Origin of the sequence: Nocardioides sp. NPDC059952 (assembly GCF_042730435.1) — a bacterium.
Classification (GTDB): Bacteria; Actinomycetota; Actinomycetes; order Propionibacteriales; family Nocardioidaceae; genus Nocardioides.
Window position 1 is genome coordinate 1 of record NZ_JBHWLY010000040.1, and the last position, 51,454, is coordinate 51,454.

The 51,454-nt window shown below is 71.6% G+C and carries 48 protein-coding genes and 2 pseudogenes; 36 read left to right on the plus strand and 14 right to left on the minus strand.

Features of this window, described 5'->3' with window-relative positions:
- A pseudogene (locus tag ACFV9G_RS18195) lies at window positions 1-264 on the plus strand (TerC family protein); the annotation flags it as partial.
- Window positions 265-312: 48 nt separating this feature from the next.
- Here the strand turns inward: ACFV9G_RS18195 and ACFV9G_RS18200 are convergent.
- Entirely contained in the window at window positions 313-1,032 is a 720-nt protein-coding gene (locus ACFV9G_RS18200) for a transporter substrate-binding domain-containing protein (RefSeq protein ID WP_378728905.1), read from the minus strand.
- Window positions 1,033-1,059: 27 nt separating this feature from the next.
- On the minus strand, window positions 1,060-1,755 hold the full coding sequence (locus ACFV9G_RS18205) for a GntR family transcriptional regulator (protein WP_378728906.1): 696 nt from the start codon (window positions 1,753-1,755) through the stop codon (window positions 1,060-1,062).
- 287 nt (window positions 1,756-2,042) lie between these two features.
- Here ACFV9G_RS18205 and ACFV9G_RS18210 point away from each other — a divergent pair, with 287 nt between their 5' ends.
- The 10 genes from ACFV9G_RS18210 to acnA are packed head-to-tail and all read left to right on the plus strand — an operon-like array spanning window position 2,043 to window position 13,887.
- A complete protein-coding gene (locus ACFV9G_RS18210) occupies window positions 2,043-3,230 on the plus strand; it encodes an ABC transporter substrate-binding protein (RefSeq protein ID WP_378728907.1) in 1,188 nt (395 codons plus the stop codon).
- Window positions 3,231-3,237: 7 nt separating this feature from the next.
- Entirely contained in the window at window positions 3,238-5,004 is a 1,767-nt protein-coding gene (locus tag ACFV9G_RS18215; protein WP_378728908.1) for an ABC transporter permease, read from the plus strand.
- Window positions 4,997-6,121: an ABC transporter ATP-binding protein gene (locus ACFV9G_RS18220; RefSeq protein WP_378728909.1), complete on the plus strand. Its 1,125-nt coding sequence runs from the start codon at window positions 4,997-4,999 to the stop codon at window positions 6,119-6,121. The genes ACFV9G_RS18215 and ACFV9G_RS18220 overlap by 8 nt, the downstream gene beginning before the upstream one ends.
- A 43-nt stretch (window positions 6,122-6,164) precedes the next feature.
- Entirely contained in the window at window positions 6,165-7,253 is a 1,089-nt protein-coding gene (locus tag ACFV9G_RS18225; protein WP_378728910.1) for an isocitrate/isopropylmalate dehydrogenase family protein, read from the plus strand.
- A 45-nt stretch (window positions 7,254-7,298) separates the two neighbouring features.
- Entirely contained in the window at window positions 7,299-7,973 is a 675-nt protein-coding gene (locus tag ACFV9G_RS18230) for a hypothetical protein (RefSeq protein ID WP_378728911.1), read from the plus strand.
- Window positions 7,970-9,214 (plus strand): 3-oxo-tetronate kinase, encoded by a 1,245-nt coding sequence (gene otnK, locus ACFV9G_RS18235; protein ID WP_378728912.1) that lies wholly within the window; start codon window positions 7,970-7,972, stop codon window positions 9,212-9,214. Before ACFV9G_RS18230 ends, otnK begins: the two co-directional genes overlap by 4 nt.
- Complete coding sequence (gene otnC, locus ACFV9G_RS18240) at window positions 9,211-9,837, plus strand: 3-oxo-tetronate 4-phosphate decarboxylase (protein ID WP_378728913.1); 627 nt, start codon at window positions 9,211-9,213, stop codon at window positions 9,835-9,837. Before otnK ends, otnC begins: the two co-directional genes overlap by 4 nt.
- Window positions 9,837-10,904: an Ldh family oxidoreductase gene (locus tag ACFV9G_RS18245; protein ID WP_378728914.1), complete on the plus strand. Its 1,068-nt coding sequence runs from the start codon at window positions 9,837-9,839 to the stop codon at window positions 10,902-10,904. Before otnC ends, ACFV9G_RS18245 begins: the two co-directional genes overlap by 1 nt.
- Window positions 10,904-11,215, plus strand: coding sequence for a putative quinol monooxygenase (locus tag ACFV9G_RS18250; RefSeq protein ID WP_378728915.1), 312 nt, complete (start codon window positions 10,904-10,906; stop codon window positions 11,213-11,215). The genes ACFV9G_RS18245 and ACFV9G_RS18250 overlap by 1 nt, the downstream gene beginning before the upstream one ends.
- On the plus strand, window positions 11,212-13,887 hold the full coding sequence (gene acnA / locus ACFV9G_RS18255) for an aconitate hydratase AcnA (RefSeq protein WP_378728916.1): 2,676 nt from the start codon (window positions 11,212-11,214) through the stop codon (window positions 13,885-13,887). The genes ACFV9G_RS18250 and acnA overlap by 4 nt, the downstream gene beginning before the upstream one ends.
- Before the next feature lie 63 nt (window positions 13,888-13,950).
- Here the strand turns inward: acnA and ACFV9G_RS18260 are convergent, their stop codons facing one another.
- Complete coding sequence (locus ACFV9G_RS18260) at window positions 13,951-14,448, minus strand: winged helix-turn-helix transcriptional regulator (RefSeq protein WP_378728917.1); 498 nt, start codon at window positions 14,446-14,448, stop codon at window positions 13,951-13,953.
- Between the two features lie 64 nt (window positions 14,449-14,512).
- Here ACFV9G_RS18260 and ACFV9G_RS18265 point away from each other — a divergent pair, with 64 nt between their 5' ends.
- From ACFV9G_RS18265 to ACFV9G_RS18275, 3 genes are all read left to right on the plus strand, one after another.
- Window positions 14,513-15,040, plus strand: coding sequence for a GNAT family N-acetyltransferase (locus ACFV9G_RS18265; protein WP_378728918.1), 528 nt, complete (start codon window positions 14,513-14,515; stop codon window positions 15,038-15,040).
- A gap of 66 nt (window positions 15,041-15,106) precedes the next feature.
- Entirely contained in the window at window positions 15,107-15,574 is a 468-nt protein-coding gene (locus tag ACFV9G_RS18270; protein WP_378728919.1) for a peroxiredoxin, read from the plus strand.
- Window positions 15,571-16,419, plus strand: a complete 849-nt coding sequence (locus ACFV9G_RS18275; protein WP_378728920.1) for an SDR family oxidoreductase — start codon at window positions 15,571-15,573, stop codon at window positions 16,417-16,419. Before ACFV9G_RS18270 ends, ACFV9G_RS18275 begins: the two co-directional genes overlap by 4 nt.
- Window positions 16,420-16,448: 29 nt before the next feature.
- Here ACFV9G_RS18275 and ACFV9G_RS18280 read toward each other — a convergent pair whose 3' ends face one another.
- Window positions 16,449-17,108 (minus strand): GGDEF domain-containing protein, encoded by a 660-nt coding sequence (locus tag ACFV9G_RS18280; protein ID WP_378728921.1) that lies wholly within the window; start codon window positions 17,106-17,108, stop codon window positions 16,449-16,451.
- 197 nt (window positions 17,109-17,305) lie between these two features.
- Window positions 17,306-18,484, minus strand: coding sequence for an alcohol dehydrogenase catalytic domain-containing protein (locus tag ACFV9G_RS18285; RefSeq protein ID WP_378728922.1), 1,179 nt, complete (start codon window positions 18,482-18,484; stop codon window positions 17,306-17,308).
- A gap of 148 nt (window positions 18,485-18,632) precedes the next feature.
- Here ACFV9G_RS18285 and ACFV9G_RS18290 point away from each other — a divergent pair, with 148 nt between their 5' ends.
- The 3 genes from ACFV9G_RS18290 to ACFV9G_RS18300 are packed head-to-tail and all read left to right on the plus strand — an operon-like array spanning window position 18,633 to window position 20,777.
- A complete protein-coding gene (locus ACFV9G_RS18290) occupies window positions 18,633-19,634 on the plus strand; it encodes an NAD-dependent epimerase/dehydratase family protein (RefSeq protein WP_378728955.1) in 1,002 nt (333 codons plus the stop codon).
- Window positions 19,635-19,654: 20 nt separating this feature from the next.
- Window positions 19,655-20,137, plus strand: a complete 483-nt coding sequence (locus tag ACFV9G_RS18295; protein WP_378728923.1) for a hypothetical protein — start codon at window positions 19,655-19,657, stop codon at window positions 20,135-20,137.
- Between the two features lie 28 nt (window positions 20,138-20,165).
- Window positions 20,166-20,777: a flavodoxin family protein gene (locus ACFV9G_RS18300; protein WP_378728924.1), complete on the plus strand. Its 612-nt coding sequence runs from the start codon at window positions 20,166-20,168 to the stop codon at window positions 20,775-20,777.
- Between the two features lie 4 nt (window positions 20,778-20,781).
- Here the strand turns inward: ACFV9G_RS18300 and ACFV9G_RS18305 are convergent, their stop codons facing one another.
- On the minus strand, window positions 20,782-22,491 hold the full coding sequence (locus ACFV9G_RS18305; RefSeq protein WP_378728925.1) for a PEP-utilizing enzyme: 1,710 nt from the start codon (window positions 22,489-22,491) through the stop codon (window positions 20,782-20,784).
- A 500-nt stretch (window positions 22,492-22,991) separates the two neighbouring features.
- Window positions 22,992-23,159: pseudogene (locus tag ACFV9G_RS18310) on the minus strand (NAD-dependent epimerase/dehydratase family protein); the annotation flags it as partial.
- A 147-nt stretch (window positions 23,160-23,306) separates the two neighbouring features.
- On the opposite strand from ACFV9G_RS18310, the gene ACFV9G_RS18315 reads away from it, so the two are divergent.
- Genes ACFV9G_RS18315 through ACFV9G_RS18325 form a run of 3 tightly spaced genes read left to right on the plus strand, consistent with a single transcriptional unit; the run spans window position 23,307 to window position 26,205 of the window.
- A complete protein-coding gene (locus ACFV9G_RS18315; RefSeq protein WP_378728926.1) occupies window positions 23,307-24,842 on the plus strand; it encodes an FAD-binding protein in 1,536 nt (511 codons plus the stop codon).
- Window positions 24,839-25,333, plus strand: coding sequence for a nuclear transport factor 2 family protein (locus ACFV9G_RS18320; RefSeq protein ID WP_378728927.1), 495 nt, complete (start codon window positions 24,839-24,841; stop codon window positions 25,331-25,333). The genes ACFV9G_RS18315 and ACFV9G_RS18320 overlap by 4 nt, the downstream gene beginning before the upstream one ends.
- On the plus strand, window positions 25,333-26,205 hold the full coding sequence (locus tag ACFV9G_RS18325; protein ID WP_378728928.1) for a TIGR03619 family F420-dependent LLM class oxidoreductase: 873 nt from the start codon (window positions 25,333-25,335) through the stop codon (window positions 26,203-26,205). The genes ACFV9G_RS18320 and ACFV9G_RS18325 overlap by 1 nt, the downstream gene beginning before the upstream one ends.
- Window positions 26,206-26,215: 10 nt before the next feature.
- On the opposite strand, the gene ACFV9G_RS18330 is transcribed toward ACFV9G_RS18325, so the two are convergent.
- From ACFV9G_RS18330 to ACFV9G_RS18340, 3 genes are read right to left on the minus strand one after another with little or no spacing between them, the layout of a single operon-like run.
- Window positions 26,216-27,373: a sulfotransferase family protein gene (locus ACFV9G_RS18330; protein WP_378728929.1), complete on the minus strand. Its 1,158-nt coding sequence runs from the start codon at window positions 27,371-27,373 to the stop codon at window positions 26,216-26,218.
- A gap of 25 nt (window positions 27,374-27,398) precedes the next feature.
- Window positions 27,399-28,190, minus strand: coding sequence for an SDR family oxidoreductase (locus tag ACFV9G_RS18335; protein WP_378728930.1), 792 nt, complete (start codon window positions 28,188-28,190; stop codon window positions 27,399-27,401).
- The gene (locus tag ACFV9G_RS18340) at window positions 28,187-29,383 is read right to left on the minus strand and encodes a hypothetical protein (RefSeq protein WP_378728931.1); all 1,197 of its coding nucleotides are present in this window, start codon (window positions 29,381-29,383) and stop codon (window positions 28,187-28,189) included. Before ACFV9G_RS18340 ends, ACFV9G_RS18335 begins: the two co-directional genes overlap by 4 nt.
- A 187-nt stretch (window positions 29,384-29,570) precedes the next feature.
- On the opposite strand from ACFV9G_RS18340, the gene ACFV9G_RS18345 reads away from it, so the two are divergent.
- Genes ACFV9G_RS18345 through ACFV9G_RS18365 form a run of 5 tightly spaced genes read left to right on the plus strand, consistent with a single transcriptional unit; the run spans window position 29,571 to window position 35,451 of the window.
- Entirely contained in the window at window positions 29,571-31,226 is a 1,656-nt protein-coding gene (locus tag ACFV9G_RS18345) for an FAD-dependent oxidoreductase (protein WP_378728933.1), read from the plus strand.
- 7 nt (window positions 31,227-31,233) lie between these two features.
- On the plus strand, window positions 31,234-32,256 hold the full coding sequence (locus ACFV9G_RS18350; protein ID WP_378728934.1) for a 2Fe-2S iron-sulfur cluster-binding protein: 1,023 nt from the start codon (window positions 31,234-31,236) through the stop codon (window positions 32,254-32,256).
- A gap of 20 nt (window positions 32,257-32,276) precedes the next feature.
- Complete coding sequence (locus tag ACFV9G_RS18355) at window positions 32,277-33,029, plus strand: glucose 1-dehydrogenase (protein WP_378728935.1); 753 nt, start codon at window positions 32,277-32,279, stop codon at window positions 33,027-33,029.
- A gap of 20 nt (window positions 33,030-33,049) precedes the next feature.
- Window positions 33,050-34,591, plus strand: a complete 1,542-nt coding sequence (locus ACFV9G_RS18360) for a pyruvate, phosphate dikinase (RefSeq protein WP_378728936.1) — start codon at window positions 33,050-33,052, stop codon at window positions 34,589-34,591.
- Window positions 34,588-35,451: an SDR family NAD(P)-dependent oxidoreductase gene (locus tag ACFV9G_RS18365; protein WP_378728938.1), complete on the plus strand. Its 864-nt coding sequence runs from the start codon at window positions 34,588-34,590 to the stop codon at window positions 35,449-35,451. Before ACFV9G_RS18360 ends, ACFV9G_RS18365 begins: the two co-directional genes overlap by 4 nt.
- 3 nt (window positions 35,452-35,454) lie before the next feature.
- Here the strand turns inward: ACFV9G_RS18365 and ACFV9G_RS18370 are convergent, their stop codons facing one another.
- A complete protein-coding gene (locus ACFV9G_RS18370) occupies window positions 35,455-36,066 on the minus strand; it encodes a hypothetical protein (protein ID WP_378728939.1) in 612 nt (203 codons plus the stop codon).
- 156 nt (window positions 36,067-36,222) lie between these two features.
- Between ACFV9G_RS18370 and ACFV9G_RS18375 the strand changes: the two genes are divergently transcribed.
- Window positions 36,223-37,005 (plus strand): tyrosine-protein phosphatase, encoded by a 783-nt coding sequence (locus ACFV9G_RS18375; protein ID WP_378728940.1) that lies wholly within the window; start codon window positions 36,223-36,225, stop codon window positions 37,003-37,005.
- Here ACFV9G_RS18375 and ACFV9G_RS18380 read toward each other — a convergent pair.
- Complete coding sequence (locus tag ACFV9G_RS18380; RefSeq protein WP_378728941.1) at window positions 36,977-38,014, minus strand: hypothetical protein; 1,038 nt, start codon at window positions 38,012-38,014, stop codon at window positions 36,977-36,979. The genes ACFV9G_RS18375 and ACFV9G_RS18380 overlap by 29 nt on opposite strands.
- A 95-nt stretch (window positions 38,015-38,109) precedes the next feature.
- On the opposite strand from ACFV9G_RS18380, the gene ACFV9G_RS18385 reads away from it, so the two are divergent.
- Window positions 38,110-39,258, plus strand: a complete 1,149-nt coding sequence (locus ACFV9G_RS18385) for a hypothetical protein (protein WP_378728942.1) — start codon at window positions 38,110-38,112, stop codon at window positions 39,256-39,258.
- Window positions 39,259-39,846: 588 nt separating this feature from the next.
- Here ACFV9G_RS18385 and ACFV9G_RS18390 read toward each other — a convergent pair.
- Together ACFV9G_RS18390 and ACFV9G_RS18395 are read right to left on the minus strand one after the other, a co-directional pair.
- Window positions 39,847-40,710 carry an IclR family transcriptional regulator gene (locus ACFV9G_RS18390; protein ID WP_378728944.1) on the minus strand — a complete coding sequence of 288 codons (864 nt, stop codon included), beginning with the start codon at window positions 40,708-40,710 and terminating at the stop codon, window positions 39,847-39,849.
- A 41-nt stretch (window positions 40,711-40,751) separates the two neighbouring features.
- Entirely contained in the window at window positions 40,752-41,327 is a 576-nt protein-coding gene (locus tag ACFV9G_RS18395) for a flavin reductase family protein (RefSeq protein ID WP_378728945.1), read from the minus strand.
- A gap of 152 nt (window positions 41,328-41,479) precedes the next feature.
- Here ACFV9G_RS18395 and ACFV9G_RS18400 point away from each other — a divergent pair, with 152 nt between their 5' ends.
- From ACFV9G_RS18400 to ACFV9G_RS18440, 9 genes are all read left to right on the plus strand, one after another.
- Window positions 41,480-42,487 (plus strand): alpha/beta hydrolase, encoded by a 1,008-nt coding sequence (locus ACFV9G_RS18400; protein ID WP_378728946.1) that lies wholly within the window; start codon window positions 41,480-41,482, stop codon window positions 42,485-42,487.
- Window positions 42,484-43,209, plus strand: a complete 726-nt coding sequence (locus ACFV9G_RS18405) for an SDR family NAD(P)-dependent oxidoreductase (RefSeq protein WP_378728947.1) — start codon at window positions 42,484-42,486, stop codon at window positions 43,207-43,209. The genes ACFV9G_RS18400 and ACFV9G_RS18405 overlap by 4 nt, the downstream gene beginning before the upstream one ends.
- Before the next feature lie 16 nt (window positions 43,210-43,225).
- Entirely contained in the window at window positions 43,226-44,854 is a 1,629-nt protein-coding gene (locus tag ACFV9G_RS18410; RefSeq protein ID WP_378728948.1) for a flavin-containing monooxygenase, read from the plus strand.
- Window positions 44,851-45,729 carry an alpha/beta fold hydrolase gene (locus ACFV9G_RS18415; protein WP_378728949.1) on the plus strand — a complete coding sequence of 293 codons (879 nt, stop codon included), beginning with the start codon at window positions 44,851-44,853 and terminating at the stop codon, window positions 45,727-45,729. Before ACFV9G_RS18410 ends, ACFV9G_RS18415 begins: the two co-directional genes overlap by 4 nt.
- Window positions 45,726-46,925, plus strand: a complete 1,200-nt coding sequence (locus ACFV9G_RS18420) for a hydroxylase (protein ID WP_378728950.1) — start codon at window positions 45,726-45,728, stop codon at window positions 46,923-46,925. The genes ACFV9G_RS18415 and ACFV9G_RS18420 overlap by 4 nt, the downstream gene beginning before the upstream one ends.
- 25 nt (window positions 46,926-46,950) lie before the next feature.
- Window positions 46,951-47,850: a VOC family protein gene (locus ACFV9G_RS18425; RefSeq protein WP_378728951.1), complete on the plus strand. Its 900-nt coding sequence runs from the start codon at window positions 46,951-46,953 to the stop codon at window positions 47,848-47,850.
- Complete coding sequence (locus ACFV9G_RS18430; protein WP_378728952.1) at window positions 47,847-49,277, plus strand: FAD-dependent oxidoreductase; 1,431 nt, start codon at window positions 47,847-47,849, stop codon at window positions 49,275-49,277. Before ACFV9G_RS18425 ends, ACFV9G_RS18430 begins: the two co-directional genes overlap by 4 nt.
- Before the next feature lie 64 nt (window positions 49,278-49,341).
- Entirely contained in the window at window positions 49,342-50,505 is a 1,164-nt protein-coding gene (gene hsaA, locus ACFV9G_RS18435) for a 3-hydroxy-9,10-secoandrosta-1,3,5(10)-triene-9,17-dione monooxygenase oxygenase subunit (RefSeq protein WP_378728953.1), read from the plus strand.
- Window positions 50,506-50,604: 99 nt separating this feature from the next.
- Complete coding sequence (locus ACFV9G_RS18440) at window positions 50,605-51,402, plus strand: glucose 1-dehydrogenase (protein ID WP_378728954.1); 798 nt, start codon at window positions 50,605-50,607, stop codon at window positions 51,400-51,402.
- Window positions 51,403-51,454: the final 52 nt, after the last annotated feature.

Consider the following 51,454-nt stretch of genomic DNA (forward strand, 5'->3'; position numbering starts at 1 on the left):
GAGCGGCTGGTCTATCTGTCCTACGGTCTGGCGATCCTGCTCGGGTTCATCGGCCTCAAGCTCGTCTTCCACGCGCTGCACGAGAACGAGCTGCCCTTCATCAATGGTGGTGAGCATGTCGAGTGGGCCCCGGAGGTCTCCATCGAGGTCTCCCTGAGCGTGATCATCGGCATTCTGGCCATCACCACCATCTTGAGCCTGCTGAAGTCGCGCAGCATGACCGCGAAGGAGCGCGACGACGCCACCGGCCCACGCAGCATGTGACGCCTCGTCGAACCGGTTCGGGTCCTGCTCGACGCAAGATCCGTCAGATCATCGAGCCGAAGCAGGCGCGACGGTCGCCGCGACGCCGCTGCGAGCAAGCTCATCGCGGACGAATCCCGTCGCCTTGAGCTCCTCGACGTAGGCCGAGACGGCGGCGACGGCCTCCGCGTCGAGCCCGCGGGGGAGGCCGACGGACTGGCGGATCTCCATAAACGCCGGCTCCAGGATCCGGCGGCCGGTCGCGGCGACGTACTCCTCCATCGGCTGGCGCACCCCTGCGGCCGCGTCGAGCCCTTGCTCCTCGAAGACGTCGGTGGCCTCGTCGGCGCGGACCACCTCCGCGTGCCGGAGGCTGCGGGTCAGGAAGAGGTCGTAGGCCGACCCGTCGCGGACGCCGATACGTACGCCGTCGCGGTCGATCTTGTCCGCCCCGGTGAGCGGCGAGTCGGCGTCGGTCACGTAGACGCCCTCGATGAGCACATAGGGAGCCGTGAAGACGACGCCCTCCTCCCGCGCCGGCTCGTTGGCGAGGAAGCAGAGGTCGACCCGGCCCTCGGTGATCGCAGCGTACGAGTCGCGGGCAGCGTTGACGCAGTGGAGCTGGAGCGGGACGCCGAGCCAGTCCGCCACGGACCGCGCGATGGCGACGGTGACGCCGCGAGGGTCCTCAGCGGTGCCCTGGGCGAGCACCGGGTTGCCGAGGTTGATGACCACCCGGAGAGTGCCGGTGGGGGCGATCAGGGTGGCGAGCGGGCTCGGCGAGGGCATCTGGACTCCTGGTGTATGGATCGGTGGTCAGCTGAGGGTGAGGTGGGGAGGCTCTTCGTCCGCTCCGAGCCGGCTGGCCGCCTTGGCTCCGAGGCTGGTGGCGATGTGCTGACGCATCACCTCGGCGGCGCCGTCGCTGTCGCCGCGGATCACCGCGTCCAGGAGCTTGGCGTGCTCTCGGTCCTTGGCGTCCCGCTCCGGCTGGTCACGCTCCACCTGCAGGCCGAGGTGGCGATAGCGGTCGGCCTTGTCCCAGAGCCCCGCGAGCGTGGTGATGAGGATGTCGTTGTGGGAGGCGGTGTAGACCGCGGCGTGGAAACGGCGGTGCGCGACCAGGTCCGACACGCTGGGCTGGTTGGGGAGCGCATGCAGGGATGCCGCGGCCTCGCGCATCGCCCGGATGTCGTCCTTGGTGCGCCGCTGCGCGGCGAGGGATGCGGCGAGCGGGTCGAGCGAGCGGCGCACCTCGAGTAGGTCGCGTGCCTCCTCTGCGGTGAGCGCCGAGACGCGGGCGTCACGGTGGGCGTCCAGCTCCACCAGCCCCTCGGTCATCAGCCGGCGCATCGCCTCGCGCAGAGGTGTGGTGCTGATCCCGATCGTCTTCGCCAGGGTCGCCTGGTGCAGCACCGTGCCGGGCTCGAACTCCCCGGTCAGGATGCCGTCGCGCAGTCGTGTGTAGGCGTAGTCGCTCTTGGTGGCGTAGACCCCGGCGGGCTCCGTCATGGCATGTCTCCCTTGTTGAAACTCGCTATAACGTACTCGATCTGATGGGTATGTGTCACGCACATTCGCGCCTTGGTGGCAAGCTTCGAAGAATTTCTCCTCCGATGAGGCGAACAGCACTGACCCTCGAGAACGTGCAGGTCAGATACGTGTTGCTGAGATCTTGACTCGCCGATCATGACTCGGATCCTGGTGTTGTTTTGCCGCGAACGCTTGACGGTTACAGGTTATAACGAGCACAGTGGCGCTCATCACACCCCTAGACCCCTCATCGAGGAGCGGAGCCCATGCAGTCATCCACGTCCAGGCTCGGGACCCGATCACCAGTCCGCAGACACCTGGCGCTGGCCGCCGTCGGCGCGTTCGCCATGGCATCGCTGGTCGCCTGTGGCGGCGGCGAGGCCGCCGTCGAGCCGAAGGAGAACAAGATCTCGGTCGAGGAGGTGCCCGACTACTACCCCGACAGCTATGCCGAGGACGTCGTGGCCGCGTCGAAGAAGGAGGGCGGGGAGCTCACCATCTACTCCAACACCTCCGAGGAGAACTGGGCGCCGATCTTCCGCGACTTCAAGAAGAAGTTCCCCTGGGTCGAGAAGGTCTCGGCCAACGACCTGGACAGCGACGAGGTGTTCCAGCGCGTCCTCGCCGAGCAGGCCACCGGTTCTTCGCCCGTCGACCTCGTGGTCTCCAACGCGTCGGTCGCCTGGGCCGACTTCGCCGAGCGCGAGGGCACCCTGCAGGCGTACGAGTCGCCCGAGCTCGCCAAGCTTCCGGACTTCGCCCAGCTGCTCCCCGATGTCTACGCGATGTCGACCGACCCGCAGACCATCGCCTACAACACCGAACTGATGCCTGAGGCCCCGACGGGCGTCGCCGACCTGGCCGACATCGCCGAGGAGAACAAGGACCTCCTGCAGGACAAGATCACGGTCCGCGACCCGGAGAGCAGCTTCGGGTTCACGGTGACCCGCAACTTCACCGAGGCCAACCCTGACGGCTGGAGCGACCTGGAGCGGGTGCTCCCGTACACCCGCGCCGAGACCTCCTCGGGCACCCAGATGGAGAAGATCCTGTCGGGGGAGTACCTCGCCGGCTTCTTCGTCAGCGGCGGCCCCGCCTTCCCTGTCGTGGACGACAGCCAGGGCCTGGTCGAGGTGATCTATCCCGAGGACGGCACCACGATCCTTCCGCGTGGGGTCGGCATCGCCGCCGATGCGCCGCACGCCGCGACGTCGAAGCTCTTCGTCGACTTCCTGCTCTCCGACGAGGGTCAGCGTGCGGTCGCCGAGGGCGGCCTGTCCTCCTATCGCGACGGCATCGAGGGCCCGGGCCTGCACACCTACCAGGAGGTCGTCGAGGCGGTCGGCGAGGAGAACGTGCTCTTCGCGCCGTACGAGACCGTGCCGAAGGACGAGGTCGACGCCTGGCTGGACAAGTTCTACAGCTACGTCGAGCCCGCCCCCGAGGAGGAGTGAGCTCCCGATGGCAACCATGACCACGACGCCGCCGGCGTCTCAGGACCAGGGGCCCGACCTTCGGGCGCCGCGCTACCGCAGGCCGTTCGGTGTCGGTCGGGACCAGCTCACCATGTACGGCGTACTGGCGGTGCTGGCGATCCTGGTGCTCGCACCGGTCGTCCCCACGTTGTGGCAGAGCGTCGTCGATCGCCCTCTCTACGAGGACGGCGGCGTCCTGACCCTCGAGGGCTACCGAGCGCTCTTCACCGATTCCGGGTTCGGCGAGGTCATCCTCAACACCCTGATCTTCGCGACGCTCACCACGGCCCTCAGCATCATGATCGCGGTGCCGATGGCGGTCGTGGTGGTGCGTACCCGGCTTCCCGGCGGACGGCTGATCGCGCTGGCGATGCAGTGGCCGTTCTTCATCTCCTCGTTGATCCTCGGCTTCGGTTGGATCCTGATGTACGGCCCCGCCGGCTTCGTCAGCACCCAGGTCGAGCAGCTCTTCGGTGCCGTGCCGTGGAACCTCTACTCGATCCCCGGCATGGCCGTCACCGAGGCCGTCGCGCTCGCCCCGATCGCGTACGTCTTCTGCGCCAACGCGCTGCGCCAGTCGGACGCCTCGCTCGAGTCGGCGGCCCAGGTGTGCGGTGCCGGACCGGCGCGGATCCTGTTCCAGGTCGTGGTGCCGATGCTGCGGCCGCCGGTGGTCTACAGCTCGATCCTGATCTTCTCGATGTCTGTCGAGACGCTCAGCGTCCCGCTGCTCTACGGCCAGCCGGTCAACATCAGCGTCTTCTCCACGTTCCTCTACAAGAACGGCCTCCAGGCCGTGGACCCCGACTACACCGTGCTCGGCGCTGCCTCCGTCGTGATCCTGCTGGTCACGATCAGTCTGGTCGCGCTCCAGGCCAAGCTCCTCAAGGACTCCGCGCGGTTCGTCTCAGTGCGCGGCAAGGCCACGCGGCCACGCAAGCTCGAGCTGGGCTGGGTGAAGTGGGTGAGCGTTGCCTTCATCGCGTTCTACGTCGTCTTCGGTGCGCTGATCCCGATCCTGGGGCTGGTGTTCCGCTCCTTCACGCTGATCTTCACGCCGCTGCGCAACCCGTTCGACTTCCTGACCATGGACAACTACGCGACGGTCTTCCAGTTCGAGTCCTACCGCCAGTCGATCGTCAACAGCCTCATCGTCGCCGGCGTCGGCTCGGTCCTGGTCAGCGCCCTCGCGGTGATGGCAGTCATGGTCGCGCGGAGGTCGACCTTCCGCTTCGGCCGCCTGGTCGAGTACCTCGCCCTGATCCCGCAGTCGGTTCCGGGGATCATCATCGGCATCGGCTTCTTCTGGGCCTTCGCCTTCGCCCCGTTCGGTGCGGGCACCCTGGTCCAGGGAACGCTCGGTGCCCTGGTCATCGCCTTCGGGCTCCGGGCGCTGCCGAGTGCCTTCGGATCCGTCGCGCCGGCGATCATGCAGATCGGGGCCGAGCTGGACAACGCGGCCCGGGTCTCGGGCGCCGACTGGCTGATGACGTTCTTCCGGGTCCTGCGTGTGCTGATCACGCCCGCCTTCGCCGGAGCGCTGGTCCTCACCTTCGTGATCATGCTGAAGGAGTACTCGCCCGCCGTCTTCCTCAGCTCTGCCGACAGCAACATCCTCGGCACCACCATGCTCGAGCTCTGGGCTCAGGGCCGCACCGGCTCCGTGGCCGCGCTCGCCACCGTCCAGATCGCCATCACCGCCGCCTTCGTGGCACTTGCAGGCCTGCTGATGAAGGGAAAGCACCATGCCTGAGCTCGTCGTCAAGAACCTCAAGAAGGAGTTCGGTGACAACACCGTTCTCCACGACAACACCTTCACCATCAAGGACGGCGAGTTCTTCACGCTCCTCGGTCCCAGCGGGTGCGGGAAGTCGACCACCCTCAACTGCATCGCCGGCCTCGAACGTCCCACGGGTGGGGCGATCACGGTCGACGGCACCACGTTCGTCGACCAGGAGCGGGGCACCTTCCTGCCGCCGGAGGAGCGCAACCTCGGCATGGTGTTCCAGTCCTACGCCCTGTGGCCGCACATGACGATCGCGAAGAACCTCGCGCTCCCGCTCGACATCCGCAAGGTCGACAAGGCCCGCCAGAAGGAGCTCATCCACGACGCGCTGGACAAGGTCGGCCTCGCCGACCTCAGCGCCCGCTACCCGCACCAGCTGTCCGGCGGCCAGCAGCAGCGGGTCGCGCTGGCCCGCGCGCTCGTCTACTCGCCCACGATGCTGCTGCTCGACGAGCCGCTCTCCAACCTCGACGCCAAGCTGCGCGAGCAGGCCCGGGCCTGGCTCAAGCGCCTCCAGGTGGAGCTCGGCATCACCACCGTCTACGTCACCCACGACCAGGACGAGGCGCTCGCGCTCAGCGACCGCATCGCGGTGATGTCCGGCGGCCACATGCTCCAGGTCGCCGACCCGCACGCCATCTACGAGCGTCCCGCCACCCCCGAGGTCGCCGCCTTCGTCGGCCGCTGCAACTTCTTCCAGGGCAAGGTCGAGGAGTCCAGCGGCTCACGGCACACCGTCCGTCTCGACGCCAACGACGGCGTCGTCGTGGTCGAGGCCGACCTGGAGACCTCACCCGGTCAGGGGATCACGGTAGCGATCCGCCCCGAGCGGCTCGAGGTCGTACCCGCCGGCGCCGAGACGCCCGGCACCAACCGGCTCGACACCGAGGTCCTCACCTCCTCCTACGTCGGCAGCCACTACGAGTACGACGTACGCCTCGGCAACCAGGTCGTCCAGGTGGAGAGCCAGCACCCCGGTCTCACCGGCGGCGTCCAGTTGGTCTTCGAGCCCGGCAGCGCCCTGCTCTACGCCGAGAAGGTCGCGCTCAGCCAGGAGGAGCGGGACCTGCTCACGGTCTCCTGACCCTCCCGCCCCACCTACCTCCTCCCATCGAAAGGCCACCAACGTGACCACACAGCCCACCCGCACGTACCGACTCGGCGTCCTTCTCGGCGACGGCATCGGACCCGAGATCGTCCCCTCGACGGTCGCAATGATCGACGCGGCCGTCGCCGCCGCGGGGATCGACCCGGTCGACTGGCACGAGCTCCCGCTCGGCGCCTCGGCGATCGAGGAGCACGGCAGCCACACCCCGGAGACCACCCTCAAAGTCCTCGAGGACCTCGACGGCTGGCTCCTCGGACCGCACGACAGCGCGGCCTACCCCGAGCCGTACCGCAGCCAGCTCAACCCCAGCGGCACGATCCGTAAGCACTTCGGCCTCTACGCCAACATCCGGCCCGCCAAGGCCTTCCAAGGCGGCAACGCCGTGGTCCCCGGCACCGATCTCGTCATCGCGCGCGAGAACACCGAGGGCTTCTACGCCGACCGCAACACCTTCCGGGGCACCGGCGAGATCATGCCGACGCCCGACGTGGCGATCATGCACGGCATCATCACCCGCGCCGGGACCGAGCGGATCGCCCGAGCGGCCTTCGAGCTCGCCACCCGCCGCCGCAACAAGGTGACGATCGTGCACAAGGCCAACGTGCTCAAGATGACGACCGGCCTGTTCCGCGACGTTTGCCGTGAGATGGCGAAGGACTACCCGGGCGTCGAGGTCGACGACTTCCACATCGACGCGATGACCGTGCACCTGGTGCGCCGGGCAGACGACTTCGACGTCATCGTCACCGAGAACATGTTCGGCGACATCCTCTCCGACCTCGCCGGCGAGATCGCCGGCTCGCTCGGCATCGCCCCGTCGATCAACACCTCCGACACCCACGCCATGGCCCAGGCCTCGCACGGCTCAGCGCCTGACATCGCCGGCCAGGACATCGCCAACCCGATCGCGATGAACCTCTCCGGCTCGATGCTGCTCGACTGGCTCAGCAGCCGCCACGACGACGCCCGGCTCGCCGACGCGGCGCGCCGCCTCGACGACGCCGTCGCCGCCACCGTCGCGGCCGGAGTGTCCACCCGAGACCTCGGCGGCAGCGCGGGCACCCGCGAGTTCACCGACGCCGTCGTCGCTCGCATCGCCGCGGCCTGACGGCCGCCCGAACGTACGTCCCCGACCCCAGGAGGAGCACCACCCATGTCCAGGCCCACCGTCGCGCTGATCCACGCGAGCCAGGCCTCGTTGGCCCCCGCCGACGCCGCGTTCGGCGACGAGTTCCCCGAGGCCGAGCTCTGGCACCTGCTCGACAACCGGCTCGTCTCCGACGCGGACGCGGCGGGTGGCCTCACCGAGGAACTGCGTGCCCGGATGAGCACGTTGATCCAGTACGCCGTCGACGGCGGTGCCGACGCGGTGCAGCTCTCGTGCTCGATGTACGGTCCCGTCGCCCACGACGTGGCGGCGCACCAGCCCGTCACTGTACTGGCCTCGGACCAGGCGATGTTCGACCACGTCGTGGCGCTCCGCCCCGGGCGGATCACGGTGCTCGCGTCGCTGGGCCAGGCTGCCGCTGACAGTGCTCAGCGTCTGGGGGACTGGCTTGCCGCGGCAGGGGTGGCGAGCGAGATCGAGCCGGTTCTCGTGCGCGGTGCCGCCGCTGCCGCGACGGCCGGAGACCTCGACGAGCTGACCCGGCTGATGGCGGCCGAGGCGGTGACCGCGGCCAGGTCGGCGGAGGTCATCGTGCTCGCGCAGTACTCGCTGGCGCCCGCACTCGCGGGGATCGCGGCCGTCGTGGACGTGCCTGTCCTCAGCGCACCGCACCTGGCCGCGGGCTCGCTGGCGAGCCGGCTGAAGGAGCGCGTCTCGTGATCGCGATCGGCTGCATCGCCGACGACTTCACCGGCGGTTCCGACGTGGCCGCGGCGCTGCGTCGTTCGGGGCTCTCGGTGGCGCTCCTCTTCGACGCACCCGATGAGGAGACGGTCGCCCCGGAGGTGGACGCCGTCGTCATCGCCCTCAAGACTCGGACCGTCCCGGTCGAGGATGCCGTCGCCCGGTCGCTGGCTGCGCTGGCCTGGCTGCGGGCGGGCGACGTCGAGCGGGTCTACTTCAAGTACTGCTCGACCTTCGACTCGACCGACGAGGGCAACATCGGCCCGGTCACCGACGCCCTCCTGGACGCGCTCGGTGAGCCGACCACCGTGATCTGCCCGGCCTCTCCGGAGCACGGCCGGACGACGTACCTCGGGCATCTGTTCGTGGGGGACCGGCTGCTCAGCGAGTCGCCGATGCGGCACCATCCGCTGACCCCGATGACCGATCCCGACCTGGTTCGGGTGCTGCAGCGACAGACCACCGGCGTGGTCGGGGCGCTGCCGCTGTCGACGATCACCGAAGGATCCGGCGCAGTGATGGTGGCTCTGAAGGCGCATGCCGCTGCCGGCGTACGTCACGTGGTCGCCGACGCGGTCCGCGACACGGACCTGCTCGCGATCGCTGAGGGAGCCACCGACCTCCGACTGCTGACCGGGGGAGCGGGCCTGGCAGGCGCGGCCGGTGCCGTGGCCGCGGCCGGGTCCAGGACGTCGACACCCGCGGGCGAGCTTCCCGCAGGCCCGGGGGTGGTCCTCGCCGGTTCCTGCTCGGCAGCCACGCTCGCCCAGGTCGCCGCGGCAGCCGAGGTCATGCCGTCCTATCGGCTCGACCCCACGCTCACCCCGGACCCCGCCGAGATGCTCGCCTCCGCGACCGAGTGGCTGACCGGCCATCTGGGCGAGTCACCGGTCCTGGTCTACTCCTCGGCCGGCCCGGAGGAGCGTGAGCTCGCCAAGGCGGCGATGGGCGCGGAGACGTCGTCGATCCTCGAACGGACACTCGGCTCCCTCGCGCGAACGGCAACCCACCGAGGCGCCCGGCGGATCGTCGTCGCCGGGGGCGAGACCTCCGGCGCCGTCGTCCAGGCCCTCGGCGTACGCAGCGTCCTGGTCGATCACGAGGCCGACCGAGGCGTGCCGTGGTGTCTCGCCGACGAGGGTCTCGCGCTGCTGCTCAAGTCGGGCAACTTCGGCACGGAGGACCTGCTGGTCCGCGCCGCGGGGGCCGAGGCATGAGCGGCGTCGCTGAACAGATCGTCGAGCTGGGCGCGTCCTTCTTCAACCGCTCGCTGACCTTCGGCCGCACCGGCAATCTCAGTGCGAAGGTGGCCGAGGACCGCATCCTGCTGACGCCCACCGGTATCAGCCTCGGTGCCCTGGACCCGAGCGCGTTGTCGGTCATCGACCTCGCAGGTCGCCACGTCGACGGTGTCAAGCCGTCCAAGGAGGCCTTCCTGCACGCGGCTGTCTACCGGTCGCGGCCCACGGCGAGCGCCGTCGTACACCTGCACAGCACCCACGCCGTGGCGGTCTCCTGCCTCGCCGACGTCGACCCCGCCGACGTGCTGCCGCCGCTCACCGCCTACTACGTGATGCGCGTCGGCCGGCTCCCACTGCTGCCGTACCACGCACCCGGCGACACCTCGCTCGAGACGCTCGCAGAGACGACGGCCCTTGACCACCACAGCTTCCTGGTGGCCAATCACGGCTCCGTCGTCTCCGGATCCGACCTGGCCGCCGCGGCCGACGCGGCTGAGGAGCTCGAGGAGACGGCCCGGCTCTTCCTGCTGCTCCGCGGCCACGCCACGCGACCGCTCACCCATGAACAGGTCGCAGACCTGACCCGGAGGTTCCCCTGATGACCGTCATCGCCCACCCCGACCGGCTCACCGAGTTCGGCGCCGACGTGCTCGTCTCCCTCGGCGTACCCGAGGCCGACGCCGGGCTCGTCAGCGACAGCCTCGTCACCGCCGATCTGTGGGGCCATCCGTCCCACGGCATGCTCCGCCTGCCCTGGTACGTCGCCCGGCTCCGCTCCGGCGTGATGGCGGCAGTCACCCGCGAGGAGATCGTCGTCGACACCGGCGCCCTGGCCGTCATGGACGGCCGCGACGGCGTCGGCCAGGTCATCACCGACCGGGCCACCCGTGCCGCGGTTACGCGCGCCGCCGTCCACGGCATCGGCGTCGTGGCCGTACGCAACAGCAACCACTTCGGCACCGCCGCCTACTGGACCCGTCGGATGGCCGAGGCCGGCTGCGTCGGGATCCTGACCACCAACGGCAGCCCGGCGATGGCCCCCTGGGGCGGCACCGAGAAGACCGTCGGCGCCAACCCGTGGTCGGTCGCGACACCGGGCGGCAGCAACCCGCCCGTGGTCCTCGACATCGCCAACACCGGCGTGGCCCGCGGCAAGATCTATGCCGCCGCCGAGCGCGGCGAGCAGATCCCCGACACCTGGGCGTTCGACACCGACGGCGTGTCCACGACCGACCCCTACGTCGCGATCCAGGGCCTGCTCGCTCCGATGGGCGGCCACAAGGGCTACGGCATCTCCTTCGTGATGGACGTGCTCTCCGGGGTTCTGACCGGGTCGGGCTATGGGACCGGCGTCGTCGGTCCCTATGTCCCCGACCGGCGTAGCGCGTGCGGCCACCTCGTGCTGGCGCTCCGGGTCGACACCGTCCTCCCCGGCGGCGAATTCGGGGCACGGATCGACGACCTGATCGCCGCGACCAAGTCGGTGCCCCGCGCCCCCGGCGTCGAGGAGATCTTCTACCCCGGCGAGATCGAGGCCCGCGCGGAAGCGCGGGGCCGGCTGACCGGCGTACGTCTGCCGGACAAGACGGTGAGCGACCTGCGTGACCTCGGTGCCGAGTGCGGCGTGGCCTTCGACGACTCGATGCTGGAGAAGGTGGCCGGCTGATGTTCACCGTCCTGGTCGACCTGACCGTCCGGCCCGAGCGCGTCGAGGAGTTCCTCGACGGCATCCGGGTCAACTCCCGCGCCTCGCTGCGCGACGAGCCCGGCTGCCTGCGCTTCGACGTGCACCGCCGTGCCGACGACCCCCACCGCTTCGTGCTGCACGAGGTCTACACCGACGAGGACGCGTTCCGTCGCGCCCACCGAGAGGCGCCGCACTACGCCGTATGGCGTGCGGTGGCGGACCGGTGCGTGGTCGAGGGCGGGCACGTCAACACGTACGCGACGCCGGCGTTCCCGGAGGACCTGGCATGACCCGCCCGAGCAAGGTGCGCTCGCTCGACTCGTTCGGGACCCGCGACACCCTCGAGGTCGACGGCAGGACGTACGAGATCCACAGCCTGGCCGGCCTCGACATCGACGCTCTGCCCTGGAGCCTGCGCGTCGTGCTGGAGAACCTGCTCCGGCACGAGGACGGCGAGCGGTCAAGCGCCGAGCAGGTCGAGCTCCTGCTGGGCTGGGCCGAAGGTCCCGGCCACGACAGCGCCATCGACCTGAGCCCGTCGCGCGCCTTCCTGCACGACACCAACGGCGTGCCGACCCTGGCGGACCTCGCCGCGATGCGGGACGCGATGACCGGTCTCGGGGAGGACCCGTCGCTGGTCAACCCGCAGATCCCGGCCGAGCTCGTCATCGACCACTCGGTCATCGCCGACGTCTTCGGCCGCAGCGATGCCTTCGAGCGCAACGTCGAGATCGAGTACGTCCGCAACACCGAGCGCTACCGCTTCCTCAAGTGGGGAAAGGACACCCTCGAGGACTTCGCCGTGGTGCCGCCCGGCACTGGGATCATGCACCAGATCAACGCCGAGTACCTCTCCCGGGTCGTCACCGCCGAGGAGGGCTGGGCCTATCCCGACATCTGCCTCGGCACCGACTCCCACACGACCATGGTCAACGGCATGGGCGTGCTCGCGTGGGGCATCGGCGGCATCGAGGCCGAGGCGGTCATGCTCGGCGAGTCGCTGTCGATGCGGTTGCCGCGGGTCGTCGGCTTCCGGCTGCACGGCGACCTGCCCGAGGGTGCCACCGCGACCGACCTCGTGCTCACCATCACCGAGAAGCTGCGGCGGCACGGTGTCGTCGGGAAGTTCGTCGAGTTCTACGGTCCCGGTGTCTCCGCGACGACCCTCCCGGACAGGCTCACGATCGCCAACATGAGCCCGGAGTTCGGCTCGACCTGCGCCTACTTCCCGATCGACGCGGAGACGGTGCGCTACCTCCGCTTCACGGGACGTCCCGAGGAGCAGATCCGTTTGGTCGAGGCGTACGCCCAGCACCAGGGGCTGTGGTTCGACCCGGACCACGAGCCGGCCTACTCCGAGACGGTCGAGCTCGACCTGGCCACCGTCGTGCCGTCCATGGCCGGACCGCGTCGCCCGCAGGACCGGGTGCTGCTCACCGAGGCGCAGGAGGCCTTCCGGCGCTCGCTTCCGGAGGTCCTCGGGCTCGACGCCGGCACCGAGAGCCCGAGCCGAGAGGCCGAGCTGACGCTCCACGGAGACAGGCACGCCATCGACCACGGGGCCGTGGCCATCGCCGCGATCACCTCCTGCACCAACACCTCCAACCCGTCGGTCATGGTGGCCGCGGGCCTGCTCGCCAAGCGCGCCGTCGAGCGGGGCTTGGTCAGCCGGCCGTGGGTCAAGACCAGCCTGTCGCCCGGCTCGAAGGTGGTCACCGACTACCTCACGGACGCGGGTCTCATGCCCTACCTCGAGAAGCTCGGCTTCCACCTCACCGGCTACGGCTGCATGACCTGCATCGGCGCCTCCGGGCCGCTGATCCCCGAGGTCGCCGAGGCCGTCCACGAGCACGACCTCAGCGTCGTCTCGGTGCTCTCGGGCAACCGCAACTTCGACGGCCGGATCAACCCCGACGTACGGATGAACTACCTGGCCTCGCCCCCGCTGGTGGTGGCGTACGCCCTCGCCGGGACGATGGACGTCGACCTCGTCAACGAACCGCTCGGCCACGACCTCGAGGGTCGCCCGGTCCACCTGGCCGATCTGTGGCCGACATCGCACGAGATCCAGGACGTCATCGACGGCACCGTGGAGGCGGGCATGTTCGCCAAGGCGTACGCCGACGTCTTCACCGGTGACGAGCGCTGGCAGGGTCTGGACGTCCCGGCGGGGGAGACCTTCGCCTGGGACGAGGGGTCGACCTACCTGCGCCGGCCGCCCTACCTGGACGGGATGACCCGGGAGCCGCGCCCGGTGGCCGACATCAGCGGCGCCCGGGTGCTGGTCAAGCTGGGCGACTCGGTCACCACCGACCACGTCTCGCCCGCCGGGGCGATCCCGGTGCACACACCGGCCGGGCGCTACCTGACGGAGCTCGGGGTCGAGCGGTTCCAGCTCAACACCTACGCCTCGCGCCGCGGCAACCACGAAGTGATGATGCGCGGCTGCTTCGCCAACGTACGCCTGCGCAACCAGCTCGTTCCCGGCGTCGAGGGCGGGTCGACGCTGAACCTGCTGACCGGCGAGACCCAGAGCGTCTACGACGCGGCGATGGCCTACCGAGACGCCGGCGTCCCGCTGGCCGTCCTCGGTGGCAAGGAGTACGGCAGCGGATCGTCTCGCGACTGGGCGGCCAAGGGCCCGGCGCTCCTCGGCGTGCGAGCCGTCCTCGCGGAGTCGTTCGAGCGCATCCATCGCTCGAACCTGATCGGGATGGGCATCCTGCCCCTGGAGTTCCTGCCGGGGGAGTCGGCGGAGTCATGGGGTCTGACCGGCACCGAGACGTACGCCATCACCGGTCTCGACGCCCTCAACGGTCCTTCGCGTCCGGAGACCGTCGTCGTCACGGCCGGTACCACCAGCTTCGAGGTGCGGGTCCGTCTCGACACCGAACGTGATGCCGCCTACTACCGGCACGGCGGGATCACGCCCTACGTCCTGCGCCGGATCCTCGCTGACTAGGTGGGGCGGGCAGGTGGACCGAACACAGTGCCGTGGGTGAGCCCTCGGCGCCCGGATTTCGCTTCATCCCCTCGCGGGCTCGGCACCTTCGTCGGAGGAGAGCAGGTCCATGCGCGCCAGCGGGATCGGCCGCACCTCGCGCGGTCCGCCGAGCACGTGTCCGTCCTCGCAGGTCAGCTCGAGGTGCACCTCGGCCCCGCAGTCGCGGTGCTCGAGGGCTAGGGCCGAGCCGTGCCCCTCGGCGAGATAACGGTCGCCCCACGCCATCAGGGCGACCAGAGCGGGGTAGAGATCGAGGCCCTTCTGGGTCAGGCGGTACTCGTGGCGCTGGCGCTGACCCTCGGCGTGGTAGGGCACCCGGGTGAGCACGCCCTGCGCGACGAGGGTGTTGAGCCGGTTGGTGAGCACCGCTCGAGGGACGTCGAGGTTCTTCTGGAGGTCGGCGAAGCGGCGTACGCCGAGGAATGCCTCTCGGAGCACGAGCAGGCTCCACTTCTCGCCGACCACCGCCAGGGTGCCGGCGACCGAGCATCTGGTGCGGTCGATCTCATCTGCAAGCACGGACCAAGCCTATATCTGCTGAATTCGTTTGACGAACTCAGATGGCGGTAGGAGAGTTCGAATCATGAACTCAGCCAAGCCTGTCGAGCTCGGCACGGTCGTCACGAGGCCGGTGCGAGCCGATGACATCGCCGCCTTCGAGCGCCTGTGGGGCCGCCTGTCCCCAGAGACGATCTACCGCCGCTTCCACTCGCCGCTGCGCTGCCTGTCGCTCAAGCTGCGGCGATATCTCGTCGAGGTCGACCACGACGACCGCGAGGCCCTGGTCGCGGTCGTCGGGGGAGAAGTGATCGCGGTGGCACGCTATGACCGAAGTCCCGACGACTCGGGCGAGGCCGAGGTCGCGGTGCTGGTCGAGGACGCCTGGCAGGGACGTGGGATCGGGGTGCGGATGCTGCGCGAGATCGGCGGCCTGGCCGGCCGCCGCGGGATCCACGTCCTCACCGGTGACGTGCAGGCCGAGAATCGCCAGATGGTGCACATCGCCCGGTCACTGCTCGGTCCCGAGGCGGTGCGCTCCGGCGGGCCGGTGGTGGAGGTACGCGGGCGTCTCCCGATCGAGCAGCTCGCGACCGTCCTGATCGCCTCCTGATCGCGTCCTGATCGCGTCCTCGCGGTGCGGGCGGAGGATCCCTCGCCCGCGGAGTAGGTTGACGCCATGCCTCTCGAGACCGGCGCCGTCGCGCCCGACTTCACCCTCCCCGCCCAGGACGGCACGTCCGTCACGCTCTCCTCGTTGCTCGAGAATGGACCCGTGGTGCTCTTCTTCTACCCGGCCGCCGAGACTGCCGTGTGCACCAAGGAGGCCTGCCACTTCCGCGACCTCGCCGCGGAGTTCGAGGAGATCGGCGCCCACCGGCTCGGGATCAGCAAGGACAGCGTGGAGAAGCAGGCCGGCTTCGCCGCCAACCACGATCTCGACTACCCGGTGCTCTCCGACCCCGCCGGCTCGGTGGCCCAGCTCTACGGCGTGAAGCCCAGCATTCTCGGCAAGCTCGGGCCGCTGCAGCGTACGACCTTCGCGATCGGCACCGACGGCCGGATCAAGGCCGTCGTCGAGGGGATGCTCAAGGCCGAGATCCACGCCGACGAGGCCCTCGCGGCGCTCAGGGACGAGATGGGATGACCACCCGGCCCACCATCGCGGTCACCGGGGCGACCGGGTTCGTCGGAGGTGCCGTCGCCCGTGCGCTGGGTGGCTCCGACACCGCTCTCCGGCTTCTCGTACGTGACACCGCCAGGGCCCCCGAGATCCCCGGAGCCGACGCGTTCGCAGTCACCTACGGCGACGCAGCGGCCGCGGCGCGGGCCCTCGACGGCGTCCGGACCGTGCTCATGGTCTCGGCCTCGGAGTCGGCCGACCGCCTGGAGCAGCACCTCACCTTCGTCGACGCCGCCGCGTCGGCCGGGGTCGAGCACATCGTCTACACGTCCTTCTTCGGTGCCGCGCCGGATGCGGCCTTCACGCTCGCCCGCGACCACTTCGCGACCGAGGAGCGGATCAAGGCGAGCGGCATGACCTACACCCTGCTGCGGGACAACTTCTACCTCGACTTCCTCCCCGCCCTGGTCGGTGAGGATGGCGTCATCCGAGGTCCAGCGTCCGATGGGCGGTTCGCGCCGGTCGCGCGGGCCGACGTGGCTCGCTCCGCCGTCGCGGCACTCACGGCACCGCAGCTGCACCGGGGGCTGACGTACGACCTCACCGGACCCGAGGCGCTGACGATGAGCGAGGTCGCCGACATCCTCACCGAGCATCGCGGCCGCGAGGTGCGCTATCACGACGAGACGATCGAGGAGGCCTACGCCTCGCGCCGCCGCTGGGAGGCGCCCGACTGGCAGTACGACGCCTGGGTCTCCACCTATACCGCGATCGCCGCAGGCGAGCTCGACGGGGTCAGCACGGCCGTAGCCACTCTCACTGGGCGTGAGCCCCTGAGCCTTCGCGACTACCTCGCCGCCGGCGGGTAGGTGGCACGGACGGCGGGACTCACCACTAATCATGCTCCGTGGGTCATGGTCACGCAGCCGCCCGTCTTCTTGGCCTCACGCATGGCACGGTCTGCGAGGTCCAACAGGAAAGGCACTCCAGGTGGTGCCGCGGAGGACCACAGTGCGACGCCGATCGACGCAGTCGGGTTCACTGTCTTCGGAGTCGGGTCAAGGGGTGTCGTGATCGTGATCGGTGTGCGCAGTTGCTCCGAGATCTGGTCGAGCTCCGCCGCCGCGGGCTCGTACGGGAGAGCTATGACGAACTCGTCGCCTCCGAATCGACCCGCGAGGCTTCCGTCGTCCCTTGTCCGCAGTCGCTTGCCGATCTCCGCGAGGACCGCGTTTCCGGCCAGATGCCCGAACGACGAGTTCACATCCTTGAACCGATCGAGGTCGATCCACAGAATCGCTCGCGCCTGTCCTCCGGCCAGCAGCGCGGCGACCTCCGACTCCCACTGGTCGCGCGTCAAGAGACCGGTGAGGCTGTCACGGTGCAGTGCCTCAACCCGCGCGATGAGCTTGCCGACCTCGGCTTGGAGCTCTTGAGCCCGCTCTCGCACCTCGCCCACGTTGCGCGTCTCGAGGTGCCGACGGCGCCGCTGCCAGAATCCATAGCCGAATGCGCCGCTGGCGGTTGCTGCGAGCAAGGCGATCGCGAGCCTTGCCACTCGATGTCATCCCTCGCGCCGTTGTCAGGACCGACTGGGACGGGCACTCCGTTAAACCGCCAGTCGGCGTCGCAGCGTAGCGACGAGCTCGATGTCTTTGGTGCGGTTGACGTGAGACAGCCGCAATGGTTGCAAACGCGTTGAAGCATGGTTTCGATGCCGTTGCAGTCGCGTTGGTGTCGTGAGCCGAGGCCGGCTCAGGGCTTGAAGACGACCTTCACCATCTCGTCGGCCTTCTCCTGGAAGGACTTGTACGCCTCCGGAGCCTCGTTCAGGGGGAGGTGGTGGGTGGCGAACGTGTCGACGCCGAGCGGGTCGTCGTCGCTCTCGAGGAACGGCATCAGGTCATCCGTCCAGGCGCGTACGTTGGCCTGGCCCATGCGGATGCCGACCTGCTTGTCGAAGAGCTGCATCATCGGGAACGGGTCCATCGCGCCGCCGTAGACGCCGGCGATCGAGACCGTGCCCCCGCGGCGTACGGCGTCGAAGGCGGTGTGGAGCGCGGCCATCCGGTCGACGCCGGCGGCCTGCATCACCGGGCGGTTCACGGCTCCCGGCATCGTGGCCAGCAGCTTCGTCATCCCCTCGACGATCGGTGAGCCGTGGGCCTCCATCCCCACGGCGTCGACCACGGCGTCCGCCCCGCGTCCATCGGTCCGATCGCGCACCTGCTCGGCGATATCGCCGGAGTCGAGGACGATCGTCTCGGCTCCACGCTGCCGGACCCGGGCGAGCCGCTCGCGCTCGCGGTCCACGCTGATGACCCGGTGGCCGGCGTCGAGCGCGAAGCGGGTCACCATGTCGCCGATGGGACCGGCGCCGAGGACCAGCAGGGTGCTCTCCGGGTCGGGGTCGGCGTACTGCAGTGCCTGCCAGGCGGTCGGCAGGACGTCGGAGAGGAAGAGGAACCGGTCGTCGGTGGGACCTTGCGGGACCTTGATCGGCAGCTGGTTGCCGAAGGGAACGCGCAGGTACTCGGCCTGGCCGCCCGGGACCTGGCCGTAGAGGGAGCTGTAGCCGAAGAGGCTGGCGCCGGTGCCCTGGTCGCGGTTCTGGGTGGTCTCGCACTGCGAGTGCAGGCTGTGCCGACACATCCAGCAGGTGCCGCAGCTGACGTTGAACGGCACCACCACGCGGTCGCCGACGCTCACCTCACGGACCCCGGGGCCGACCTCGGCCACGATCCCCATCGGCTCGTGCCCGACCACGTCGCCCGGTGTCATGAACCCGGTGAGCACCTCATAGAGGTGCAGGTCGGAACCACACAGCCCGGTCGAGGTGATCTCGACGATGATGTCCTCGTCGTCGAGGATGCGCGGATCAGGGACGTCGTCCACCCGGATATCGCGTCTTCCTTGCCAGGTAACTGCCTTCATGGGTGCTCCTCCTTGGATCGAGTCACCTCTGCGGTACCCCGATCCGGGGATTCAAGCCCGGCGCGCGGCAGTGCTGAACCCGGTCGCGGTGGGTACCGGTGAGACTCACACCGCAGAACAGACCGGCCGCAGGGAGGGCGTGGACAACATGAAGGTGGTCGTCATCGGTGCGTCGGGGAACCTCGGCAGCGCCACCATCCGGGCACTCACCGCAGACGGCGCCGCCGAGGTCGTCGCCGTCGCGCGCCGCGCTCCGGATGGCCCTCGGGCCTCTGCCCATGCCTCCGTCGAGTGGCGGGTGGCCGACGTGTCGACGGCCAACCTGGAGCCGGTGGTGGAAGGTGCCGACGCGGTCGTGCACCTCGCCTGGAAGTTCCAGCCCACGCACCGCCCCGAGGAGACCTGGGCCACCAACGCCGTCGGCACGCGAAGAGTCCTCGCGGCCGTGGCCCGCGCAGGCGTCCCGGCGCTCGTGTGCGCATCCTCGGTGGCGGCCTACTCTCCGGTGCACCACGACGATCCCGTCGACGAGACCTGGGAGACCGACGGGGCGTCGGCTGCCGCGTACTGCCGGGAGAAGGCGTACGTCGAACGGGCCCTGGACGCCTTCGCCTGCGACCACCCCGAGGTCCGCGTGGTGAGAGTTCGGCCCGCGTTCGTCTTCCAGCGCTCGGCGGCCAGCGAGCAGCGGCGCATCTTCGGCGGCGCCTTGGCCCGGCCCGCGCTCCTGGACCGTCGGCGCATCCCGATGGTGCCGGTGCCGGCCGGCCTGAGGTTTCAAGCCGTGCACGCAGGCGATGTCGGCCGGGCCCTGGCCACTGCCGCGACCAGCGACGTGGCGGGCGCGTTCAACCTGGCCGGTGACGGCGTGATCGGCCGAGACGAGCTCGGCGAGCTGATGGGCGCTCGGACGGTCGAGGTCCCGCCGGGTCTGGCACGTCACGGTCTGGACGGCGCCTGGCACGCACGGCTGGTGCCCGTCCCCGGCAGTCTGCTGGACGCGGTCATGCAGCTGCCGCTGATGTCGACGGCCCGCGCCGAGCTGGAGCTCGGCTGGCAACCGCGCCACACGGCCATGGATGCGCTCGAGGCCGTCCTCTCCGGCATCCCGGAGAAGGCGGGCAGCGGGCTCCCGCCTTTACGACCCTGACCTCTGGAGAAGGAGCAGCCATGAACGACGACCTGTTGCACGCCTACCTGCAGCACCACTGGGCCGGTTCCAGCGCCGGCACCGCGATGTTCGAGCGCGTCGGCCGCACGCACTCCGATCCTGACGTGGCCGCCCGGGTGCGACAGCTGGCGACCGAGGTGAACGAGGAACGCGAGCAGCTGCGACAGATCATCGTGGCGACAGGCGCGGATCCCTCGCGCATCGCCGCTGCGACGGGGCGGGCGGTGGAGTTCGTGGGCCGGTTCAAGCCGAACGGCCGGCTGGTGCGGCGCTCACCGCTCTCGGACCTGTTCGAGCTGGAGGCGCTGCGAGACGCGGTGGCCGGCAAGCGCGCCGGGTGGCAGCTGCTGCGTACGGCCACCGAAGACGACGCCCGTGTCGACGCGCTGCAGCTCGATGAGCTCATCCGCCGCGCCGACGACCAGCTCGCTCGGCTCGAGGATCTGCACCTGCGGGTGGGCCGTACCGTGATCAGCGCATGACGGTACTGCCCGTGGGTTACCTGATGGCATGACGTCACCGACCTGCCTGATCCTGAACTGCACCCTGAAACGCTCACCCGGCGAGTCCAGCTCGGAGCTGCTCGGATCCCAGATCCTCTCGGCGCTCCTGGACCACGGGGTGAAGGGCGAGATGGTTCGGGTCGTCGACCACGAGGTCAGCTTCGGAGTGAGCACCGACGAGGGTGACGGCGATGCGTGGCCGCAGCTCCGCGAGCGGATGCTCGCCGCGGACGTGCTCGTGCTGGTCACCCCGATCTGGCTGGGCCAGCCGTCGTCGGTGTGCAAGATGGTGCTCGAGCGCCTCGACGCCGAGCTCGGCGAGACCGACGACGACGGCCGGATGCTGACCTACGACAAGGTCGCCGGCATCGGCGTGGTCGGCAACGAGGACGGTGCCCACCATGTCACCGCCGAGCTCTGCCAGGCGCTCAGCGACGTCGGCTTCACCATTCCCGCCGGCGGGTCGACGTACTGGGTCGGCGAGGCCATGCAGGGCGTGGACTACAAAGACAAGGTGCCGACCCCGGAGACGACCGCGGGAACCACGAGGACCATGTCACGCAACCTCGCCCATCTCGCGGGTCTGCTGGCCGCGTCGCCCTATCCGGCAGGGGAGTGAGTCGTCACACGGCGGTCTCCTCCGTGGCGGATGCGGCAGCGTCGGCGAGGAGGGTGACGGTGCCGGTGACTCCGTCGACCCGGACCAGCTGCCCGTCGCGCAGACTGGTGGTGGCGTGCTTGGTGTCGACGACGCACGGGATGCCGAACTCGCGGGCGACGATGGCAGCGTGCGAGGCGGCGCCGCCGATGTCGGTGACGACGGCCGAGCTGTAGCCGAACATCGCGGTGTGGCCGACGTCGGTGACCGAGGCGACGAGGATGTCGCCGGGCTCGATGTCGTCGTCGGGGCCGCGCAGCACGCGGACCGTACCCTCGACGGTGCCGGGGGAGGCGCCGATGCCGGTGAGCTCGCCGCCGACCTCGAGCTGCTCGTGGTCGAGCTCCGGCTCCCACTTCCCGACGACGACGTCGGGCATCCGGATCGCGGCGAGGCGTACGCGCTGGTCCCGGCGGCGGGCGACCCGCTGCCGCAGGTCGTCCGGGGCGGCGAAGGCCTCGTCCAGGGTCAGGTAGAAGACATCGGCAGGCTCGTCCATCAGGCCGTGGTCCACCAGGCGTCTGCCCTGTTCGCCGACCGCCAGCCGCAGCGCGTGGGTGTAGCGCACCACCCCGTCGCGACCGCGTTCGCGGGCGAGGGTGGCACCGGCCGCCATCCGGCCGGTCCGGGTACGCGGCGGGGTGACCGGGTCGCGCCGCGGGGCGGGCTGCTGCGCAGCGCCGGCGGCGGAGGAGACCAGCATCTGCGGGCTGGAGGCGAAGGCGGGGTTCTCCAGCTCGCACTCTCCGGGGCCTCGGTGGCCCATCTCGGCCAGCTCGGCATCGAGCGCGGCGGCGAGCTCCGGAGAGGCTGCGCGGAGCTGGTCCACCCGGCCTGCGCGAGCGAGCTCGACGAGCTCCGGACGGCCGCGTAGCACTGCGGCGAGGCGCTCCACGGCCAGCATGGTGCGGGCGGACTCGAGCCGCTCGACGTCGATGTTGACCGGCTCGGGGTCCTTGCCGCGCTCGTGTATCGCACCGGCCGCGCTGGTGAGCATCACCCCGATCGAGGCGACGCACCAGCCGTGGGCCAAGCGGTCGCGCCACAGCAGCGCGCGGGCGTGCAGCTGGGCGTTGTCGAGAGCGGCGATCCGGTCGGCGTCGAGGACCTCACGGCGGGCCGCGGCGTTGATGCGCTCGGCCTCCTCCTTGAACCTGCGGGCGCGGTTGATGACCTGGGTCGTCGCGCGGAGGGTGGCCCGGCGCTTGGCCAGGCCGGTCGGCATCGGCGGGCCACCCTCGGGCCGGAACACCACGTGCTCGGGGATGTTGCCGTAGGCGTCGCGGCGGACCGAGGCCTCGTCCCAGCCGGGCATGTTCTCGACGATGTTCACGCCGACGGAGGCGTTGATGTAGACGCAGTGGCCGAGCGTGCTCACGACCATGCTCGACTGCTGGTCGAGGGCCGTGCCCTCCAGGGACAGCATCATGCCCATGTCCTCGTTGGAGATGCGGATCGCGGCCACCTGCAGATCCAGCGTCATCGGGGTCATCGGGCCGGGCATCGCCTCGGAGGTGTTGGTCGCGGTGAGCACCGACAGCCGCGGGTCGAGCAGGGTGTCGAACTCGCCCTGCAGCTCCGGCGGCCCGACGGGCTCCAAGGTCCCGCCGTCGCCGGCGGGCAGGTTGTTCGGGATGACGTACGCCGGCAGCGCGAAGCGGCCGGGCGCCAGCACGGCCTCCCCTCGCCTGACGGTGCGTCCGACCAGGGCGCGGACCAGGTCCTCGACGGCCTCGGTCGCGGTCCAGCCGTAACCGGCCGGACGCCGCGCAGCCGAGGACGTACGCCGGCAGTCGTGAGCAGGTCCCGGGCCTGAGCAGCGGTCACCGTGCCGGGTGCGGCCAGCTCGACGGTGCCGGTGACCCGCTCGGAGACGGCGTCGGCGAGGAAGCGGGTCTGGTCGTCGTGATGGAGCACCTGCCAGGGACCGTCCGTGCGCAACAGTCCGGCGAGGGTCCGCAGCGCGTCGGCGTCGCCCCGGCGCCCCGCCGGTGGGGCGGAGCGGACGACCAGGAGCTGGGCGCCGGCGGTGGTCAGCGCGGTCTCGGCGGGGGAGTCGTCCCCGGCAACGACCGGCAGGATCACGCGTACGCCGTGCCGGGCCGCGGCTTCGGCCAGTGCCCGGTGCCCCTCGCCGGCCAGATGGACGACGACCTCGGAGCCCGTGACCGCCCGGTCCCGTGCCGTGTCGTCGGTGGCATCGGCGACGACCAGGTCGACACGAGGATCGACGTAGCGGTGCCGTTCGGTGTCGAGGCCGACGACCTCGTGCCCGCCGGCCAACAACAGCCGGGACAGGTCTCGGCCGGCCGGTCCGGAAACTCCCGTGATCAGGACACGCATGCGTCCTCCTCCTCGCGTCGTCGTGAGGCCCGCGGTGGGCCGTTCCGAGAGAGACTCCACGGTGTGGCCGCGGTCACATAACGGAGTCTCACTCAGCGGGAGCAGCGTGCGACGGGACGGTGTCGGGCGAGCAGTGTCGGCCCGGTGATGACCTGGGACGAAGAGCACGATGTCGTAGTTGTAGGTGCCGGCGGAGGCGGCCTGACCGGTGCCTGGGCCGCTGCGCGAGCAGGGCTGGACGTGCTGCTGGTCGAGGCCAGCGACCGTTACGGCGGCACGACCGCCTACTCCGGCGGTGGGATGTGGTTCCCCGGCAACGCGGTGCTCCGCGACGGCGGCGTGGCCGACGACGCCGACGAGGCACGGGACTACTTCCGCGCGGTCGTCGGCGACCGCACCCCGCAGACGCTGCAGGACGCCTTCCTGGCGGCAGGTCCACGGCTGGTCGACGAGCTGCTCACCGACGAGGCGCTGGTGTTCGAGCCGTTCCCGTGGCCGGACTACTACGGCGGCGTACCGGGTGCGCGGGAGGTCCGCCAGATCCGCGCGCTCACGCTGGACCCGGCCGAGCTCGGTCCGCTCGCCGGCACCGTGCGGCCGACCCTCAAGGTCGACCGGGCCGGCGAGCACGCGCCCGCCGAGCTCGTCGGCGGCCAGGCCCTGATCGGCCGGCTGCTGCTGGCCCTCTCGCGGCTGCCGCAGGCGCAGCTGCGGCCGGAGACCGCCTGTGCCGAGCTGGTGGTCGACGGCGGCCGTGTCGTCGGCATCGTCACCGAGAACGCCGACGGGCCCCGCCGGATCCGTGCCCGCCGCGGCGTCCTGATCGCCTCGGGCGGTTTCGAGCAGAACGCCGCCATGCGGACCGAGCACGGAGTGCCCGGCAGCGTCACCGGCGCGATGGGTCCCGAGGGGAACCAGGGGCGGGCGATCCGGGCGGCGATCGACATCGGCGCGGACACCGACCTGATGGACCAGGCCTGGTGGGCTCCCGGCCTCGCGCATCCCGACGGCACCACCTCGTTCTCGCTCTGGTTCACCGGCGGCATCTTCGTCGACCGCGACGGCCGCCGTTTCGTCAACGAGTCGCTGCCCTACGACCGGATCGGCCGCGCCGTGATCGACGGCCAGCGTGCCGGGACCGTCGGGACGACGTACTGGATGGTCTACGACGACCGCGAGGGGCTGGCTCCGCCGGTGCGCTCGACGACACTGCCGCTCGCGCCGCAGGAGGAGTACGTCGCCGCCGGGCTCTGGCACACTGCGGACACGCTGGGCGGGCTCGCCGAGGCGATCGGCGTTCCGGCCGAGGAGCTGGAGGCGACCGTGCAGCGCTTCAACGGCTTCGCCGAGACCGGCCGGGACGACGACCACGGTCGCGGCGACGAGCCATACGACCGGGCCTTCTCCGGCGGCGGCTCGCCGCTGGTCCCGATCGCCGAGGGTCCGTTCCATGCGGCCGCATTCGGGCTCTCCGACCTCGGGACCAAGGGCGGTCTGCGCACCGACGAGCACGCCCGGGTCCTGGCGAGGGACGGCGAGGTGATCCCTGGGCTCTACGCGGCGGGCAACTCGATGGCAGCCGTGAGCGGCACGACGTACCCCGCGGGCGGCAACCCGATCGCCGCGAGCATGGCGTTCAGCCACCTCGCGATCCAGCACCTGACCGAGAGCGAGGAGCGATGACCACGGACCCGATGACGACGGACCGGCAGTCGGCGGACCGATGGGCGATCATGGAGCTCAAGCACCGCTACGTACGCGGCGTCGACCTGCGCGACTGGGACGGCGTGGCCGCGACGCTGGCGCCGGAGATGACCGCGAGCTACCGCCCCGACCTGGTCACCGAGGGCGCCGAGGCGCTGGTCGCGGAGCTGCGGTCGCGTCTCGACGAGCACCGGATCACCGTGCACCAGCTCGGCCACCCCAGCATCGAGATCGACGGCGACCGGGCAACGGCGACCTGGACGATGTCGGACCGCACGATCTGCACCGACATCGGCTACGTCGTCGAGGGCGCCTCGGTCTCGCACGACACCTACCGGCGCGACCCCGACCGCGGCTGGCTGGTCACCGCGATCCGCTACGACCGGTTCTGCGAGACCACGGTCTCGTTCCAGGACATGCCGAGCTTCGACGTACGCGCCACGCCCTACCAGATGCTCGACCTGCCCTGATGCGGTGGGCGATGTCGGTGGCGATGGTGCCGCCGGAGGAGCTGGCCGAGCTGGCGCAGCTGGCGGAGAGTGTCGGGTTCGACGCCGTCTCGCTGCCGGACTCGGTCTTCTATCCCGAGCAGGTGACGGGCGACTACCCGTTCACTCCGGACGGCCGGCGGATGTGGGCGCCCGAGACGCCGATGCCCGACCCGCTGGTGACCATCGCCGCGCTGGCCGCGGTCACCGACCGGATCCGATTCCAGCCCTCGGTGCTCAAGCTGCCTCTGCGCGAGCCGCTGCTGCTGGCCAAGCAGGTCGCCTCGCTGGCCGTGCTGTCGGGGGACCGGGTGTCGCTCGGCGTCGGGATGTCGTGGATCCTCGAGGAGTTCCTGTTCACGGGAACCGAGATGCGTACGCGGGGCGCTCGCAGCGACGAGGCGATCGAGATCCTGCGGCTGATCTGTGGCGGCGGACCGCGCTGGGTGGAGCATCACGGCACGCACCATGACTTCGACCGGCTGATGGTCGCACCCGCCCCGGTCGCCCCGGTGCCGATCCTCGTCGGGGGACACAGCGACGCCGCCCTGCGCCGGGCGGCGCGGCTCGGCGACGGCTGGATCGCGGCCAACGTGCCCTACGCCGACCTGGAGCGGGCCATCGCCCGGCTCCACGCGCTGCGCCGCGACCACGGCCGCGACGAGGAGGACTTCGCCGTCTGGGCCTCACCGGTCGGCGTCACCGACGTCGACGGCTTCCGGCAGCTGGCGGCGGCCGGCGTCACCGACGTCTATCTTGCGCCGTGGCGGTTCTTCGGGCACGGGCTCGCCGACCGGGCGACCCGGCTGGAGTCCGTTCGTCGCTTCGCCGACGACGTCATCTCCCGGTTCTGACCGAGCGCCCTCAGTGGACCGGGTGAGCGGCGAGGTAGGCCGAGAAACGCTCGGCCACCTCGCCCTCGCTCAGCCCGAACTCCGCCAGCGAGTAGCGGTGGTCGGGCCGGCGCTCGCCGCGGCGGCTGACGTCGTCGGCCGCGACCACGGCCGCGCGCACCGGCTCGTCGAACGGCGTCCCGAGGGCGGCGTAGACCCGGGCGACGGTGCCGACCGGGTCGGCGACGAACTCGTCGTAGTGCACGTCCACGAATCGACCGGGATCGTGCCGGGCGCGCTCGGTGAGGAACCGCTCGGTCGCGCCGGCCCACAGCTCGAGGCTGTCGCGCCCGACGACGGGCGGGGTGAAGACGTCGGAGTGACCGCGGGAGGTGCGGGAGGTCAGGCTGCTCACCGAGGCGATCACGGAGCGCGGGTCCCGATGGGTCTGCACGACGAGCGCGTCGGGGTAGACCGCGAGCAGCGCGTCCAGCGAGAAGAGGTGGCCCGGGTTCTTCAGCACCCAGCGCCGCTCCGGGCTCGTCATGGCGATGAGCTGGAGGATGCGCCGGTGCCGGGCGTACGTCCCGGTCTGGTCCTGTCCGGCCAGCCAGCGCGTGTACGCCGGCAGGTGCGCGACGCTCGGGAAGGCGAGCGAGCGCAGGCCCTGCCGCTCCAGCCACCAGCACTCCTCGACGGCGTCGGGCGACATGAAGTGCATCCCCTTGAGGCCGGGGACGGCGGCGTTGCGCCGGTCGATGGCCGCCTGCATCGTGACGAAGTCGAGGTTCGCCGGCCATTCCTCACGGGCGGGACGCGGCTGGGGCGCGGCCGCGAGCCACATCTCCAGTCCTTGGTGGGCCGGGTCGACGCACAGCAGCCGGTGCAGGGCCGTGGTGCCGGAGCGCGGCAGACCGGTCACGAACACCGGCCGCGCCACCGGCGTCGCGACGTGTCCGGGGTGCGAGCGCCAGGCGGCCTCGGTGCGCAGCCGCGAGGCGAGTGACTGGACCAGTGTCTCGGTGATCTTCGCCCAGCCGGCCTCGGTGAGACCGGCCTCGGCCGTGTAGGCCTCGAGCAGCACGGCGAGGGGCTCATGGTGGTCGGAGTCGCCGAAGTCGGCCAGCCCGGTGCGCGCGACGGCACGCTCGTGGAGCTGATCGGCGAGCGTCGAGATGGGGACGGACATGGTTCCTCCCGGGTCAGCGATGGGGTCAGTGGTGGGTGGCGCCGGCGGTGACGTCGAGGCACTGCCCGGTGACGGCCCGGGCCAGGTCGGAGGCGAGGAAGAGCGCTGCGTCGGCGATCTCATCGGGGCGGGGCAGGCGCCGCAGGTCGGTCCCGCCGGCGATCTCGTCGTGGATCGCGTCCGGCGTGGTGCCCCGTTCGCGGGCCGCCTTGGCGAACGAGTCGCGCACGGCGTCGGCCCAGATGTAGCCCGGCGCCACGGAGTTGACCCGGACCCCCTGCGGCCCGAGCTCGATCGAGAGGCTCCGGGCGAGCGCGAGCAGGCTCGACTTCGTCATCCGGTACGCCCCGAACCCGGGCAGCCGGTTGCGGATGATCATCGAGTTCATCACCACCACGGCACCTCGGGACGCGGCCAGGGCGGGTGCACAGCGGCGTACCAGCTCCAGGGCCATCAGCGGCGACTCGAGCTCCGCGCGGACGGTGTCGAGGCCGGTCTCGAGCAGCGGCTCGCGCGAGGGTGCGTGGTAGGCGTTGTGCAGCACCGCGTCCAGCCGCCCGTGCTCGGCGAGCGTGGCTTCGACGAGCGCGGCCACGCCGCCAGGGTTGGTCAGGTCCGTGGGGACGGCGAGCACCCGCCGTCCGATCGTACGCAGCTCCCCGGCGAGCTCCTCGAGGCGTGCCGCGCTCCGCGAGGCGAGCACCAGGTCCGCGCCTGCGGCGGCGGCCCGCTCGGCCAGCGCCCGACCGAGCCCGGGGCCCACCCCGGCGACCAGGACGACCTTGCCGGCGAGCACCCCGGAGACCGGGTCGCTCATGACAGCATCCGGTCGGCGACGGCGGCCTGGCGGTCGGCGATGCGCCGGGACCACTGCTGCGGCGTGACCCGCTGACCGTCGTGGAAGGGGAGCCGCTCGGGGAGGCTCGCGAAGGGCACCACCTCGGTGGTCGGGCCGTCGGCCTCGGTGAGCGGCCGGTCGACGCGCTGCCAGCGGATCTGCAGATAGCCCCGCGCGTGGCCGGTGGTCTCCAGCCAGTTGGCCAGGCCGGGGTCGCGGTGGCTGATGACGAACCGGATCTTGCCGTCGGGGTCGACGTGCGCCTGGGCGGTGCTGAGGCTTGTCTGGTGGTTGGCGTAGTCGAGGGAGACGTACCACCGGCTGCCGAGCTGCATCCCCTGGTAGGGCATCCCGGAGGCGGGCACGGTGACGACCAGCGCCTCGTCCGCCCGCAGGTCGTAGTGGCCGGCCGAGCTGAACTGGCTGGTCAGGCCACCGGGGGTGGACTTGGGGGCGTACATCGTGTTGACCGGCTGGTCGAGATAGAAGAGCTCGACGAACTCCAGGAAGGTGCGGGCGTAGCCGACCAGGGTCCGGCCGGCCCGCGCGTAGCGGGACTCCACGGTCTCCAGGGTGAGCGGCCGGGCGGGCGCGCCGATCCGGTCGGCCCGCTGCACCCGCAGCGTGCCTGCCTGCTCGCCGGCCCAGTCGCTGAATGTCTGCCGAACCAACAGCCGGGACGAGTCGGGTGCCAGCGTGAAGTAGCCGGGGCCGGCGTCGTCCCGCGGCGGACCGAAGCGGAGCTCGAAGCCGCCGTCGGGGGAGACCGGGAAGTCCCGGTCGTCGAAGGCGAGGTGGCTGGCCGGGGCGGTGCTGCCGGCGTGCGAGCCACCGAGCACCTGGAAGACCAGGTCCGCGCAGGTGCCGCGGGTGCCGGTCACGACGTACTCCGCATCGCCGGTGATCTGGGCGGCGAAGTAGAGCGTGTCCGGGTTGTCCAGACCCATCTTGGTCCACGGCGTCGAGGGCCGGGCGAAGTACGGATCCTCCGGGTCGCCGGCCCAGGCGCTGCCCAGCGCCACCTTGACCAGTCCGGCCAGGTAGTCGAGCCCCTCGGCCAGATCGCGCGCGTCGTCGACGTGCGGGGCCGAGCGCACGATCCGCTCCGCCTCGGCGATGGCCTCGGTCAGCTGTGCGACGCCACGGGATTCCTGGATGCGTACGTCCGTCATGGACTTCCTCCTGCCGGGTGACCTGCGAGGTGCTGGCCGTCGGGACGCTAGGGACGGCCGGGCGGCCGTGGCACCGAGGTCCCGCTGACCGGAACCAGGACGGAGGTTTCGCTGGGTGGGACTTCCTCACCACGGAGCCGGTTCACGCGGTTCCTTGGGGTTTCGCACCCGAAACGCAGGAGGAAACATGACGCCAGGCTGGTCCCACGAGGTCGACGTGCTGGTCGTGGGCAGCGGCGCGGGCGGCATGACGGCCGCGCTCACCGGTGCCCTCGAGGGCCTGGAGACGCTGCTGGTCGAGAAGGCGCCGGTCTACGGCGGCACCACCGCACTCTCGGGCGGCGGGATCTGGGTGCCCAACAACCCGGCCGTCACGAAGGCCGGCGTGACCGACCCGCCGCAGCGGGTCATCGAGTACCTCGAGCACATCACCGAGGGCCGCATCCCGCGCAGCCGGCTGGCGGCGTACGTCGAGCACGGTCCCGCGATGTTCGAGATGTTCGGCGCCCGCACCCGGCACCTGGAGTTCTCCTGGTGCCCCGGCTACGCCGACTACCACCCCGAGGCTCCGGGCGGTCGTCCCGAGGGCCGCTCCGTGGAGTGCCCGCCCTTCGACCTGGATCTCCTGGGCGACCTCGCCGAGACGCTGCGGGGCAGCAGCATGAAGGTGCCCGGCGGGCTGGTGATCACCTCGGCCGACTACGTGAAGCTCAACATGCTGACCCGCACCTGGCTCGGGCGGCGGACGGCCTTCCGGCTCGGTGTCCAGGGCGTGCTCAACCGCCTGCGCCGTCGTCGGATGGTCTCTCTCGGCCAGTCGCTGGTGGCCCGGCTGCGGGCGAGCCTGGTCGACGCCGGCGTACCGGTCTGGCTGGACTCGCCGCTGCTCGACCTGGTCCGCGACGAGCAGGGGACCGTCGTCGGCGCGGTCGTCCGGCACGACGGCGACGCCGTACGCATCCGGGCCCGCAAGGGCGTCGTGATCGCCTCCGGCGGCTTCGACCACAACGAGACCATGCGCAAGGAGCACCTGCCCGAGGTCGGCCGCGACGACGTGTCCGGCGGGGCAGAGTCCAACACCGGCGACGGCATCACGGCCGGTCAGGCCGTGGGCGCGGCCGTCGACCTGATGGACGACGCCTGGTGGATGCCCTCGATCCGCCGCCCCGACGGCAAGGTGCACGCGCTGGTCGCGGAGCGCTCCATCCCCAACTCGCTGATCGTCACCCCGCAGGGGGAGCGGTTCGCCAACGAGGCCTCGCCGTACGTCACCTTCGTGCACGCCCAGATCGAGGGCGGCCACCCCTACCTGTGGTTCGTGATGGATCAGACCGCCCGCCGCCGCTACCCGTTCGGCGCGGTCATCCCGGGCAAGGACCTCCCCGAGACCTGGTACGAGTCCGGGCTGGCCCACCGCGCCGACACCATCGCCGGTCTGGCCGAGGCGATCGGTGTCCCCGCCGGGACCCTGGAGGCGACGGTGGCCCGCTACAACGCGATGGTCCCTACCGGCCGCGACGACGACTTCGGCCGCGGCGAGAGCGCCTACGACCGCTACTACGGCGACCCGACCCTGCCGAACCCCGTGCTCGGCACGGTCGCCGAGGGCCCCTACCTCGCAGTGCGGATCGAGGCCGGCGACCTCGGCACCAAGGGTGGTCTGCTGACCGACGAGCACGCCCGCGTCCTCGACGCCTCCGGCGCGACGATCCAGGGCCTGTACGCCACCGGCAACGCCGCCGCCTCCGTCATGGGCAACGACTACGCCGGTGCCGGCGCCACCATCGGGCCGGCCATGGTCTTCGGGTACGTCGCCGCCCGGCACGCTGCCGGGGAGAGGTGAGCTCGCCATGTCCGTGAGGCTGCGCGTCGTCGACGTGATCGAGGAGACCGCCGACGCCCGGTCGATCGTCCTCGAGGCGCCGACCGAGGCGGCCGACCGGTTCGTCTACCGGCCCGGGCAGTTCCTGACCGTGCGGGTGCCGCACGCCGAGGGCGACCTGGCCCGCTGCTACTCGCTGGCCAGCGACCCCGGCGGCGGTGAGCCGATGAAGATGACCGTGAAGCGGGTCGTCGACGGGCGCGGCTCCAACTGGCTCTGCGACCAGGTCGAGGCCGGCGCCGAGCTCGAGGTCCTGCCGCCGTCGGGAGTGTTCACCCCGGCCGCCTCCCACGGTGACCTGCTCCTGGTCGCCGGCGGCAGCGGCATCACCCCGGTGATGTCGATCCTCAAGGCGGCCCTGCGCGGCGACGCGCGGGTGGCGCTGTTCTACGCCAACCGCGACCCGGAGTCGGTGATCTTCCGTGCCGAGCTCGACGAGCTCGCCGCCCGGCATCCCGACCGGGTCGTGGCGACCCACTGGCTGGAGAGCGACCGTGGCCTGCCGAGTGCCGGCGACCTCGCCGCCTGGGCCGGACCCCATCCCGAGCGCGAGGCCTTCGTCTGCGGGCCGGAGCGGTTCATGGCGCTCGCCGAGCAGGCGCTCGCCGAGGCCGGCCTGCCCCGCAGCGCGGTCCACGTGGAGCGGTTCGTCTCGCTCGAGGGAGATCCGTTCGCGGCACCCTCGCCCGGCACCTCCGGCGGTGAGGTCGTCGAGGGCGAGCCGACCGTCGAGGTCACCCTCGACGGCGAGACCCGCACGCTCGGCTGGCAGCGGGAGACCCCGTTGCTCGACGTTCTGCTCGCGGCCGGGCTCGAGGCTCCGTACTCCTGCCGGGAGGGCTCCTGCAGTGCGTGCACCTGCCTGGTCCTGGACGGCGAGGTGAAGCTGCTGCGCAACACCGTGCTCGGCCGCGAGGACCTGGAGGACGGCTACACGCTGGCCTGCCAGGCGGTCCCGCTCACCGACGACGTACGCGTCACCTACGAATGATCGACCGGAGGAAACCTACGATGGGAACGCTCGACGACAAGGTCGTCATCATCACCGGAGGCGCGCGCGGCATGGGTGCCGCGCACGCCCGCCACCTGGTCGCCGAGGGCGCCCGGGTCGTGATCGGCGACATCCTCGACGAGGACGGCAAGGCGCTCGCCGACGAGCTCGGCGAGTCGGCGGTCTTCGCGCACCTCGACGTCACCTCGCCGCAGCACTGGGCCGATGTCGTCGGGCTGGCGAAGGCCACGTACGGAGGTCTGGACGGCCTGGTCAACAACGCCGGCGTGCTGACGTTCCGGCCGATCGCCGACATGGACGTCGAAGAGTTCCGGCGGGTCCTCGACATCAACCTCACCGGCGCCTGGCTGGGCCTCAAGGCCGCCACCGATGCGCTGGCTCAGGGCGGCGGCTCTGTGGTCAACGTGTCCTCGATCAACGGGTTCGTCGGTTCCTCCGGCCTCAGCGCCTACACGGCCAGCAAGTTCGCGGTGCGCGGGCTCACCAAGGCGGCCGCCCAGGAGCTCGGCCCGCGCGGCATCCGGGTGAACTCGATCCACCCCGGCGGCATCGCCACCCCGATGACCGGCCGTACGCCCGGCCAGAGCGACACCGACGGCGCCGAGGCCTTCGCCCAGGTGCCGATCCCGCGCTGGGGCCGGCCCGAGGAGGTCTCGCCGCTCGTGGCGTACCTGGTCTCCGACCAGTCCGGCTACTGCACCGGCAGCGAGTTCGTCGTCGACGGCGGCGCGCTCAGCGGCACGGTCTTCTAATCGCTTCCCAGAGGAGAGAAATGGTCACCAGCATGATCGACAAGATGGCGGCGGGCATCGCCTCCGAGGTGGTCCGTCTCGACGGCACCTGCGAGCTCGACCGCGCCGCGATCGGCGGCAAGGCGTGGAGCGTGAACGCGATGCGCGCCCAGGGTCTGCCGGTGCCGCCGGCGGTGGCCCTGACCACCGGGTGCTGCGCCGACTTCTACGCCGCCGGGGGAGCCGTGCCCGAGGAGGTGTGGCAGCAGGTACGCCAGGGCATCGCCTTCCTCGAGGAGGAGACCGGCCGCGGCTTCGGCGACGACCAGCACCCGCTGCTCGTCTCGGTGCGCAGCGGTGCGCCGGTCAGCATGCCCGGGATGATGGACACGGTGCTCAACCTCGGCCTGACCGCGGCCGCCGGCGCGGGGCTCGCCGCGGAGAGCGGCGACGAGGCGTACGTGAGCGACACCCGCGAGCGCTTCGTGCGGCAGTATCGCGAGACCGTCCTGGCCGACGAGCAGGGCGAGGTCCCGGACGACCCGTGGGACCAGCTCCGGGCGGCCGTCGGCGCCGTCTTCGCCTCCTGGCAGTCGCCGCGCGCGGTGACGTACCGGGCCTCCCGGGGGATCGCCGGCGACCTCGGCACCGCCGTCACCATCCAGGCGATGGTCTTCGGCAACCTCGACGACCACTCCGGAACCGGCGTCCTGTTCACCCGCAACCCGAGCACCGGCGCCCGGGAGCCGTTCGGCGAGTGGCTGCCGCGCGGCCAGGGTGAGGACGTCGTCTCCGGCCGGGTGACCCCGCAGCCGCTGGCGGCGCTGGCCGTCGAGCTGCCCGGGGCACATGCCCGGCTGATGGATGCCGCGCGCGCCCTCGAGGTGTCGTCCCGGGACGTCCAGGACATCGAGTTCACCGTCGAGGGCGGCCGGCTCTGGCTGCTCCAGACCCGATCCGCCAAGCGCTCGGCCGCAGCGGCTGTCCGGATCGCCGTCGACCTCGTCGACGAGGGCCTGCTCTCGCCGGAGGAGGCGGTCGGCCGGGTCACCCCGGAGCACGTACGCGGCGTCCTCGCCGCCGGCACCGGTGCCGGGCTCGGCGATCCGCTGGTCACCGGCGAGGCCGCCTGCCCCGGTCTCGCGACCGGCGTCGCGGTCACCGACCCCGACGAGGCCGAGGTCCGCGCCGAGATCGGCGAGGACGTGATCCTGGTGCGCTCGACCACCTCGCCGGACGACCTGCACGGCATGCTCGCCGCGCGCGGCATCGTCACCGAGTACGGCGGCGCGACATCGCACGCCGCGGTCGTCAGCCGGGAGATCGCACGGCCCTGCGTCGTGGGCTGCGGGGCCGGGGCCCTGGCGCTCCTGGCGGGCCGCGAGATCACCGTCGACGGTGCCACCGGGCAGGTCTGGGAGGGCCGGGTCGAGGCCGCCGCCGCGGACCCGACCGCCGATCCGTTCCTGAGGCGGCTGGCCGGTTGGGCCGAGAGGCAGCTCCCCGGCGCCGCCCGCGCCCAGGTGGTCGCGATGCCTCCCGCCGAACGCATCCTCGCCGCCTTCGAGTCACTCGAGCGGTGAGCGCACCGGCGAATGGCACGGCGAAGGGCACGGGGAAGGGCACGGTCGCGGTGGTCACCGGCGCCAGCCGCGGGGCCGGCGCCGGCATCGCGGCGGCGCTGGCCGCCACCGGCGCGACCGTGTACGTCACCGGCCGTTCCGAGGATGGGATCGCCCGGACCGCCGCGGAGTGCGACCGCCGTGGCGGCGCCGGGATCCCGGTCGTGTGCGACCACGCCGAGGACGCCGCGGTCGCGGCGCTCTTCGACCGGGTACGCCGCGAGCACGGCCGGCTCGACGTCCTGGTCAACAACGCGATCGCGCTGCCCGACGGGCTCACCGACGACCGGCCGTTCTGGGAGAAGCCGCTCGCGCACCAGCAGATGTTCGACGTCGGGCTGCGCTCCTCCTACGTCGCTGCCTGGCACGCCGCCCCGCTCCTCACCGTCGGCGGCGGGCTGGTCGCGCACACCTCGTCCTTCGGTGGCGGCTGCTACCTGCACGGACCGGCGTACGGTTCGGTCAAGGCCGGCGTCGACAAGCTCGCGCACGACCTGGCCGTCGACCTCGCCCCGCACCAGGTGGCGGTGGTATCGGTGTGGATGGGCATCCTGCGTACCGAACGGACGCTCGCCGGCCTGGCGCGCGACCCGGGCAGATATGGGGAGCTCGCGGCGCGCACCGAGTCCCCGGAGCTGACCGGAAGGATCCTCGCGGCGCTGCTGGCGCACCCGGAGCGGATGCGCTGGAGCGGGCGTACGGTCATCGGCGCCGAGCTCGCTCGCGAGCTGGGGGTCACCGACACCGACGGCAGCAGCCCGCCCTCGCACCGGGAGATGCTGGGCGGGCCGCTCGAGTTCAACCCGGCTGTCGTCAGGTAGGCCTCAGTGTGCCCGGCCGGCGACCGCCTCCTCGAGCCGGGTGCGGCCGCTGAGCTGGATCAGGTCCTCGTGCAGCTCGAACCACACCGTGTGGTAGCTGTCCAGGATCGGCCGGGCCACCCATATCGTCTCGCCGGCGGCGATCTGGTCCTGGGCGTGCTGCAGTCGGGCGGCATAGCGCACCAGGCGCGGCGCCAGCTCACCCAGCCGACCGACCAGCGGGAGGACCCGGGTGTGCAGGGATGCCAGCCGCTCCAGCACCAAGGAGTCGTACGCCGCGTCGGTGTGGTCGTTGGGGGTGGCACCGTCCTTCATCTGCCAGGCGGTGATGATGCCCTTCAGGTCGGCGTTGACCTCGCAGAACTCGTCGTAGGCCGCGCCGAGCGCCGGGCCGTCGACCGTCGCGCGGTCGGCGTCGAGGAGCGCGGCCAGGTGCTCGCGACCGACGGCGGAGAGCCGGTACGCCGCGCCTGCCGGCTCGCACAGTCCGCGCGACACCGCCTCGGCCAGCAGGTCACCGGCCTCCTCGGTCGAGACACCCAACGGCGTGGCCACGTCGCCCGGCCGGACCCGGCCCTTCAGTTCCACGATGCGTAGCAGGTCCATGTCGGACACAGCGCTCTCCTCTCACTCACGATCACGTCCGGCAACCATCGCCCGGTGAAGGGCTGTGACGGACGCCGCTCCCAGTGAGCGGGACGGTTGCCAGGAGACCGGGTCCGGCGGGAGATCGTGGGGCCGACACCCTGGACGACGATCGACGGAGGACGGATGAGCGTGGTGGGCGAGGAGCGCCGCAGCAGGTGGACCGAGCTGGCGGCGGTGGACAACGTACGTGACCTCGGCGGGCTGCCCGTCGAAGGCGGCGGAAGCACCAGGTTCGGCGTGGCCTTTCGGGCCAGCACCCCGCAGCAGGCCACCGCGGACGACGTCGCCCTGCTCGTCGACGGCCTCGGGATCCGTACGCTGCTGGACCTGCGGCTGCACGACGAGGCCGCCCGTGAGGGACACGGCCTGCTCGGCGAGGCCGGCCCGACGGTGGTCAACCTGCCGATCCGCAAGGGCGACTCGACGGTGCGCGACGTGGTCATGCCCGACACGCGTAAGACAGACCTGGGGCTGCTCTACGAGCAGCTGCTCGCCGGCAGCGCCGCCTCGATCGTGACCGCCGCCCGGAACGTCGCCGACCCCGAGCGGCACTCGGTCCTCTTCCACTGCGCTGCCGGCAAGGACCGCACCGGCGTGCTCGCGGCCGTGCTGCTCGACGCTGTCGGCGTACGGGCCGAGGCGATCGTCGAGGACTACGCACTGACCGCCGAGCGCGAGCACCGGGTGCGGGAGCGGCTCGTACAGATCCCGGCCTACAGCGACCTGCCGCCGGTCGCGGAGGGTGTCATGGGCGTCAAGGCGGCCGCGATCAGGCGGTTCGTCGAGACCCTCCGCGCCACCCACGGCGGCGCCGCCGAGTTCCTGCTGCGCCACGGGCTCGCCGAGGACGAGCTGACCGCGCTCCGGGACGCGCTGGTCACGCCCCCAACATCCGCAGCCGATTGACCAGGGCCCGGGCATGATGTGCCCCGATCCGTACGTCACGCCACAGCCGCGCCACCGGGTCGTCGTTGTCGAGGGCATGGCTGCGCACGCTGGCGAAGACCAGCCCGACTGCCTCGACGGCCCGCTCCACGGCGTAGAGCTGGTCGTCGAAGGGGTTGCGCGCCTGCGCGTCCGGGTCGGCGTCGGTGGGCGTACCGAGCACCAGCGCGGCCGCGTCCAGCGAGGACGCGGCCCGGGCGACCCGCGCGGGGGAGAGGTCGCGGGCAGTGACCTCCTCACCGGCCTGGGTGAGCTCGACGCGTTGCCGCAGCTGCTCCAGATGCAGGTCGAGGGCGCCCCGGGCGGAACCCACGAGCGCCATCGCGACGATCGCGCCGACCGGTGCCAGCCCGGGCGCGCGGTCGCCGACCCCGGCCCAGGCGTGACGGGGGACGACCACGTCGCTCAGATGTACGTCCTGGGCACCCCACGCGGTCAGGCCGACGGCGTCGACCGAGCTCTCGAGGCGCGCCGCGGCGGTCTCCACCAGCACCAGCCCGACCGGCCCGGGCTCGCCGTCGGAGCTGTGCCGGGTGGCGAGGATGAGCCAGCCGGCCTGCGCGGCCCCAGTCACGGCGGACCAGCGGCCGCGTACGAGCAGCCCGTCCTCGTGCTCGCGGACCGAGCCGGCAGCCTCCAGCGAGAAGCCGACGAGCGGGTCGACGCCTGCCTCGCCGCGCAGGTCGGCCCAGGCCTGGTGCGGGAAGAGGTCGAGGAGCCACGGGACCGCGGCCGCGTGCGCGGTCACCCAGCCGGTCGAGCCGCACGCGCCGCCGACGAGGCCGACCACGTCGAGCAACCGCTCGGCGCGCTCGGCACGGTCGGCCGGCGCGCCGAGTGTGAAGACGCCGGCGTCGAGCAGGGCCGCAAGCACCTCGGTCGGGATGCGGCGCTCGGCCTCGGTGCGGGCCGCTTCCTCACGGATGCGGGGCAGCACCTCGACGACGCGCTCGTGGACGGTGGGCTCCATGAGGGGCATGGTAGTGCTGGCGGAGGGCCGGCAGCGGGTCTGTCGCACTCGCCGGGACACGCCGGTGGGCGACGACACGGAGGAGGATGGGGCAGGTGAGCGAACCAGCCATGGCACTGGCATCGGACCGAGTGCTCGACGACGTACGGGCGATGCTTCCGGAGCTGTCCCGCGGCGCGGCCGAGGTGGAGCTGAACGGCTCCGTCGACGCCCGGGTGCTGAGGTCGCTGGACCGCGCCGGGTTCTTCGGGCTGCTCCGGCCGGTGAGCCGCGGCGGCCTCGAGGCCGACCCGGTCGAGTTCTTCCGCGGGGTGCGGCTGCTTTCGCGCGCCTGCCTGGCCACCGGCTGGGTCGCCTCGCTCTTCGGCGCCCACGAGTGGCACCTGGCGATCTTCGACGAACGCGCCCAGGACGAGGTCCGCGCCGGCGGCCCGGGGACCTACCTCGCCTCGTCCTACACGCCCGGCGGCCAGCTGGTCCCGGTGCCGGGTGGCTACCGCCTCACCGGCCGGTGGCGTACGTCCACCGGCATCGCGCACGCATCCTGGGCGCTGCTGGGCAGCCTCCTCCTCGACGACGACGGTCGTCCCGTCGACTTCGTCAGCGCCCTGGTTCCGGCCACCGACTACGTCGTCGAGCAGACCTGGGACCCCACCGGCCTGCGCGGTGTCGGCGCCGACGGCCTGGCCGTCCGCGACGCGTTCGTACCCGCCTACCGCACCTTCGGCTCCACCGAGCGGACCCAGCAGCAGGACATCGCCTCCGCGGCCGCCCTGGCGCCGCTCTACCGGATGCCGTACGCCACCGTGCACACCCACGCCGTCGCGGCGCCCCTGATCGGCGCCGCCGAGGGGGCCTACGACGCGCTGGTCGCGGACCGCCCAGAGGTGGCCGCGGTGCCCGCCGTCACCCGGGCGCTGACCGACGTACACGCGTCCTGGCTCCAGCTGACCCGCAACCTGGGCACCCTCCACGAGCACGCCCGCGCCAACGATCCGCACGACAACGGCCTGGCCATCCGCGCTCGCCGCGACCAGGTCCTCGCCGTGGAGCGGTCGGTGCGGGCGATCGGCGTCTTCCTCGACGCCGCAGGGGAGGAGGCGCTCGATCGGCGCCACCCGCTGCAGCGGGCCTGGCGGGACGCGCAGGTGGCGATCACCAACGCGGCCAACGCGGTCGAGGAGACGCTCTCGATCTATGGGCGCTGGGCGTATGGGATGGATATTGCTGATCGGTGGTGGTGAGTGGCATTGGTTGGCGTCTTTGGTGGTTGGTGTTTGCCGCCGACCCTTTCTTGGAGGGTGTTCTCGGCGGCGTCCGGAGTAAAGGACGGCCTGCGGCCGCCGGCTTCGCCGGCCGCTTCGCGGTCCTTGACACCGGCCGTCGCCGAGAAAAAAGATGGCTGGCTATCGGGCCGGCGGCAGGGGTTTGGCGCGGAGATTTCCGTTGGGGACGGGCTTGGCAGCTCCGGTGAACGAATGTTCGTTCGCGCTGTGCTGGCGAAAGAAAATTCTCTTTCACCGGGGTGGGTCCCCGGTCGTAGGGGCGCCGGGGGTGAACGAATTTTCGGTCACCCCCGTTGGTCGAGCCGCCGGAGCCGCTAGGCGGAGGCGTGTCGAGACCAACACGGTGCCCTTCGCGCTTGATCGTGCCGTGTTGGTCTCGACACGCTCGGCCGCAGGCGGCCTCGCGGCTCGACCAGCGGTGCTGGCGGCTGGCGGTGCTGGCGGTGCTGGCGGTGAACGAATTTTCGTTCACCGCGCAACATCTACCCTTCCGAGGAGCCTCCGGGTGGGGCCCAGACCAGCCCCGAAAAAACGCGACGCGACAGCCTAGACCCAACCGTCAGCCGGCAAAGTCTGTAACAACCTCCCCAGAACCCCGTCCGTACTAGGCCGAACAACCTCGGCCACCACGTCCCGCCCGGCCAGCCGCTGACTGATGTGCGCTGCCGCGCGCAGGACCAGCGGACCGAGTCGCTGCAGCTTCTCCAACGGGACCTGGCCGCCCAGCGAGATCGCACCGAGCAGCCCCTCGTCCTGTACCGCGGCCCCCAGCGCCGAGACCCCCAGGACGAGCTCCTGGTTCTCGTAGGCGAGACCGTGGTGCGTGCGGACCCGGGCCAGCTCCTGGTGCAGGCTGGCGAGGTCGCCGATCGTGCGCGGGCTGCGCTTGGGGACGCCTGCCGGGTAGAGCGCGTCCATCTCCTCGGCAGGGAGCCGGGCGAGCATCGCCTTGCCCATCGCGGTGGCATGGGCCGGGACCCTGCTGCCGACGGTGGTGGGCACGCCGGTGGGGCCGCGGCCGGAGATGCGGTCGAGCACGAGCACGTCGTCACCGATCAGCACGCCGAGGTGGACCATGAGCCCGGTGTCGAGGTGCAGCCGGTTGAGCACCGGTGCCGCGACCGCGCGCAGCTCGGGGTGCTCGACCAGCGAGTGCCGAGCGGCGGAGGCTCCGGCCGAGAGGGCGTAGCCGTCGGGGCGCCGCTGGATCCACCCGGTGACGAGCAGCTGGTCGAGGATCCGGTGGACCGTGGAGCGCGGCAGGCCGGTGCGGACCGCGATCTCGTCGAGGCGGAACCGCGCGCCGGGCTCGTCGAAGACCCTCATGATGAGCGCGATCCGGCCGACCATCGAGACCGGGGCGTCCTTGCCCTCGCTGTCGGTGCGGTTCTTCTTGGCCTGCGTCACCACGGGTCTGTCGCCTCCTCGGACAGTTTCGATGATAGGACTTCTCAGCCCCACCGGTCGTTCCATCCCCACAGATCTGCGGCCTGGACCGGCCGCTGCGTACCCAGCCCGAAGCGGCCGCGGTGGAAGACCAGCGGCGGTACCTCCGCGCCCAGCTCCAGACCGAGCACCCGGCACACCGCGATGTCGTGGTCCCCGGCGAGGTGTACGTCCTCGAGCGAGCAGTGCACCCGCAGCAGTGCGCCGGGGAGCGAGGGGGCTCCCCAGGCGGACAGCTCGTGGTCCAGGCCCTCGAACCGTGCCCCGGTGCGCGAGCCGAAGCGACCGCAGACCTCGATCTGGTCCTCCGTCAGCACGTTGACGCACAGCGTGCCGGCCGAACGGATCCGGCCCCAGGCGCGCCCCTCCCGCCCGGCGCAGAACATCACCAGCGGCGGCTCGAGGGAGACCGATGCGAACGACTGGCAGGTGAAGCCGACCGGCTCCCCGTCGGCCACCGCCGTCACCACGGTGACCCCGCTCGCGAAGGCGCCCATGGCGCGGCGCATCCCCTCCGGGGTCGGGTCGAGCGGCTCGGCCGGAGGACTCTGCGGAGCGGTCGGGAGCGCGAAGGCGGTCATTCCTCGACGGTAGGTGCGGTCGAGGAGGCAGGGCTCGCCTGTCCCGTTCATCGGGAACCTGCCCGAGGGTCCCGTTGGATGGGACCGCCGCCCCGGGATGCCGTCCGACGCGCCACCGTTCGAGGTCCCGCACCACCCCGGAAGGAGGACCGGTGAACCAGCCCGCAAGCAGCCCGTCGAGCAGCCAGGCCGGCGGCGTCGTGATCGACCACGAGGTCGCCCGCTTCCTGGCGCTCCTCAACGAGGGCTTCCCGCCGGTGCAGACGATGGCCGCAGCCGACGCCCGCGCGGCGGTCGCCGCCCGTCGTACGCCGCTCACGAACGCCGACGACGTCCTCTCGGCCACCGACGTCGGCATCGACACCGGGACCGGCCGGATCGGCGCCCGGGTCTACCGGCCCCATGGACCCGAGGACGTACGCCGTCCGCTGGTCGTCTTCCTGCACGGTGGCGGCTTCGTCTTCTGCGACGTCGAGAGCCACGACGGCTTCTGCCGACAGCTCTCCCGCGAGGTCGACGCGGTCGTGGTGTCCGTCGACTACCGGCGCGCCCCCGAGCACCGGGCGCCGACCGCCGCCGAGGACGCGTACGCCGCCCTGGTCTGGGCGAGCGAGCGCCACGACGAGCTCGGCACCGACCCGGCGCGCGTCCTGGTCGCCGGCGACAGCGCCGGCGGCAACCTGGCCGCCGTAGTCGCCCTGATGGCCCGCGACCGTAACGGCCCGGCGCTGGCCGGGCAGGCGCTGCTCTACCCGGTGATCGACCCGGCGTGCGACACCCCGAGCTTCGAGACCTACGCGGAGGGCCACTTCAACACCGCGGCCGCGATGCGCTGGTACTGGGACCAGTATCTCGGTGCGGACCGCACTCTCCCCGAGCCGCCCGAGCTGGCCGCGCCCAGCCGGGCCGCGAGCCTGGCCGGACTGCCGGCCGCGGTCGTCGTGGTCACCGGTGCCGACCCGCTGCGCTCCGAGGGCGAGGCGTACGCCGCCCGGCTGGCCGCCGACGGCGTCCCGGTCCTCGCCCGGACCTACCCGCGCCTGTTCCACGGCTTTCTGACCATCCTCGCGCTGCGCGCAGGGGCGTCCGCCCGCGAGCTGCTGTACGCCGACATGCGCCGCCTGCTCTCCGTCGAGTCCGCGGCAGGGGCACCGGCATGACCGCCCCCGTCATCGACCTGACCGGCAAGGTCGCGCTGGTCACCGGCGCGGCCGGCGGGCTCGGTGCGGCCGTCGCGGCAGCGTTCGCGGACGCCGGTGCCCACGTCGTCCTCGCCGACACCGATCTGGCCGGCGCCACCCGCACCGCCGAGGAGATCGGCGGCAGCGCCGAAGCGGCCGAGCTCGACGTCCGCGACCCGGACGCCTGGCAGCGCGCGACCGCGCGACTCCTCGAGCAGCACGGCCACTGGGACGTACTCGTCAACAACGCCGGCGTCTATCGCAAGGCCCCGCTCGCGGAGATGGCGGATGACGAGATCGCCCTGGTCCTCGACGTCAACCTGCGCGGCACCGTGCTCGGCACCCGGGCAGCGGCTCGGTCGATGGCCGACGGCGGCGCGATCGTGAACATCTCCTCGACCGCCGGGCTCGCCGGCCACCGCCACGCCCTCGTCTATTCCGCCACCAAGTTCGGCGTCCGCGGCGTCACTCGCTCAGCGGCCCTCGAGCTGGGGGAGCGCGGGATCCGGGTCAACGCGGTGTGCCCGGGCCCGATCGAGACCCCGATGATGCGCGCCGACCAGGTCGACTGGTCGGCCGTACCCCTGTCCCGGGCGGCCGAACCCCGCGAGGTCGCCGCCCTCGTCACCTACCTCGCCAGCGACGCGGCCGCCTACTGCACCGGCGGCGACCACACCGTCGACGGCGGCCTGAGCGCCTGAACCCAGGAGAGACCGAATGAACGCACCCACGGACACACCTCGCGACCTCGTCATCGTGGGCGCCGGGCTTGCCGGCGTCTACGCGATGTACCGCGCGCTGGAGAAGGGCCTCGACGTCGTCGGCGTCGAGGCCGGCGAGAGCGTCGGCGGCACCTGGTACTGGAACCGCTACCCGGGCGCCCGCTGCGACGTCGAGAGCGTCGACTACTCCTACTCCTTCGACCGCGAGCTCGAGAAGGACTGGAAGTGGACCGAGCGGTTCGCGACCCAGGAGGAGATCCGCTCGTACTTCGACCACGTCGCCGACCGCTACGACCTGCGCCGCCACTTCAGCTTCGGCCGCCGCGTCACGTCCGCCCACTTCGACGAGCGGACCTCGCTGTGGACGGTCACCCTCGACGACGGCACCCGGCACCGGACACGCTTCGTGATGATGGCGACCGGCTGCCTCTCCGTCCCGATCCGTCCCGACCTCCCCGGCGTCGAGGAGTACGCCGGCACTCAGCTGTTCACCGCCCAGTGGCCCGAGGAGCCCGTCGACCTGACCGGCAAGCGGGTCGGCCTGATCGGCACCGGCTCGTCCGGCATCCAGGTGGCCCCGATCCTCGCCGAGCAGGCCCAGTCGCTGACCGTCTTCCAGCGCAGCGCCAACTACACGGTGCCGGCGCGGAACCGGCCGCTCACCGAGGAGGAGTGGCAGCAGGTCCAGGAGACCTATCCGGAGCGCCGGGCGGCCTCGCGCTATGCGCCGGCGGGCTCGCTGAGCACCACCCACGCGCGGAAGGCGACCGAGGTCGACGCCGAGGAGCGGCAGCGGGCCTTCGAGGCGCGCTGGCAGGAGGGCGGCGTCCTGTTCGCCAAGACCTTCCCCGACCAGAGCAGCGACATCGTCGCCAACGACTACGCCCGCGAGTTCGCGGAGTCGAAGATCCGGGAGATCGTCGAGGACCCCGAGGTCGCCGAGGACCTGATCCCGAGAGACCACCCGATCGGCACCAAGCGGATCGTCACCGACACCGGCTACTACGAGATGTACAACCGCGACGACGTCGAGCTGGTCAACCTGCGCAAGCACCCGGTCGAGCAGGTCACCGCCTGGGGCATCAAGACCGACGATGCCTCGTACGAGCTGGACGTGATCGTCTTCGCGACCGGTTTCGACGCGCTCACCGGCGCGCTCACCTCGATCGACGTCCGCGGTGCCCGTGGCGCGGTGCTCGCCGAGGAGTGGGAGCACGGCCCGCGGACCTACCTCGGCCTCGGCGTCGCCGGCTTCCCGAACCTGATCACCCTCAACGGCCCCGGCAGCCCGTCGGTGCTCGCCAACATGTCGACGCACACCGAGCAGCAGGTCGACTGGGGCATGGACCTCATCGAGTTCTGCCGGGCCAACGGCATCGACCAGGCCGAGCCACGTCGCGACGCCGCCGAGAAGTGGACCGAGCACCTCGGCGAGGTCGCCGAGGGGACGCTCTTCACCCGCGCCGCGTCCTGGTACATGGGCGCCAACATCGAGGGCAAGACCCGCACCTTCATGCCCTACATCGGCGGCTTCGGCACCTACCGCCGGCTCTGCGACGAGGCCCGCGACAACGGCTTCGAGGGCTATGTCCTGACCCGCGCGTCGTCGGGGGCCACGGCATGAGCACGTACGACGCGACCCGGCGCGAGCTCGCGACCGACGCCGGCATCCTCGTCTATCACGAGTACGGCGAGGGCCCGCCGCTCCTGCTGCTGCACGGCTCCGGCCCCGGCGTGGCCGGCTGGCGCAACTTCCACCAGAACCTGCCTGCGCTGGGTGCCCACTTCCGGTGCCTGGTCCTCGAGCTGCCCGGCTTCGGCGTCAGCCACGACATCGACGAGTCGCCGTTCGCGGCGGCCGGTCCCGCGGTGGTCCGCTTCCTCGACGACATGGGCCTCGGCTCGGTCCCGGTGATCGGCAACTCGATGGGCGGCGTGGTCGCGGCCCAGCTCGCGATCGCCCGCGCCGACCTGTTCTCGAAGATCGTCACCGTCGGCGGCATCGGCGCCACCGTCTTCGGCGCCGGCCCGGGCGAGGGCATCGTCCGGCTCACCGACTTCGTCGAGAACCCGACCCGGGAGGGCCTGATCCAGTGGCTGCGGTCGATGGTCTTCGACCAGGCCATGGTCACCGAGGAGCTGATCCAGCAGCGCTGGGACCTCGCCACCGAGCCCGAGACCCTTGCCTCGGCACGGAGGATGTACGGCCGCGAGGCCAACGCCGCCCGGGTCGCGATGGCCGCCGCGAGCGACCGGCCGCCGTACTGGGCGATGCTCCACAAGATCACCGCACCCGTCCTGCTGACCTGGGGACGCGACGACCGGGTCAGCCCGGTCGACATGGCACTGGTGCCGATGCGCACCATTCCGAACGCCGAGCTGCACGTCCTGCCGCGCTGCGGCCACTGGGCGATGATCGAGCAGCAGGCCGCCTGGGAGGCGGCGGTGCTCGCCTTCCTGACCCGAGAGGCTGACCCCCGAAAGGATATGAAGGCATGACCACCAACGACCACACCGCACAGGTACGCGCCCGCATCGACGAGCACGCCGACGAGCTGGCCGCCCTGGGGCGAGCCAACGAGGACCTCGGCCGCCTCGACGACCAGGCCGCCAAGGTGCTGCGCGACTCAGGCGTCATGCGGCTCCTGCAGCCGAAGCAGCACGGCGGCCACGAGGCCCACCCGCGCGACTTCGCCGAGAACGTCATGCGGATCGCCGGGCTCGACGGCGCGACCGGCTGGGTGGCCGGCATCGTCGGCGTGCACCCCTGGGAGATGGCGATGGCCGACGAGCGGGTCCAGGAGGAGGTGTGGGGGAGCGACCCGGACACCTGGATCGCCTCGCCGTACGCCCCCATGGGCGTGCTCACTCCTGTCGAGGGCGGCTACACCCTGAAGGGTCGGTGGCAGTTCTCCTCGGGCACCGACCACTGCGACTGGATCTTCCTCGGCGCGATGCTCGGCGACGCCGACGGCAAGCCCGCCCAGCCGGTGACCCAGGCGCACGTGATCCTCCCGCGCGCCGACTACACCATCGTCGCGGACTCCTGGGACGTCGTCGGCCTGCGCGGCACGGGCAGCAAGGACATCGTCGTCGAGGACGCGTACGTCCCGGCGTACCGGACGCTGCTCTACAACGACGTCGCCGACGGAACCGCCGCGAAGCGTGCCGGCCTGACCGAGACCGGCTACCACGTGCCGTTCTCGTGCGTCTTCCCGCTCGGCATCACCTCCGCCGTCATCGGCATCTGCGAGGGCGCGCTCGCGCACCACGCCGCCTGGCAGGCCTCCCGGACGACGATCTCCGGTGCCGCGAGCAAGGACGACCCCTACGCCCTGTACGCCCTGAGCGAGGCCGCCGCCGACATCGCCGCCTCCCGCGCCGCACTGCTCGACAACGTCACCGGCATGTACGACGCCGTGGCCCGTGGACACGTTCCCACCTTCGCCGAGCGGGCCGCGGGGCGGCGTACGCAGGTCCAGGCGGCCTGGCGCGCGGTCCGGGCGCTCGACGAGGTCGTCGCCCGCTCGGGTGGCAACGCGATGCGGATGGACAACCCGATCCAGCGGTTCTGGCGCGACGCGCACACCGGCTTGGCCCACGCGATCCACGTGCCCGGCCCGACCTTCCACGCCGCGGGTCTCGGCGACCTCGGCCTCGAGCCGCCGGCCGGTCCGCTGCGCTCGATGATCTGACGCCACCACCGAACAGGAGCACCCCATGACCCATCTGCGCGGACTCGGCTATCTCCGGGTCCAGGCCACCGACCTGGCCCGCTGGCGCGAGCTGACCATCGACGCGCTCGGCTTCGCCGAGGGCACCGGTCCCGACCCCGACGGCCTCTACCTGCGGATGGACGAGCGCCGGGCCCGGCTCATCGTCCTGCCCGGCGAGACCGACCGGGTCCAGGCGGTCGGCTGGGAGGTCCGCGACACCGCGGACCTGGCCCGTGTCGCCGCCGACGTCGAGGCCTCCGGCCGCGGCGTGAAGACTCTGACCGCCGAGGAGTGCGTCGAGCGCGGCGTCGAGCAGGCGATCTCGTTCGAGGACCCGGCCGGGACCGTGCTCGAGGTCTTCTGCGGACCGGTCCTCGACCACAGCCCGGTCGTCACGAAGTGGGCGCAGCGGTTCCACACCGGTGCCGAAGGGATGGGCCACGTCGTCCTGCCCACGACCTCGCCGGCGGAGACCACCGCGTTCTACACCGACGTGCTGGGCTTCCTGACCCGCGGCTCGATGCGGGTCCCCGGTGACCGCCGGGTGCAGTTCCTCGGCATCAACCGCCGCCACCACAGCCTGGCCATCTGCCCCGCCCCGCACGACGAGGCGCCCGGCATGGTGCACCTGATGGTCGAGGTCGACGAGCTCGACGCCGTCGGCCGCGCGCTCGACGAGGTCAACAAGCGGGAGTTCTCCATCTCCTCGACCCTGGGCCGCCACACCAACGACAAGATGATCTCCTTCTACGTCCGGGCACCGGGCGGCTGGGACATCGAGTACGGCTGGGACGGCATGCTCGTCGACGAGACCTCCTACACGGCCGAGGAGATCACCGCCGACAGCTACTGGGGCCACGATTGGTCCGGCTCCGAGCCGCTGGCCGCGTTCGTCCCTCGATGACCGCGAGGGTCACCGACACCGACGTCCTGGTGGTCGGAGTCGGTTGTGCCGGCGCGGCCGCCGCCCTCGAGGCGGCCCGCGCCGGTGCATCCGTCGTCGCCCTCGACCGGGCAGCCCCCGGTGGCTCGTCGGCCGTCTCCGGCGGCGAGCTCTACCTCGGCGGCGGCACGGCGCTGCAGCAGGCCTGCGGCATCGAGGACGACCCGGACCTGATGTACGCCTACCTCCACGAGGCGCTCGGGCCGCACCTGGACGCGGAGAAGCTCCGGCTCTACTGCGACGGCAGCGTCGAGCACTTCGACTGGTTCCGCGGGCTCGGAATCATCTTCAACCCGAGTCTGTACGAAGGCGTCTCCTGGCTGCCGCCGACCGCCGACGGTCTGATGTGGCTCGGTGAGAACGCCTGGCCGTTCACCGAGCTCGCCCGTCCGGTCCCGCGCGGCCACCGGCCCGCCACCGACGGCTTCGGCGGCTGGGTGCTCATGGACCGGCTGACCGCCGCGGTCCGCGAGGCCGGGGTGGACATCCACCCCGACACCCGCGTCACCGGCCTGGTCCAGGACGAGACCGGCCGGGTCGTCGGCGTCCGGGCGCGGCGTTTCGGCGAGGACATCACCTACCGTGCCCGCCGCGGCGTCGTCCTCGCCACGGGCGGCTTCGCCGACAACGCGGAGATGGTCGCCGACCATGCCCCGGCGCTGATCGGACACAAGGCGGTCAGCGACGGCCTCGACGACGGCAGCGGCATCCGGCTCGGCGTCGCCGTCGGCGGCAGCGTACGCCGGATGGCGGCGACCCAGATCGCGCTGTCGGTCGTCCCCGCCCTCGCCTGTCGGGGCATGCTCGTCGACGGCCTCGGGCAGCGCTTCGTCAACGAGGACGTCTACCCGGGTCGTTTCAGCCAGGCCGCGGTGCTCCACCGCCCCGGGCCCTGGTTCACCCTCGTCGACGAGAAGGGCTGGGAGGACGTCCCCGAGCGCGAGCGCTGGGGCGTACAGCCGGCTGTCGTCGCCGAGACCCTGGCCGAGGTCGAGACCGAGCTCGGCCTCCCGCCGGGCTCGCTCGAGGACACCGTCGCCCGCTACAACCGTGACGCCACTGCGGGCGAAGACACCCGCTTCCACAAGGACCCGCGCTGGCTGCGCCCCCTCGAGGGCCCGTACGCCGCGGTCGACGCGCGCCGCGGTTTCGACCCCGACGGCAGCGGCCCGCGCGCCGGCACCGGCGTCTCCGGGTTCACCCTCGGCGGCCTGCGTACGTCCGTGGAGGGCGAGGTCCTCGACGACTCCGGCAGCCCCGTCCCAGGCCTGTTCGCAGCCGGCCGGGTGACCTCCGGGATCCACGGCGAGGGCTACGTCAGCGGCACCTCGCTGGGGGATGGCACCTTCTTCGGCCGCCGCGCCGGCCGCGCGGCCGCCCGGGCCTGACACCGGTCCCACTCGCCGAGATCCGCGCCCCGCGGGACCACACCCGCGGTGGACCATCGGCGGTATGAGCCAAGAGATCCTGGACGCGGTCCGACCGCTGCTGCCGACGATCGCCGCACGTTCCGGTGTCGCCGACGAGGCCCGGGCGCTGCCGGCGGAGACGCTCGAGGAGCTCGTCTCCGCCGGGGTGCTGCGGATGCTGCAGCCCAAGCGCTATGGCGGCAGCGAGGCGCACCCGCTGGAGTTCTTCGAGGTGGTGCGTGCGCTCGCCGGAGCCTGCGGGTCGACCGGCTGGGTGGCCTCGGTCCTCGGTGTGCACCCCTGGCACGTCGGCCTGTTCCCGGAGGCCGCCCAGGACGACGTCTTCGGCGCCGATCCGGACACGGTCGTGTGCTCCGCCTACGCCCCGGTCGGCCGCCTCGAACCGGTCCCCGGTGGCTACGAGCTGACCGGGCGCTGGTCCTTCTCCTCCGGCTCCGACCACGCCCAGTGGGCGCTGCTCGGTGCGCTGCTGCCCGGTGCCGACGGCCGCCCGGCGTTCGTCACCACACTCGTCCCGCGTGCGGACTTCCGAGTCGTCGACGTGTGGGACGTCGTGGGCCTGCGTGGCACCGGCAGCAACGACGTGGTCGTCGAGCGTGCGTTCGTCCCGGCGCACCGCACGCTGGCCCACCGTGAGCAGCAGGAGCTCCGCGGACCTGGGCAGGAGGTCAACCCTGGACCGCTCTACCGGATGCCGTTCGCGTCGGTGTTCACCACGGCCGTCACCGCCCCCGTGGTCGGCGCGGTGAGCGGCTGCCTCGAGACGTACCTCTCCAGCATGCGCGAACGGGTCCGGGTCAGCCCTGCCGGCGGTCGCTTCGCCGAGGACCCGTACGCCCAGGTGGCCGTCGCGAGGGCCTCCTCCGAGGTCGAGGCGGCCGCGCTGCTGATGGACCGCAACATCAGCGCCCTCTACGACATCGCGGTACGCGGCGAGGCGATCCCGATGGAGCTGCGGCTGCGCACCCGGCGCGACCAGGTGCTCGGCACCGAGCGGGCTCTGGGCGCCATCGACCTGCTGTTCAAGACCGCCGGCGGCAACTCGCTGCACCGTGGCAACCCGATCGAACGGGCCTGGCGCGACGCCCACGCCGGAAGCGTCCACGTCGCCAACGACGTCGAGCGCGCGCTCGCCGGTTACGGGCGGCACGCGTTCGGCCTGCCGGTCGACGACGCGCTCGTCTGAGTCCCGGAGTCCTGTCCTGTCGAGCGGGACTGCGCCCGTCAGGAGTGTGACGTGGGCCTCAGAGTCGGGGTCAGAACCACCATCCCGACTGGAGGCACCATGAACAACCTGGACAACAAGGTCATCGTCATCACCGGAGGAACGTCCGGCATCGGGCTCGCAGCGGCCGAGCGCGTACTGCGGGACGGCGGCACGGTGGTCATCACCGGCCGCGACGCCGAGAAGGGCGCCAAGGCGCTCTCCGAGCTCGGCACCGACCGGGCCAGCTACCACCAGCACGACGCCTCCTCGCGGGAGAGCTGGGACGCCCTGGTCGCGGCGGTCCTCGCCGAGCACGGTCGCATCGACGGCCTCGTCAACAACGCCGGCCTCTCGGCCACGCCGGTGCCCGTCGACCAGGAGAGCATCGAGTCCTGGGAGACGATCGTGGCCACCAACCTCAGCGGCCCGTTCCACGGCATGCAGGCGGTCATCCCCGGCATGAAGGAGAACGGCGGCGGCTCGATCGTCAACGTCTCCTCCAGCGGCGGCCTGATCGGCCTGCCGCTCACCTCCAGCTACGCCGCGGCCAAGTGGGGTCTGCGCGGGCTGACCCGGGTCGCCGCGCTGGAGCTGGCCGGCAAGAAGATCCGGGTCAACACCGTGCACCCCGGGATGGTCTACACGCCCATGACAGCGGTCAGCGCCGGCCTGGTCGAGGGCGAGGGCAACTATCCGCCCGCCCCGATGGGACGGGTCGCCAACGCCGCCGAGATCGCGGGCGCGATCGTCTACCTGCTCTCCGACGACGCCTCCTACACCACCGGTGCCGAGCTCGCCGTCGACGGCGGCTGGACCGCGGGCATCGCGCCCCGGGCGCTGCTGGGCGACGAGCTGGCCACGGCGTTCTTCGGCTGACACGACGCACGAGAGGGGCGGGAGGTGATAGAACGACCCCCCCCCCCCGCGG

Bases quoted from the DNA above. Each gene is read 5' to 3' on its own strand.
- ACFV9G_RS18200 (WP_378728905.1), bottom strand. From the start codon at position 1,032: ATGCCCTCGCCGAGCCCGCTCGCCACCCTGATCGCCCCCACCGGCACT.
- ACFV9G_RS18205 (WP_378728906.1), bottom strand. From the start codon at position 1,755: ATGACGGAGCCCGCCGGGGTCTACGCCACCAAGAGCGACTACGCCTAC.
- ACFV9G_RS18210 (WP_378728907.1), top strand. From the start codon at position 2,043: ATGCAGTCATCCACGTCCAGGCTCGGGACCCGATCACCAGTCCGCAGA.
- ACFV9G_RS18215 (WP_378728908.1), top strand. From the start codon at position 3,238: ATGGCAACCATGACCACGACGCCGCCGGCGTCTCAGGACCAGGGGCCC.
- ACFV9G_RS18220 (WP_378728909.1), top strand. From the start codon at position 4,997: ATGCCTGAGCTCGTCGTCAAGAACCTCAAGAAGGAGTTCGGTGACAAC.
- ACFV9G_RS18230 (WP_378728911.1), top strand. From the start codon at position 7,299: ATGTCCAGGCCCACCGTCGCGCTGATCCACGCGAGCCAGGCCTCGTTG.
- otnC (WP_378728913.1), top strand. From the start codon at position 9,211: ATGAGCGGCGTCGCTGAACAGATCGTCGAGCTGGGCGCGTCCTTCTTC.
- ACFV9G_RS18245 (WP_378728914.1), top strand. From the start codon at position 9,837: ATGACCGTCATCGCCCACCCCGACCGGCTCACCGAGTTCGGCGCCGAC.
- ACFV9G_RS18250 (WP_378728915.1), top strand. From the start codon at position 10,904: ATGTTCACCGTCCTGGTCGACCTGACCGTCCGGCCCGAGCGCGTCGAG.
- acnA (WP_378728916.1), top strand. From the start codon at position 11,212: ATGACCCGCCCGAGCAAGGTGCGCTCGCTCGACTCGTTCGGGACCCGC.
- ACFV9G_RS18265 (WP_378728918.1), top strand. From the start codon at position 14,513: ATGAACTCAGCCAAGCCTGTCGAGCTCGGCACGGTCGTCACGAGGCCG.
- ACFV9G_RS18270 (WP_378728919.1), top strand. From the start codon at position 15,107: ATGCCTCTCGAGACCGGCGCCGTCGCGCCCGACTTCACCCTCCCCGCC.
- ACFV9G_RS18275 (WP_378728920.1), top strand. From the start codon at position 15,571: ATGACCACCCGGCCCACCATCGCGGTCACCGGGGCGACCGGGTTCGTC.
- ACFV9G_RS18285 (WP_378728922.1), bottom strand. From the start codon at position 18,484: ATGAAGGCAGTTACCTGGCAAGGAAGACGCGATATCCGGGTGGACGAC.
- ACFV9G_RS18290 (WP_378728955.1), top strand. From the start codon at position 18,633: ATGAAGGTGGTCGTCATCGGTGCGTCGGGGAACCTCGGCAGCGCCACC.
- ACFV9G_RS18295 (WP_378728923.1), top strand. From the start codon at position 19,655: ATGAACGACGACCTGTTGCACGCCTACCTGCAGCACCACTGGGCCGGT.
- ACFV9G_RS18300 (WP_378728924.1), top strand. From the start codon at position 20,166: ATGACGTCACCGACCTGCCTGATCCTGAACTGCACCCTGAAACGCTCA.
- ACFV9G_RS18315 (WP_378728926.1), top strand. From the start codon at position 23,307: ATGACCTGGGACGAAGAGCACGATGTCGTAGTTGTAGGTGCCGGCGGA.
- ACFV9G_RS18320 (WP_378728927.1), top strand. From the start codon at position 24,839: ATGACCACGGACCCGATGACGACGGACCGGCAGTCGGCGGACCGATGG.
- ACFV9G_RS18325 (WP_378728928.1), top strand. From the start codon at position 25,333: ATGCGGTGGGCGATGTCGGTGGCGATGGTGCCGCCGGAGGAGCTGGCC.
- ACFV9G_RS18330 (WP_378728929.1), bottom strand. From the start codon at position 27,373: ATGTCCGTCCCCATCTCGACGCTCGCCGATCAGCTCCACGAGCGTGCC.
- ACFV9G_RS18335 (WP_378728930.1), bottom strand. From the start codon at position 28,190: ATGAGCGACCCGGTCTCCGGGGTGCTCGCCGGCAAGGTCGTCCTGGTC.
- ACFV9G_RS18340 (WP_378728931.1), bottom strand. From the start codon at position 29,383: ATGACGGACGTACGCATCCAGGAATCCCGTGGCGTCGCACAGCTGACC.
- ACFV9G_RS18345 (WP_378728933.1), top strand. From the start codon at position 29,571: ATGACGCCAGGCTGGTCCCACGAGGTCGACGTGCTGGTCGTGGGCAGC.
- ACFV9G_RS18350 (WP_378728934.1), top strand. From the start codon at position 31,234: ATGTCCGTGAGGCTGCGCGTCGTCGACGTGATCGAGGAGACCGCCGAC.
- ACFV9G_RS18355 (WP_378728935.1), top strand. From the start codon at position 32,277: ATGGGAACGCTCGACGACAAGGTCGTCATCATCACCGGAGGCGCGCGC.
- ACFV9G_RS18360 (WP_378728936.1), top strand. From the start codon at position 33,050: ATGGTCACCAGCATGATCGACAAGATGGCGGCGGGCATCGCCTCCGAG.
- ACFV9G_RS18375 (WP_378728940.1), top strand. From the start codon at position 36,223: ATGAGCGTGGTGGGCGAGGAGCGCCGCAGCAGGTGGACCGAGCTGGCG.
- ACFV9G_RS18380 (WP_378728941.1), bottom strand. From the start codon at position 38,014: ATGGAGCCCACCGTCCACGAGCGCGTCGTCGAGGTGCTGCCCCGCATC.
- ACFV9G_RS18395 (WP_378728945.1), bottom strand. From the start codon at position 41,327: ATGACCGCCTTCGCGCTCCCGACCGCTCCGCAGAGTCCTCCGGCCGAG.
- ACFV9G_RS18405 (WP_378728947.1), top strand. From the start codon at position 42,484: ATGACCGCCCCCGTCATCGACCTGACCGGCAAGGTCGCGCTGGTCACC.
- ACFV9G_RS18410 (WP_378728948.1), top strand. From the start codon at position 43,226: ATGAACGCACCCACGGACACACCTCGCGACCTCGTCATCGTGGGCGCC.
- ACFV9G_RS18415 (WP_378728949.1), top strand. From the start codon at position 44,851: ATGAGCACGTACGACGCGACCCGGCGCGAGCTCGCGACCGACGCCGGC.
- ACFV9G_RS18420 (WP_378728950.1), top strand. From the start codon at position 45,726: ATGACCACCAACGACCACACCGCACAGGTACGCGCCCGCATCGACGAG.
- ACFV9G_RS18425 (WP_378728951.1), top strand. From the start codon at position 46,951: ATGACCCATCTGCGCGGACTCGGCTATCTCCGGGTCCAGGCCACCGAC.
- ACFV9G_RS18430 (WP_378728952.1), top strand. From the start codon at position 47,847: ATGACCGCGAGGGTCACCGACACCGACGTCCTGGTGGTCGGAGTCGGT.
- hsaA (WP_378728953.1), top strand. From the start codon at position 49,342: ATGAGCCAAGAGATCCTGGACGCGGTCCGACCGCTGCTGCCGACGATC.
- ACFV9G_RS18440 (WP_378728954.1), top strand. From the start codon at position 50,605: ATGAACAACCTGGACAACAAGGTCATCGTCATCACCGGAGGAACGTCC.